This window comes from Congregibacter sp. (genome assembly GCF_045107095.1).
Lineage (GTDB): Bacteria > Pseudomonadota > Gammaproteobacteria > Pseudomonadales > Halieaceae > Congregibacter.
Map to the genome: position 1 here is coordinate 1 of NZ_JBGCFU010000026.1, position 57,352 is coordinate 57,352.

Here is a 57,352-nt window from a genome sequence, read left to right on the forward strand (position 1 = left end):
GCGATAGCCCTTAAGAAACTTGTCGTAGGAAATGTTGCCGGGAGCGATTTCCCGAAGATAGAAATTAATATCTTTGCTGGCTTGCTGACGGCCAATACCAAAGCAACGGGTTAGGTGCCCCGTCGTCAGACGGCCTTCCCACAAACTGATGATTTCGATGTAGCGGTATCTAAGGAGATGGTCCCAGCGATATGGCCACAGGTCCATTGGATGCTCCAGGCGCTGTAAGAAATGGTAATAGGGGCGCGCTTTGAAATTGCCTAGCTTTTACTGCTGTTGTATTGCTGTTGTACTGCTGTGGTACTTTAATCGAACTGCAGTATCGAGGTGATTCAAGGCGCAGAACTCGGCTCGCAGCGCAAGCTGTAGCCAGTGTAAAGAACCTGCGCCTTGAATGAGTGACCGCCGCCTAGCGCAGCGGTCGGAGCGACTTAGCTTTCGCCCATCTTCTTCATGGCGTCTTCAGCACCGGCTTCAGCGTCTTCCATCATGTCTTTAGCGCCGGCCTCTGCGTCATCCATCATGCCTTCGGCGGCATCGCTGGCGTCGTCCATCATATCGCCCGCTTTGTCGCTGGCAGCATCTGCCATATCGCCCATTTTTTCACCGGCGGCATCAGCCATTTCGCCGGCTGACTCCATAGCACCTTCTGCCGCATCGCCTACAGACTCCATGGCGTCGCTGGTCGCTTCAGCAGCGCTGTCGGCCATATCGCCAGCCTTGTCCATAGCACCTTCGGCCATTTCTGACGCTGACTCAGCCGCTTCTTCCGCGGTGCTCTTGGCCTTGTCCATATCTTCTTTACTGCAGCCGCCCAGCGTAAGGAGGAGGGCAGATGTGGCAACTACGCCAATAAGTGCTTTTGTTCGCATGACTATTCCTTTGTCTTGTGTCTGTATCGTGTATAAATCTATGTGTTTCTGAGTGAATCTACCCGGAGATTTGATTCGTTGTGTGCTGTCTGTGCTAATGATCCCATGCTCATAGATGGACCAGCCCGACAGCTTGCTACGCACTACCTCTACGCAAACCTGAAGTTAACGGCAAGAGCCCATAAGGTAAAGGGTTAATATCCCAGATTGTGAAGTGCGCAATACTCATAGTGGCCTCCTGTCGCGGCTGACTAAGGCTGCCAGAAAGTGATCTGAGGTCACATTCTCGCGTACAAAGGACTCACATTTTGATCGTCACATCTATGGGGCTATCGGTCGAGCGTAACCCAGGAAACCCTGTTTTTATCCCGGAGTAAGTTGTTATGCAAAATTTTGGAGCTTTTTCTCTTCGCGCGTTGTGCGTTTTGGTTCTCAGCGTTTCGTCCATGTTTGCGAAGGCTGAACTAAAAGTGGGCGATATGGCCCCAGACTTCACCCTCGAAGCCTCAGATGGCAAAACGTATCAGTTGGCTGATTTTCGCGGCAAGCAGGCAGTGGTTTTGGCATGGTTTCCTCGCGCATTTACCTCAGGCTGCACGGTGGAATGTAAGAGTCTGGCAGAGAACGGCGACAGCATCCGAAAGTTCGACGTAACTTACTTCATGGCGAGTACGGATCCGGTGGAGAAGAACGCTGAGTTCGCCGATGAAACCGAAGCAGACTTTCCGCTGTTAAGTGACCCTGATGGCGAGGTGGCCAAGGCCTATGAGGTTTTCACCAGGGGCTTCGCCCGTCGCTACACCTATTACATTGATGTTGATGGCGTGATTTCCCATATAGACACTGCGGTGAAGCCCAGCACTTCTGCGGAAGACATGATTGCCAACTTGGAGAAACTCGGGGTCTCCCAGCGAGAGTCCTGATCTCGTTCTGATTCATTCTTTGTTCACGGTATAAGCGCCTACAGGAGTAGACTACGCGCCCACCGAATGGCAGGGCGCTATGTGGTTCACTCGATCAACACTCAACAGGTTGTTTTTACTGGCACTGCCGATGGTGGTGTCGCAGGGTGCGCTCGCCCTAATGTCCTTCGCGGACCGTTTTTTTCTATCGCGAATTAGCCCCGTGCATGTAGCCGCCTCTCTCGGGGGTGGCGTATCTTTCTGGGTCTGTCTGTGTTTTTTTAACGGTATAGCCGCTTACGGCAACGCTATGGTTGCTCAGTATTTTGGCCGTCGAGACATGCGCAGCTGCCCCCGCGTTGTAACTCAGGGCATCATTCTTTGTGTACTAGCCATGCCCCTGCTGCTGCTGATGGCATGGCCGATGCTGTCGATGTTCGAGTGGATGGGCCACGCGCCCGAGCTCGTTGCGCTCGAAAAGCCGTATTTTCTGACCTTCATCATGGGTAGCTTTTTCTTTCTCATTAAGACCGTGTTGGCTTCCTATTTTTCTGGAGTAGCTCGACCTCGGGTGGTTATGATCGCGGATCTAATTGGCGTCTTTTTGAACATCCCGTTGAGCTATGTACTCATCTTTGGACGCTTTGGTCTTCCTGAGATGGGGATAATCGGTGCTGCCCTGGGGACCGTGATCGCGTGCATCCTTTCCATAGCGATTTATCTGTTGTTTTACTTCAATCCCATTCATGCGCGGCGCTTCCACATTCGGAAGTCGTTTATCTATTCGCCGGGAATTATGCGTCGCTATCTACGCCTTGGCTTACCCTCAGGGTTTGAGGTACTCATTGGTATGGGCACCTTCAACGTGTTTTTACTGTTGTTTCAGTCCTACGGAGTGGCCGAAGGGGCTGCTATGGCAATCGTGTTTAATTGGGACATGCTGTCGTTCGTGCCGCTCATGGGACTGAATATCGCGCTAATGAGCATGGTAGGCCGCACCGTTGGCGCTGGTGATATGTCAAAGACCAACGAGGTGATTGCCTCGGGGTTTGTGATCGCTGTGACCTACTCTGGCCTTATGGGGCTGATGTTCGTGATATGGCGAGAGCCCTTGCTAGAAATTTTTGCCACGCCCGGGCAAGACTTCTCGCCAATTCTGGCAGTGGGTGCTCCGATGATGATCGGTCTGGCGACCTACGCAGTGGCCGATGCTTTGATTCTGGTATGCAGCGGTGTCCTGCGCGGTGCGGGGGATACGCGCTGGCTGTTGATAGCCTCAGTGATCGTTCACGTACTCACGCTTATCGTGCAGGTATTTGTGATTGTTGTTTGGGAGCTCGGACCATTGGTGAGCTGGTGGGTTTTTGTAAGCATGCTGATTACCAATGCTCTGCTGTATCTCTGGCGTGTATTGGGCACTCGTTGGCGGAACCCGGAACGCCTTGCAAAGGTGATGGCTGAGTAGCTAGTCATTAATCTGCCGAAGCTACATCAGCACGAACTCTCTAAACGTTGGCTAGTCGTCTAAGAATGCCCAGGGTGTGTCTGGACTGCTCTCGACGTAAAAGCATATCGGCAATTTCCTGATCAATGCGTTCGGCAACGGTCGAACGCCATGCCCTTAGTTGCTTCACACTTGGCGCCCGTTTTGTCGGTGGCGGCAGGGTTAGAGGCTCACCAAAGCTAAGATAGCTTGCCTGAGGTCTCGGTAGAGGGGTTCCGAGAGCGCCGCGGAGCAAGGGCGGAATCGCATCGGGTCGCATGTTGTCCGACCAGAATCCGTATTGCTTTAAGAGCTTGACGACTTGCTCGCTATCAAGAAGATACTCGTAGAACTCATCAGGACCCACGAGGCCAAAGGGCACGATCGTATACCCGAACTCTGCGGCCAGACGAATAAAACCAAGGCGTTCTTTCCATTGCAGCTGGTAACGATCCCGGCTGGGTTTTACTGCCTCATGGGCGCCGCCGGGGAAAACCAGGATGTCCTGATCGTGGGCCATCAGAGCCCGGGCAACATCTGGGTGCCCCATGGTAGCGCCGCGGCGCAGCAGCGTCTTTGCAACGCCAGGTTGAGAGAAGAGAAACTTGTCTCCCATGGGGCGCAAAAACCGTCCGTATTCTTCCAGCAGCACAGGGAGAATGACGAAGCCATCCAGCCCAAAGAGTGCATGATTTCCAATAAACAGGCAGGGGCGGTCGGGCAGGCGATCGGTGTTGTGAAGCTCGGGGCGAAACCAAAACTTGGACAAACGGTAAATCAGTTTCTCTTCGAGACCCGAAGGAGGACTGGTCGCGAGGGCGCGATTGATATGCTCCCGTAAAGCTTCGGCCTCAGACAGCGGATTACTGTCGCGAGAAAGTGGCGTCTTAACAGCCATGAGAGAGTTCCTAAAACGATGAATGCGGCTATACGCGAGTTGGAGAAGCGGTGTAGAACTAAGAGCTATGCAGGCGCGACATTATATCGCGCATTAGGGCTATCTGTTTAGATTTCTAGAAACTGGCGATCGCGGGAACGCCTGCCAGCCAAGGGTGCGCCCAAACAATGAGCGCAACAACGCCCAGAGTGATCGCGACAGTAATTAGCTCTGATATCAAGCCCGGCGCCGTGGGTTTTTCCGGGGCGGGATCCCGGCGATTAATCAGCAGAATCTCCAGAACAGCCCAAAGTCCCATCCCTCCAAACAGCAGTAAAGAGCGAGAGTCACCGTTGAGCAGTAAATGCGCTACTGCCCAAACCAGCACGCCGCTTAACTGGGGGTGACGAACAACACGCTTGATTGCGGATGGTCGATTGGAAACTACAAACAAGTAAAGTGCCAGAACCACCAAGCCGGTAGCGGCTCCTCGAATACTAGAGGGTGTTGTGTACAGCCAGGTGCTCTCGCTACCTCGCCAGCCCAGAACGATCAGAACCATACCCGCGATAGTGAAAACGGTAATCAAAGACTTTACCCCGTTCTCACCCATACTTTCCCTGGCAGCGCTCACCTTGGTTGGTGCAAGGCTTAAAAAGAGATGAGTTCCGGTAAAAAGTAAAATACCTGCGACCAGTAAAACCATAGCGTTGATTTCCCGTTGGGCACCTAATACGGAATGCCGAGTCTATCAAGAACAGAGGGATAAATCGCACAGGCTTGGTCATCAGCTGTGGTCATCAAGAGCAGGAGACAGGTGACCCCTCGCATCCGGAGTGACTAATCAGAGATCAAAACGTTCTCTTAGGAAGCGGGCGATGCCATCTGCATCGTGATGTCCGATAACCGCAGTGGCGGCGGCCTTAATACTGTCTTTTGCGTTTTCCGGCGCGTAAGCCTCGTCTGCGGTTTCGAACATACTCAAATCGTTATCGCTGTCGCCAAAGCAAATGACGCGACTAAAGCCCAGCTCCTGTTTCAGGGACTCAACCGCGCCGCCTTTACTCCCCGAATGGTGATGAATATCGATCCAGTTGAGCCTGCGATCTTCAATGGCTATCCCCATGTAGGCGACTAGCTGTTCTTCGTCCTGAATCATCTCGGCGACCGCATTGATGGCCGTGTCGGGACCTATAGCGCTGATATTTGTGATGTCAGCATCGGCGGGTAACTCAGCTATCGGGCGCACGGGTAGATTCCGTTCCCGCTCAAAACTCTTGACCAGTTTGTACTCTGCTTTTTGTCTTAACGGAGGGTGGTAGGCCGCGTGCTTGTTACCGGGCTCGAGAGTGAAAAAGAACGGTGTTACGTCTCTCTCGGTGAAGGCATCCGCGACATGTCCGATTTCGTCCAGCGTTAAAACATGGCTTGTACTGTAGCTGCCAAGCTCGGGGTTCCAGATCATTACGCCATTCTTGTATATCTGTGGCAGCAAAAATCCGTGGTCGTCCAAGATATCTATGGCGCCGTGCAGGGCGCGCCCCGTAGCCACGGTATAAGCGATACCCCGAGCGGTGAGTCGTCGGAGGGTTTCCCGTGTATAGGCTGATATCTTCGACGACTTGTTGAGAAGGGTGCCGTCGAGGTCAAAAACGATTAGATCCATGGGTTGATTATAGCGGCATTCGTAGAGGATTAACCGTCAATGGGCATCCATTTTCGGCGAACTCTGCTATCTTTTGGGTTCTGGTACCAAAGCAGAATTCATGAGTAGACATCCCACCATCAAGCAGCTTCGCTATCTGTGCTCCGTTGTCGAGCACGGGCATTTTGGTCGCGCTGCCAAGGCCTGCCACGTGTCTCAATCCACGCTGAGCGCGGGAATTCTCGAACTCGAGGAGGTCCTGGGAGCGTCTCTATTGGAGCGCAACAACCGCAGTCTCGTGCTGACCGGTTTGGGTGAGGAGGTAGTTGAACGAGCCAGGGGCCTGCTGTTGGATGTTGAGGATCTCGTAGCGCTCTGTCAGGCGTCCGCGGAACCCCTGAGTGGACGTTTGCGCCTTGGAGTCATACCGACGATTGCTCCGTTTTTACTACCGGGTTTGCTGAAGGCTCTGCGCAGTGACTACCCGGAGTTCACACCTTTTATTCGCGAGGATTTGACCGAACCCCTTATCGAAGCGCTACACCGCGGTGAACTCGATTTACTCCTGCTCGCGCTGCCGGTGGCGGCGGAGGGCGTGGAAAGTATGCATCTGTTTGACGATCCGTTTTACCTTGCTTCTCCCCTGGATCATCCCTTGGCAGCTCAAAGCGATCTCGATACCGGCAGTCTCCAGGGACAGGAATTGTTGTTGCTCGAGGATGGCCACTGCCTGCGCGATCACGCCCTTGAGGCCTGCAAGCTGCGAGGTAGTGAATACAAGGTGCCGTATCAGGCGACGAGCCTTACTACGGTGGTGCAGATGGTTGCCAGTGGCATTGGAGTCACCTTGGTGCCGGGGATGGCGGTCACGGCTGGAGCGCTCGCGAGCCCTGATGTAATGATAACGCCCTTTGCCGACCCAGAGGTTAAGCGTGATATTGGATTGATGTGGCGGAAGAAAACGCCGCGACAAACGGAGTTTCGTTTACTGGGCAGCTACATCGTCGAACGGCTATCGCAGAAACCGGCTGGATAGTTAGCCGCGGAGTTCTTTTTGGAGCTCCTCTTAGCACTCGTTTTAGTGCTCGTTTTAGTACTCCTTTTAGAACTCTATCGATATAGAAAGACGTCTAGCATTGCAAATGCCTTCGCTGATCTTGGCTTCTGTCTAAACCTTGCGGTTAATCGTCGCTGTCCGTTCGAAGGGAGCTGCCACAGTGGCGACAGTAGCGAGCGTCTTCTTCATGTCCTGCCCGAGAGCACTGAGGGCAGTTGAGTGGGGTGCGGTCGCGCTGACGTTTTTCCAGAATGTTGGCAGTGAATATCCCGGTTGGCACCGCGATGATGGCATAACCTACCAGCATGGCCATGGACGATATAGCGCGTCCTGCAGGCGTGACCGGCACTACATCGCCGTAGCCAACGGTGGTTACGGTTACGATCGCCCAGTAAACACTCACGGGTATGTTTTCAAAGCCATTGTTTGGTCCTTCCAATACGTAAATCAGGCAGCCAAACACGACAATGATGGTCATCACGATGGAGAAAAATACAAAAATTTGTCGCCAGGAGCTGCGCATCACCCCCGCAATCTGGTTAGCCTCGTGGAGATAGCCCACCAAGCGAAGCACTCTGAATACGCGTAGCACTCTCAACAGCCGGATGATCAGCAAGGGCGCCGTCTGAGGCACCAGGATCGCCAGATAGCTCGGCAAAATCGCCAGGAAGTCGATGATTCCGTAGAAGCTGAACAGATAGGCTCGACGGTTTCGCGCAATCCAGATACGCACAAGGTACTCAATCGTGAAAAGGAGTGTAAAACCCCACTCAATCCGTTGGAGTAGTTCTCCGTGGTCTCGATGAACATCTGCCAGAGAATCAAGGATGATGACTCCCACGCTGATGAGAATGGCAAATATGAGTACGAGGTCGAACCACTTTCCCGACGGAGTGTCTGTGCCAAAAATTATCTTGTAGAGCCGCGCCTGAAGCGCAGTCTGTTCTCGTTGGCTCATGAGGATGTGTGCTGCCCCAGAAGTTCTTCAATCACCGGCTGGAGAATCCGCGTGATCATCGGCTGCGCTTCTACCGTCGGGTGGATGCCGTCGTCCTGCATCAGCGCTGGATCCGTTGCAATGCCTTCGAGGAGAAAAGGCCCCAGAGTTGAATCGGTGTTGCTCGCTGCGCGCTGAAAGCTTTCACGAAAGGAGCGGGTATAGCGCGGTCCATAATTCGGTGGTATCTCCATGGGCAGGAGAAGAACGTCAGCGCCGACTTGTGCAGCCAGTTCAGCCATCTCCGTGAGATTAGCCTCCAGTTTCTGGGTTGGGTATCCGCGTAAGCCATCGTTGCCTCCAAGCTCAATGACCACCAGATCAGGGCGGTGCTCTTCCAGCAGGTCAGGCAGGCGACGCAGGCCCCCCGCGGAGGTATCCCCACTGATACTGGCGTTAATCACTTGACTGTCATCCCATGTTTCCTTCAATTGTCGCTCCAGAAGGGCAGCCCATCCCTGTTCAAGGGACATGCCGTAGGCCGCGCTGATACTATCGCCTAATACCAGCACTCTCGGACTTCCGGGCTCCTCGACAGGCACGCTCGTCGAATCGCTCGCGTTAGCAGGCCAGCTTGCGGGTATCAGTGCCAATCCAAGCAGCAAGCCCACGCGTAAAGCGTGCAACATAGGAGCACAAATGATAACTGCAGAAAATCTTGGCAAGCGGGTACCCATGGCAGAGGGGGAGCTTGCGATACTGAAAGGGATTAACCTCGAAATCAAGTCGGGGGAGAGCGTAGCCATTATCGGCGCCTCGGGTTCCGGAAAATCGACACTACTCGGCTTGTTGGCTGGATTGGACACCGCGACCGATGGCCATGTGCGCATCGACGGCACGGACTTACAGGCGCTCAGTGAGGACGGCAGAGCGGCATTGCGTGGGCGCGATGTCGGCTTCGTATTTCAGTCGTTTCAGTTACTCCCTGCGTTGACGGCACTGGAAAACGTAATGCTTCCCCTGGAGTTAAAGGGAGATCGTAGTGCCAGCGAGCGCGCGGCAGAGTTTCTCGAGCGTGTCGGGCTTGCCGATCGACGGGATCACTACCCCAGACAACTGTCGGGAGGCGAGCAACAGCGCGTTGCCATCGCCAGGGCTTTTGCGGGATCCCCTAGAATTCTTTTCGCTGATGAACCGACCGGCAACCTTGATCGAGCCACGGGTGAGCGCATAACCGATCTATTGTTTGGGCTCAATAAGGAAGAGGGTACTACGCTGGTTCTGGTGACCCACGACTTGCAGCTGTCCAAGCGCTGTGCTCGCCAACTGCAAATGGACAGCGGTGAACTTCATGAAGTAGAGACCGCTTGATATGACGTTACTGCTTCGGATGCTTGTCCGCGATTGGCGCGGCGGCGAGTTAGGTGTTCTTTTAGGCGCGCTTGTGCTGGCCGTGACCATGATCTCGGGAATCAGTGGATTCGCGGCGGCCCTCAAATCGGCACTGCGCCAAGAGAGCCATAGCTTTCTTGCCGCCGATCTTGTGGTGCGCGACGCGCGGCCACTGCCTGCTGACTGGCTTGATGAGGCGTCGGCGCGGGGCATGGACTCAGCGCAAACGCTCAATTTTACTTCGATGCTCTACGGTGGCGATGACGGAATGGTCCTCGCGTCGGTCAAGGCTGTGAGCGAAGCCTACCCCTTGCGGGGCGCTTTGAGACTCAGCGACACACCCTATGGCGATTTACGAGAGCATCGCGGTGCACCGCCCCGAGGCTCGGTATGGATCGAACCGAGGCTTTTCGCGCTACTGGAGCTGAAAGTTGGCGACAGCGTGGGGATTGGTGAAGCCGAATTCATAGTGGCTGCCGCGATTCGCGGAGAGCCGGATCGGGCCGGCGGATTTTTGGGAGTCGGTCCCAGAGTGATGCTTAACAGCGCTGATATTCCGGCGACGCAAGTCGTTCAGCCCGGAAGTCGAGTGAGCTATCGCCACCTTTACGCCGGCGAGCCAGAGGCAGCGGAAGCCTTCGGGCTTTGGTTGGAAGAGGCAATCGAACCCGGACAAAGACTACAAAGCGTGGAAACCTCCCAGCCTGCGGTGGGTCGTGCCCTTGCTCGTGCAGAACGGTTTTTACTCCTGGCTGGCAGTCTTGCGGTTATCTTAGCCAGCGTGGCGGTGGGGCTTGCCGCGCGGCGTTACGCGGAGAGACATCAAAACTACGTGGCTCTGCTCAAAAGTTTGGGGGCAGACTCCACTCGGGTCAAACGTCTCTACGCAGCTACGCTCGCATTGAGTTGGTTGATTTCTTTACTCCTGGGATGGCTCCTTGCCTGGGTGCTTCAGGTCGCGGCTTTGCAGTCTTTCGCCGAGCAACTGACGGTGATGCCGTCACTTGTTCAGCCAAGACCGTATTTTATAGGCGCTGTTACGGCGCTGGTTTGCGTTGGCGTATTTGCCTGGCCTTCTCTGGGTAGACTCACGGATATCAGCCCTCTGCGTGTACTACGCAGCGATATGCCGCTACACGACACCCGCGAGCCGAGAGACTACGTGTTGGGCTTGCTTGCTGTGGTTTTGTTGATGTGGTGGTACAGCGCAGATCTGCAGCTGACGCTCATCGTGTTGAGTGGACTTGTAGCCGTGACTGTTGTGGGCGGACTGGTGGCTCTATCACTGCTTCGCGGGGGCCGAGCTCTGGGCATGCAGGCTGGCAGTGTTTGGCGTCTCGCGCTGGCGAGTTTGCAGCGTCACGGCCTGGGGAATGCGCTGCAGCTCGTAGTGTTTGCCGTGGCAATAATGTTGCTGCTTCTGTTGGGGCTTCTGCGAACCTCGTTATTGGAGGGATGGCAGCAGCAGTTACCCGCGGGCGCTCCCAATCACTTTTTGCTCAACCTGGCGCCCGATGAGCTAGGTTCCGTAAGTACTTTGCTTGACGATCGTCAGGTAGAGCGGGAGCGACTCTACCCAATGCTGCGTGGGCGATTGATGGGTGTCGCAGGTGAGGCTCTGCCCATAGAGCCCGAGGAAGAAGATGCTCCCTCCCAGCGCGAAGTAAATTTCACGTGGTCTGCTGAGCTCCCCGATGGCAATGAACTTGTTGAGGGTGACTGGTGGCAATCCGGAGAACTTGCGGCGGTGTCCGTTGAGGCGGAGTTTGCCCAGCGTTACGGAATGGCTTTAGGCGATCAGGTAGACATTCGTATCGGTGCTGCTGAATTTACGGTCACTGTAACCAGCCTGCGGTCCCTGGATTGGGAGTCCTTCAAGCCCAACTTTTTCATGGTGTTCCCGCCTGGTCTCCTCGAGAGTTACCCCGTGACGTATATGACGAGCTTTTACTTGCCGCCTGAACAAAAATCGCTGCTCAACGATCTGTTACGACAGCACCCTACGGCGACGGTGCTGGAGATCGATGCAATCATGGCCCAGCTAAGGAGCACCTTGGGGCAGGTATCTGCTGCGATTGAGCTGGTATTGGGTCTTGTTCTGTTGGCGGGGATTTTAGTACTCATTGCCGGCGTACAGGCCACCTCTGATTCTCGTTTACGGGAGAGCGCCTTGCTAAGAGCTCTCGGGGCAGGGCGCGCACATATTCTGGGTGGTGTTGCGATCGAGTTTCTAACCCTGGGTGTGATGTCAGGGTTGCTGGCTATCACCGCAGCGGAAGGAGCATTCTGGGCTTTACAACGATTTGTACTGGAACTGCCTTACACGCCAACGCCGGCTTTGTGGTTTCCAACGCTGGCAGGCGCTGCGGCATTGATCGGTGGACTGGGTTTGTGGAACTGCAGGCGTGTGGTGTCGGTGGCTCCTGCCGAGGTGCTGCGTGATGCCTGATGGTCGTCGTACCGCTGCGGAATCTATCTGGCGCTAGTTGTCTCGTCGACGTATCCCGTTTATGAAAGCGTTCACAGCGACATCGATCTGCCGCAACAGGTCGATGTGCTTGCTGTATAAGCCTGGAGTGTCCACGCGCAGGGTGGCCACACCGTGGATACCGGCCCAGGAAGCATTCGCAAGATAGATTACATCTTGCTCTTCAAACTCGCCGTTGTGCATTCCGTGCTGCAAGATCGACTGCACCAGAAGCAGCGTTTCTCTACTAACACCCCGTAATTCGGGGTAATCAGCGCTGGGCTGTACCAGCGGCCCAAACATCAACTTGAATATCTGCTCCTGTGTCTCAGCGAAATCGACATAAGCCCGTGCGACCAGCCTCAGTTGTTGTGAGGCGCTATCGCCCCCCGCATCGCGTGCGCTTCCCAGTAGATCGAGAAGCTCTCGATACCCTCGGGTAGCGATCGCGGCGAGCAAGGCTTCCTTACCGCTGAAATGTCGGTAGGGGGCTGTCTGAGAAACGCCAAGAGCACGTGCCACGGCCCGCAGACTGAGTTGCTCTGCGGGAGTGTGACGGAGCTGCTCGACGGCTTCTTCGAGTAACTCCGCACGCAGGTTTCCGTGGTGGTAGGCCCGTTGGCTGGCGGCTTGAGTCATAGGTGAGCGAAGCCGTTACTTACGGAAGAAGATCTGCAACCGCATCACGCTCTTCTGTGAGCTCCTGCTCTGTAGCCTGCATTCGCCCACGGCTGAAGTCATTTACCTCAAGGCCCTGCACGATGCTCCAATCACCGCCACTGCAGCGGCAAGGGAAGGAGTAGATCAGTCCTTCAGCGATGCCGTAGGAGCCATCGGAATAAACACCCATAGAAACCCAGTCTCCATCGGCGGTACCGAGTGCCCAGTCGCGCATGTGATCAATGGCGGCGTTAGCGGCGGACGCCGCAGAGGACGCGCCTCGCGCCTTAATGATGGCCGCACCACGTTGCTGTACGGTGGGAATGAAATCGTCCTCGTACCACTGTTGATCTACCGCATCTACCGCGACGCTGCCGTTGACTGTGGCGTGGTGGAGATCTGGGTATTGGGTGGCAGAGTGATTTCCCCACACAGTCATTGTGCTAACTGCTGTGACCGGGGCATCAAGCTTTTGCGCAATCTGGGTTTTTGCCCGGTTGTGATCCAGCCGCATCATGGCCGTGAAGTTACGTGGGTCAATGTCTGGAGCATTCCGCTGTGTGATAAGCGCATTAGTGTTGGCAGGGTTGCCCACAACCAGAACACGGATATCGCGGCTTGCATGATCGTTGATGGCCTTGCCCTGTACCGAGAAAATCGCGGCGTTGGCCTCTAATAAGTCCTTTCTCTCCATGCCAGGGCCGCGAGGGCGAGCACCTACGAGGAGAGCGTAATCAGCATCCTTGAAGCCCACATTGGGATCGTCGGTGCAGACAATGCCGGCCAGCAGTGGGAAGGCGCAATCGTCCAGCTCCATGCGAACACCCTCGAGGGCATCCATGGCCGGGGTGATATCCAAAAGGTGCAGAATGACGGGTTGATCGTCACCCAGCATAGCGCCAGACGCGATACGGAAAAGGAGTGCGTAGCCAATTTGGCCGGCTGCGCCGGTGACTGTGACGCGAACAGGTGCTTTCATAGGAAACCTCTGGTGTTGGAACTAGGGGAAAAATTACGCCGCGCATTGTCGGCATTACGCCCGAAAAAGACAAGTTGCTCTGATAAGCGGTGCTGGACCTCCCCAGCGCTGGACGAGTACCATGCGCGCGTGTTCCAAACAGGGTTTTCATCGCGATGAACCGCGACCCGCGACGCTCCAAAACCGAGTTCAATAAGCTGCATAAGCGCCTTCGACGTCAGGTCGGACAGGCGATTGTAGATTTCGACATGATTCGCGATGGCGAACGCATCATGGTGTGTTTGTCGGGCGGCAAAGACTCCTACGCAATGCTCGATATCTTGCAAAACCTTCAGCGAAGCGCGCCTGTGGATTTTGAGCTCATTGTCGTGCACATGGATCAGAAGCAGCCGGGGTATCCACCGGAGATACTTCCAGCGTATCTGGATAAGCAAAATATCGAGTACCACATCCTCGAAAAAGACACCTACAGCGTAGTGAAGTCCGTCATTCCTGAGGGCAAGACGACCTGTGGCCTGTGCTCTCGCCTAAGACGGGGGACCTTGTATGGCTTTGCTGAAGAAATTGGTGCGACCCGCATAGCGCTGGGACATCATCGAGACGATATTGTAGAGACCCTGTTCCTCAATATGTTTTTTGGTGGAAGCCTGAAAGCTATGCCTCCGAAGCTCCTGTCTGATGATGGCAAGAATGTGGTTATTCGGCCGATGGCCTACTGCAAAGAAGCTGATCTTGAGCGTTACGCTCAGGAAATGGCTTTCCCTATTATTCCCTGCAACCTGTGTGGATCGCAGGATAATTTGCAGCGTCAGGCCATTAAGAAAATGCTTGTCGATTGGGATCGCCAGTATCCGGGACGCACCGAGACGATTTTTAAGGCTATTAGCAACGTGTCTCCCTCGCAATTGGCAGATCGCGATTTGTTCGACTTCGCTAGTTTAAATGCGGCAGACCCGATCCAGTCTGAAGAGTTTGAGGCGGCGTTCTCGCGAATCAACGCGGTAAACCTTTAACGCATGAGCGCATCAATCCTGCTCGAAGCAGCCGACCTCGGGATTGAGCGAGGTGGTCGTCAGCTATTTTCGCGGTTTTCCTTTTCTCTTAGTGCGGGAGATATCGTGCATCTTCGGGGGGAAAACGGTGCGGGCAAAACGAGTTTGTTGCGCATGCTGGCGGGTTTGTCGCGCTACGGTTTTGATGGGCAGGTGCAACGGCATGCCGCTTGTTTATATCTCGGACATCAAAGCGCGGTGAAAGGGCTTCTCAGCCCACGGGAAAACCTTCACTGGCATCCATCGGGCGAGGCTTTTCCCGATGACGCAGCGATCGACGCGGCCCTCGCCGAGGTCGGTCTCTTTGGCTACGAAGATGTTCCCGCGGGACAACTGTCTGCCGGGCAACAACGTCGGGTAGATCTTGCGCGCTTGTATCTTAGTCAGCGGCCGTTGTGGTTGCTTGATGAACCATTCACGGCGATTGACACGAAGGGCGTGGAGCGTTTGCAGCAACGTTTTATCGCGCACGCGGAGCGCGGTGGTGCGGTATTACTGAGCTCACACCAGATGCTCGATGCGACGGTGAATGCTCGTGTACTGGAAATCGCTGCCGGGGCAGCCCAATGACGTCCGGAAACAATGCCGGAGTTTACACAGCATTGCTCCGGCGTCAGCTAACCCTCGCTTTACGGCGCCCCGTGCAGCTTCTCAATCCGGCGCTGTTTTTCGCTATTGTCGTTGTGTTGTTTCCTTTAGGCCTGGGCCCGTCTCCGGAAACGCTGTCGTTGTTTGCCGGAGGGATTCTCTGGATCGTGGCGCTTTTGGCTAACATGTTAGGCGCCGAGACGCTTTTTCAAAGTGATTACGACGATGGATCCCTCGATCAGCTATTAATTGCTGACCAAGCTCTCTACTTCCTGGTCATGCCTTATCTTTTAGTACATTGGATGATCAGCGGCTTGGTTCTTGCGCTGCTGTCGCCACTTTTTGCCCTCATGCTTGGTTTGCCCCCATCGGGCGTGCTTGTGCTGATGGCGTCGTTGGCACTGGGGTCCGGGGTTATGAGCGTTTTGGGCGCGATCGGAGCCGCACTTACGGTGGGTTTGCGCCGCGGGGGAATGTTGGTGGCTTTTCTGGTAACACCCTTTTACATGCCGGTTCTTATTTTCGGTGCAGGGGCGGTGCGAGCGGCGGTTGATGGGCTGGCCTATGGGCCTTATCTGGCGTTGTTGGGAGCGATGTTTTCTCTGGCGCTAGCTTTGGGGCCGGCAGCGGTTGCGGCAGCCCTAAGAATCTCAGCGGATGCCTGAGGCTGCGGCGGGTGTCCTGCTGTCCTTTCTGCTGCCATTAAGGCTCCGTTTACTTTGTTCCCACTGTTGGCCCCGAGTATAATTCGAGCATGTGGACGTTCTTTCATAAGTTGGGTTCTCCCCCTTGGCTTTACGGCATCGCCGGTAGCATTTTGCGCTGGCTTTTGCCGCTGGCGCTCGTCGCGCTTGGAATAGGGGTGGTGTGGGGACTGCTTTATACAGCCCCCGACTTTCGGCAGGGCAATAGCTACCGAATCATTTATATCCACGTGCCCGCCGCCGTGGTGGCCTTGGCTGGCTATTACGTCATGGCTATTGCTGGCGCCGTAAGTTTGGTTTGGAAGATGAAAATGGCGGACGTCGCCATGTTGGCGGCAGCTCCAGTAGGGGCGGCACTGACCTTTGTGGCTCTGGTGACCGGCTCTATATGGGGTAAGCCCACCTGGGGCACCTGGTGGGTGTGGGACGCAAGAATCACCTCAATGTTGATACTGTTGTTTCTATACCTGGGCGTCATGGCGCTCTACGAGGCCTACGACAACAAGGCCGCGGCGGCGAGAGCCTGTGCGATTCTGGCTCTGGTGGGCACGGTAAACATTCCCATCATCTACAAGTCTGTGGATTGGTGGTACAGCCTCCATCAACCCGCATCCATCAAATTTACCGGCGAGAGCACCATAGACCCCAGCATGCTCTACCCGTTACTGCTGTGTATCGTGTCGTTCTACCTGTTATTTACCTGCGCTTTGCTTGCCAATATGCGTGCGGAGATATTGCATCGAGAGCGTCGCACCGGCTGGGTACAGCGTTTGGTAGGAGAGGGCGGCTGACATGTACTTTGATAGCGTCAGTGCAGCCTTAGCAATGGACGGACATGGTCCCTATGTGTGGGCGGCCTATGGGTTAAGCCTGGCGGTGATTGCAATGCTTATCATGGCGCCCGTCCTTCGAAAACGACGCTTGCTACGAGAGTTGCGGGGCGAGTACCGCCGTCGGCAGCAGTCTGAGTCAGCCTCTAGCGTGGAGTTATCCTGAACTAATGCATCCAGTCCGCAAGCAACGCCTTTGGGTGGTTCTCAGTATTGTGCTGTTCTCTTCGGCGGCAATTGGGCTTGCTACCTACGCCCTGCGTGGAAACATAAACCTGTTTTATCCACCGGTTGAAGTCGCCGCAGGGAAGGCTCCTGTAGACACCCCCATCCGTGTGGGAGGGATGGTCGTCGATGGGAGCGTTCAGCGCTCCGATACGTCCCTGGAAATGCGTTTTTCAGTAACGGATTATCGAGCGACGGTTGAGGTGGTTTACGAGGGTATTCTTCCGGATCTCTTTGCTGAAGGAGAGGGTGTGGTGGCCTCTGGACGTCTCGGCGCGGACGGTGTCCTCCGCGCCGATGAAGTTCTGGCAAAGCATGACGAGAACTACATGCCCCCGGAAGTCGCCGAGGCGTTGAAGAACAGCGCCACCGCTGGAGTCAGTCAATGATTCCTGAGTTGGGTCACTTTGCTCTGGTCATCGCCCTCCTGATGTCCGTTGCTTTGACGATTGTTCCGTTGTGGGGGACATGGCGGGGTAACTACGCCGCCATGCGTTTGGCACCGACACTCGCGACTGCGGTAACGGTGTTTTGCCTGATTAGCTTCGTCTGTTTGGCTATCGCCTTTTTACAAGACGACTTCTCCGTGAAGGTCGTCGCGTCAAACAGCAATAGCCTGTTACCCCCTATTTATAAATTCTCCGCCGTATGGGGGAACCATGAAGGCTCCTTGCTCCTATGGGTGCTTATTTTGTCGTTCTGGCTTGCAGCGGTAGCTACCTTCAGCCGGGGCTTACCTACGGTGATGCTCGCTCGTGTTCTGTCGGTTATGGGCTTTATCGGCGTTGGTTTTACTTCTTTCTCGCTCTTCACATCGAATCCGTTTGAACGCCTGTTGCCAGGGGTTCCCGCCGATGGCAACGATCTCAACCCCTTGCTGCAGGATCCGGGGCTAATCATCCATCCCCCTCTGCTCTATATGGGATACGTGGGCTTCAGTGTCGCGTTTGCCTTCGCGGTGGCGGCCCTCATGGGAGGCCGTCTTGATGCCGCTTGGGCGCGGTGGTCGAGGCCGTGGACGAATGTCGCGTGGGCGTTTTTGAGCCTGGGAATTATGCTGGGCAGCTGGTGGGCCTACTACGAACTTGGTTGGGGCGGTTGGTGGTTTTGGGATCCGGTAGAGAATGCGTCGTTCATGCCGTGGCTAGCGGGCACCGCGCTTATTCATTCTCTTGCCGCGACAGAGAAGCGGGGCCTGTTTAAGAGTTGGACGGTGCTTCTGGCTATTTTTGCCTTTTCTCTGAGTCTCCTAGGGACGTTTTTAGTGCGCTCCGGTGTCCTTACCTCGGTACACGCGTTTGCAGCGGATCCCGAGCGTGGACTGTTTATTCTGGTCTTTCTCGCACTGGTCGTAGGCGGTTCTCTTACCCTTTATGCGGTGCGCGCGCCCTCGGTGAGGAGTCGCATCGGTTTTGGAACGGTTTCTCGAGAGTCACTGTTGCTTGTCAACAACGTTGTGTTTCTCGTGGCGACTCTGACAGTACTCTTTGGAACACTGTTTCCCTTGTTGATGGACGCTCTAGGGCAGGGCAAGTATTCCGTGGGTGCTCCCTACTTCAACGCTGTGTTTGTTCCCCTCATGGCCTGCCTGGTGCCGTTTATGGGTGTGGGGCCTATCTCCAAATGGCGTGATGACAGTGTCTATCGCTGGCGCAGCCGCATGCTTGTGCCCGCGGTTGTGGTTCTCGCCTGCGGTGTCAGTCTTCCTCTTTTGAGTGACCAGGGCTACAACCTTTGGGTCGCGTTGGCGGTCGTGCTGGCGGGATGGTTGCTTGCCGGGCTCGTTCAGGATTTTCGTGAACGCTCGCGCAACAGCTCCAGTGTGCTGCGAGCCCTGCGTCGCCAGTCCCCCAGTTACTGGGGCATGGTTATGGCTCATTGTGGCTTTGCGATGGCAATTATTGGTGTCATTGCGACATCTCAGTACAGCATCGAACGCGATCTACGTATGGCGCCGGGAGACTCAGAAACCCTTGCGGGTTATCGCTTCGAGTTTATAGAGACAGTGCGTCTGCGCGGCGCGAACTATCTAGCCGACGGCGCTCGCTTCGAGGTGTATCGAGATACCCAACAAGTCAGCACGATGCTTGCAGAAAAGCGTCGCTATCTGGCGTCAGGTTCGGTCATGACCGAAGCAGCTATCGATGGCGGTTTGTTTCGAGATCTTTATGTGGCCATGGGGGAGCCCGTGGGTGATGAAGGGGCCTGGGCAATACGCTTGCATTACAAACCTATGGTGCGATGGATGTGGTTGGGCGCGATATTTATGGGAGCGGGAGGCTTGCTCACCGTGACGGATCGCCGCTACCGCCGTCAGGTAACTCAGGGCAGCAGTGTGTCGGGGGCATCGAATGTCGTCCAGGCTTAAACTGTTTGTCCCTCTAGGTCTGTTTTTGCTTCTGGCCGTGCTGCTTTTTCGAGGCTTGTCTCTGGATCCTCAAGCCCTCCCTTCGGCACTCATTGATAAGCCTCTCCCAGCGTTTACGTTGCCTGCACTCAGTGATGAGCAACCTTTGACAGACGCTGATCTTGTGGGGGCGCCCTTGCTGCTCAACGTTTGGGCGACCTGGTGTATCTCTTGTCGCGTCGAGCATCCCTATCTCCAGCGCTTAGCTGATACGGGGGTGCTGATTTACGGGGTGAACTACAAGGACGATTCAACAGCGGCGCGGGGCTGGCTGGAACAGCTGGGTGATCCCTATCGTGACAGCATAGTGGATGCTCAAGGCACCCTGGGTCTTGATCTTGGAGTCTACGGTGCACCGGAGACCTACTTCGTCGACGCCAAAGGTGTGATTCGCTACCGCCACGTGGGTGTCATTGACGAGCGTGTGTGGACGGGGCGTTTAAAGGCTATTTATGACGCGCTGGCAACGCCAAGCGACTCCTGATGTTTAAAGAGGTTTTCCCCATGCGCTTTGGCATCGTCGCGTTACTGTTGAGTGCTCTGTGGTCAACACCGAGCCTTGCCGTCATAGAGACTTACGAGTTTTCGAGCCCGCAACTGGAAGAGCGCTACCGAGCCCTGAGCCAGGAGCTTCGGTGCCCCAAGTGCCAGAATCAGAATATCGCGGACTCCAACGCACCCATTTCCCAGGACCTTCGCGCCCTTGTTTATGCACAGTTAGAGGAAGGCGCAACTGACGAGGCTATTCTTGACGATATGGTGGCCCGCTACGGTGAGTTTGTCCGTTATCGGCCAGATACTCGCGGTGCGGCCATGTGGCTTTGGCTAGCCCCTGCGCTCATGCTTGCCGCGGGTGTTGTATTGCTTTTCTTGCTGCTGCGAAGGGGCCGGGGTGGTGCCAAGCCCAGTGAGGAGCCTCTCACGGAAGAAGAGCGTGAGCGGCTGGAGCAGATGATTAGCGGTAAGGGTAATACTCCATGACGGGGTTTCTTTTCGGGGCTACTGTACTGTGCCTCATTGCAGCGGGACTCCTATTGTTTCGTAAAAGCAGCGCACCTCGCGCCGCTGATGCCAGCGACCCCAACCTGGGTTGGTATGTACAGCGCGAAAGAGAGCTTGAGGGTGAAGATGCGCAGCTCCTCGATGATGCTCGCTTACGCCTTCTGGAAGACGCCGGGGCAGGAGACGTAGCGGCTGAGCTCAATGATTCTGGTGTCAGGCGACTGGGGTTTGTGCTGCTCGTTTCGGTGATGCTAGTTGCGGGGCTGATCTACCAGCAAACGGGTTCGATGGAAGACGTGCTGATCTACGAGGAGCTGAGTCAGCTCACGCCTGAGGATTCTGACGCTACGCGAGAAGCGCTTCTCTCTCGTATCGCACAGCGAAGCCGCGCCCGTGAAGATAACCTCCAATACCTGGGTCTCCTTGGGCAACTGTATATGGCCGGTGAAAACTTCCCGGCAGCCATGGAGAGTTTTGCTCTCCTCGCTGAGAAGGCTCCGGAGGACCCACAAGCGTTGGCCATGGCTGCGCAAGCACGTTTTCTGGCATCGGATAGGCAGTTAGATGAAGAAGCTCAGCTACTGGCGGAACGTGCGCTGGCTGTGGATCCGGGGCAGCGTACTGCCTTGGGCTTGCTGGGTATGGCCTCTTTTGAGGTGGGCGCTTTCGGTACCGCTGTAAATTACTGGAGCAGGCTTCAGGCACAGGAGGAGGCGGGCTCTCCGGGATATGAAATGCTTGCTCAGGCAATAGCGGTGGCTCAGGAGCGCGGTGGTCTCGCATCCTCGGTTGCGCCAACTGAGGAGCTGGTTCAGTCCACATCGGGTATTTCCGTTTCTCTGTCGCTTCCAGAGGGAGAAGCTTTGGATCCACAGACTAGTGTTTTCGTGTTCGCACGGCCCGCTGGCGCGGCAGGTGGTATGCCCATTGCGGTGCGCCGTTTGCAGGTAGCGCAGCTTCCCATCAGCTTTCGCTTGAGTGATGGCGATTCCATGGCGGGCCAATTGCTTAGTGAGGCCGGGGAGGTCGTCGTTTCAGCCCAGATCTCACTGAATGGGCAGCCCGGTGCAGCGAACGCTGCCTATACGGGAGCTGCGGAGCCAATCTCTGCAGGAGGCGACGATGCGGTTATTCAGATCGAATGGAAAGCCGCTGGTCAGGGTGATTGAGCCTATTGCTCATCGGGCATAGTGTTATTCCCGCAAAGCAGATACACTATATCTAGTGGTCAGAATGTGTACATAGTTGCAAGCGCGCACCCATAAAATATAATAAATACCCATATGAATCATGCATTTACGAAGGAAAGTTAAAGTTAGATGCGTCTAAAGTCTATTAAGCTGGCAGGCTTCAAGTCCTTCGTGGATCCCACTGCTGTGCACTTCCCAAGCAATATGAGCGCTGTCGTTGGGCCCAATGGCTGCGGAAAGTCCAACATTATTGATGCCGTTCGCTGGGTAATGGGCGAGAGCTCTGCGAAGAACCTTCGCGGAGAATCAATGGCCGACGTTATTTTTAACGGATCGGGCAACCGTCAGCCCGTGGGCCAGGCATCCATTGAGTTGGTATTCGACAACAGCGATGGCGGTGTTGGAGGTGAGTATGCAAGCTACGCCGAGATCGGTATTCGGCGTCAGGTAACTCGAGACGGGCAGTCCGAGTACTTTTTAAACGGCACCAAGTGCCGACGACGAGACATCACCGATATCTTTTTGGGCACCGGTCTTGGGCCGCGCAGTTACGCGATCATCGAGCAGGGCATGATTTCACGCCTGATTGAATCCAAGCCGGAAGAGCTACGGATTTTTATCGAAGAAGCAGCGGGTATATCCAAGTATAAAGAACGGCGCAGAGAAACTGAGTCGAGGATGCGTCGCACCCTCGAAAACCTCGAGCGTTTAACCGATCTGCGCGACGAGCTGGAGCGGCAACTACAACACCTCCAGCGGCAGTCACAGGCGGCAGAGAAGTACAAAAACCTGAAGGCTGAAGAGCGTGCTCTCAAGCAGCAGTTGATGGCGGCGCAGCTACGCGATCTTCAGGCACAGCACGCCGCGGCCGCGCACGAAGTTGGCGAGCACGAAGTGCGCCTGGAAGCGGTGTATGCGGACCAACAGCGCGTGGACACGGCTCTGGAACAGCATCGTCTCACCCACAGTGAACGCAACGACGCGTTGGTAGAGGTGCAGGGGCGTTTCTATGCCATTGGTGCCGAGGTAAGCCGCGTTGAACAGGAGATCCGTTACCAGGGCGAGAAAGCTGAACAGATTAACGACGACTTGCGGAGCACCGAGGTTGGGCTGCAGCAGGCAAAGGCGCATCTTGAAGAAGACGGCGACCGCCTGGCTGGCTGGGAAGAGGAGCTGGCGACTTTGGGGCCAGCTCTTGAGTCACAGCGCAGTACTGCTGCGAGCGCCAGTGCAGCGTTGGCGGATGCTGAAGCCAAGATGCAGTCCTGGCAGACGGATTGGGACGAGTTTAATCAAAAGGCCGCAGTTCCCCGGCAGCAGGCCGAGGTGCAGCAGTCGCGCATACAACACCTTGAGCACTCGTTGACACGTCTGCAGAAGCGCCTCGAGCAGCTGGATCAGGAGCGCGCGTCGCAGAACGACGGCGAAGCTGTCGAGATTCTGAATGGTCTGCACGGTGAGTTAGAGATTGCCAATCAGGTGACAGAGGAGCTCGCCGAAAAGCTCCAGGGCTTTGAGGGCGATGTTACGCAGCTGCGCAGCCAGCGCCGTGAACGGCAGGAAGAGCTCAACACGGTTAGATCCAGCTTGCAGATACAACGCGGCCGGGAAGCTTCGCTGGAGGCTCTTCAGCAGGCAGCTAAAGAGCGCGCGGAAGGGGGCAAAGTTGGTGATTGGCTTCGTCAAAGAGGTCTTAGTGATAACCCTCGTCTATTGGATGACCTGCACGTTGAGGAGCGGTGGCAGCACGCGGTAGAAGTGGTGCTGGGCAGCGCTTTACAAGGTGTGTGTGTTGACAGCGTCGATTCATTGGAAGGCGCACTGGGTGAATTGGCAAGCGGTGATCTGACCCTGTTCGAGGCATCTGCCAACACCGCTTACGCAGAGAACTCACTCGCAGCGAAACTTCGTGGCGAAAGTGGCGCGCGTGGGTTGCTGGCCGGCGTTCGCTGCGTCGAGACGAGCGCCGAAGCCTTGGCGAATCGTGCGTCCCTTGATCCTGGTGAGTCTCTTATCACTCCCGATGGGAGATGGTTCGGTCGTAACTGGATCCGCTCACTCAAAGGGGGCGAAAGTGAATCAGGTCTGATTGCCCGGCAGCAGGAACTGGAGGCGCTGAGTTCGGAAATTGAACAGCTTAGCGAAGCAGAGTTAGCGGCAAAGTCCGATCTTGCTAACAGTGAAGAGCGTCTGGCGACTGCGGAGCAGCAGCTCAAAGCCACACGCGCGGAGTCAGATAACGCGGCTCGAACACGATCGGATGTTTTGTCCCGGGTGCGCGCCGAGGAAGCCAAGCAGGAGCAGGTCCTTGCACGTCGAGAGCGTCTCGATCACGAGGTGACCGAACTGCGCGCTCAATTCGAACAGGAACAAAGTGCTATTGGCGAAGCACGCAACAAGCTTTCATCCGCTATCGAAACGATGGATGGGAATACGGCAGATCGAGAGGCCAGGCTGGCACTGCGCGATGGGTTGCGCAGTGCCCTGGATGCCGTTCGTAGCGAGGCGCACCAAAGTCGTGACGCATCTCATCAGGCCGCGCTCCGCCATCAATCATTGGTTACGCAGAGTGAGACGATTCGCAGCGCGCTGGTTCGTAGCAAAGAGCAGGTTGAGCGTCTCGGCGAGCGTCTTGAGACTTTGCGCGGCGCGCGCCTTGAAAACGACGAGCCCCTCGAAGGTTTGCGAGAAAACCTCGAAGAGCAGTTAGCACTCCGGCTTGAGTCCGAAACGCGACTGACGACTGCTCGTCAGGCTCTTGCAGATATAGAGCATACCTTGCGCGAGGCGGAGCAAGAGCGAATGCAGATCGAGCAACGTGCTGCGAGCCTGCGTGAGAAACTTGAGTCGCGGCGCTTTGCTGTTCAAGGTCTGGAGCATCAGCAAAACACGATGCAGGGTCAGCTCGAAGAATTGGGCGGCAATCTTGAGACCTTGCTTGCAGAACTACCCGACGAGGTAGATATGTCAGCATGGCAAGGCGAGTTGGAGCGCTACGCTAATCGTATTGCCAGATTGGGCCCTATCAACCTCGCCGCAGTCGATGAGTATCAGCAACAGTCCGAGCGGAAGCGTTACCTCGATGCGCAAAATGAAGACCTTGAGTCTGCCCTCGCAACCCTTGAGGCGGCGATTCGAAAAATCGACAAAGAAACCCGGAATCGATTCAAAGACACCTTTGATCAGGTAAACGCGGGCCTTCAGGAATTGTTCCCAAAAGTCTTTGGTGGCGGTGCAGCGAGTCTCGAGATGACAGGCGAGGATTTGCTGGATACCGGGGTATCTATTCTTGCGCAACCACCGGGAAAGAAGAACAGCACCATCCATCTCCTTTCAGGTGGAGAAAAAGCCCTCACCGCGATCGCGTTGGTATTTTCGATATTTCAGCTCAACCCCGCGCCATTTTGTATGTTGGACGAGGTCGATGCGCCATTGGATGATGCTAACGTGGGCCGTTACGCACGTATGGTCAAAGAAATGTCTGAAAAGGTGCAGTTCGTCTTTATTACTCACAACAAAATCACCATGGAAATGGCAGATCAGCTCATGGGTGTGACGATGCATGAGCCCGGTGTCTCGCGTTTGGTGACCGTTGATGTAGAAGAAGCCGCAGAGTTGGCGGCGAGCTAGAATTACGCGAGCGCCCTGGCGCGTTTGACTCATAGATGTTGGGGAGGAGTAAACAAGCCCGTGCCTGAAGTAACTTTGCGCGACGGAATGGTACTAGTCGGGAGTCTTTTGATTCTCGCGGTGATGATTGACGCTTGGCGAAGAATGCGCAGCCAGCAGCGGGAACGTGTGCGCATGAAGCTTGCGCCAGAGAGCGAAGGGTCTGAGCCCGCTGATGATCTTGCGGTGTTTCGTGAACTGCCTAATGGTGGCGCGAGAATCGTTAGCCGCGCAGATCTCCTTGGAAGCGACGGCCTGGGTCCATCCAGCGACAACCCTGCAGCCACGCCGTCACCTTCACTCACCCCATCACCATCACGTTCTTCTCCGGCTACATCCCAAGGCGCTGCGACGATAGAGAGTCCTGGCGACGCAGCTGAGGCGGATGCCGCGGCTAGTGAATCGCCTGCAGCGACGGCAGAAGCCAACGATAGTTTGTCGTCGTTGGCGGGAATGCGCGCAGACAACGGCGAGCCGAGTAATCTCGACTGGCTGAATGATATTCCTTCGGAAGATGAGCTTGATGCGCCAGTGGTTACGGATACCCCGTCGCCTGTGGAAACGGAAGTCATTATTCTTCACGTGATGTCCCGCGACAGCGAGGGCTTTTCCGGTAAGGATATTTTGGAGATTTTGCTGGCCTGCGACTTGCGCTTCGGCGATATGAACTTTTTTCACAGGCATGAGCAGCAGGCCGGTCGCGGGCCCATACAGTTCAGCGTGGCAAACATGCTGCAGCCAGGTGTTTTCGATATCGATAACATGGACGCAATGCTCACGCGTGGGCTGGTGTTTTTTATTACGCTGCCCGGTCCTGAGGATATGACGCAGGCCTTTGACTACATGCTCGAGACTGCTCGGGTGGTTGCACGAAACCTGGGTGGAGAGCTGTTGGATGAATCCCGAAGCGTACTCACAACCCAAGCCGTGGAGCATTCCCGGCAGCAGATTCGCGAGCTTGAACGCCGACTACTAGCCCAGCGAGGCTAGCGATCAGCATGGCCGAGGACGACATCAAAGACCGGGTCCAGAGCCTGCGTAAACAGCTTGAAGACTGGAATCACGAGTATTACGTGCTCGACGACCCCAGCGTTCCTGATCAGGATTACGACAAAGCACTTCGAGAGCTTCAGGAGCTTGAGGGTAAGTATCCTGAGTTAGAAGACTCTGCCTCTCCCACGCAAAGGGTCGGTGCAGCGCCCTTAAGCGAGTTCGAAAGCGTCGAGCATCCCATGCCCATGCTGTCTTTGGACAACGCCTTCAGTGACGACGAGCTCGGTGCTTTTCTCACTCGTGTGGTTGATCGATTGGATGTGGACTCAATTCCTGAGTTGGTGGCGGAGCCCAAACTCGACGGTATCGCGGTGAGCCTTATTTATCGTGAAGGCATTCTGGTTCGCGCGGCCACCCGAGGTGACGGCAGCTTTGGCGAGGACATTACACTTAATGTTCGCACCATCGGCTCGGTACCTCTGCGACTCCAGGGCGCGCAGTGGCCTCCAGAGGTGGAGATTCGGGGGGAGATATTTATGCCTCGAGCGGGGTTTGAGGCATTCAACGAGCAGGCCCGCCGTCTGGGGGAAAAGCCCTTCGTCAATCCTCGAAACGCCGCTGCGGGTTCTCTGCGGCAGCTCGATTCTCAGATAACGGCACGACGACCTCTCGAGTTTTGCGCCTACGCGTCGGGTCAGCACCCGGAAGAGGAGTGGCCTGGGTCTCACTGGGATGTTCTTCAGCTCTTTGCGAGTTGGGGAGTACCGATCAGTCGCTATGCTGAGCGCCTCGGGGGGCTCGCAGATTGCGTTGATTATTATCACCGCCTGGGTGAGCAGCGAGATGCCTTGAGCTTTGACATTGATGGGATCGTTTACAAAGTTAACGATTTTGCGGCCCAGAGGGAGCTTGGGTTTGTCGCGCGGGCACCCCGGTGGTCCATCGCCAGAAAGTTTCCTGCTCAGGAAGCGGTGACCAAGGTAACCGGTGTTGAGTTCCAGGTAGGTCGAACTGGGGCTATTACGCCTGTGGCACGCCTGGAGCCGGTGTTCGTGGGTGGGGTTACCGTCAGTAATGCCACACTCCACAACATGGATGAAATCGGGCGTTTAAACCTTCATCACGGTGACACGGTGGTGGTTCGCCGCGCGGGGGATGTAATCCCGCAGGTGGTTTCTGTGATTGCGGATCGACGCTTAAATGACGCCCCGTTGATACAAGCGCCGCCGGTGTGTCCTGTATGCTCTTCACCCGTAGAGCGGGTGGCCGGAGAAGCGACCCTTCGCTGTACGGGTGGGTTGGTTTGCGCGGCGCAGTTAAAAGCAGCGGTGCGGCATTTTGCCAGCCGTCGTGCCATGGATATTGACGGGCTCGGCGAGAAGATTGTTGAGCAATTTGTCGACCGCGGTCTGGTCCGAGACGTGGCAGATTTGTTTAAGCTCGATCAAGCCGCGCTAGTCTCTTTAGAGCGTATGGGAGAGAAGTCTGCGAGTAAATTGCTGGCCTCGATAGACGCCAGCCGACAAACGACTTTATCCCGATTCATTTTTGCCCTCGGAATTCGCGAAGTCGGGGAAGCAACGGCGCTGGCACTAGCTAATCACTTTGGCTCCCTGGAAGCGATCGGCGCTGCGAATCTTGAAGAGCTTCTAGAAGTATCCGATGTCGGCCCCGTGGTGGCGGAACACGTGCAGGCCTTTTTCAAAGCGAGTGCAAATCAAGAGGTTCTTGATGCGCTGTTAGCTGCGGGCGTCTCCTGGCCTAAAATCGTGGTAGCACAAAACACCTCGGGAGCACTCGACGGGCAAACATGGGTGGTTAGCGGAAAGCTCGAAAGTCAATCCAGAGACGAAGCAGAAGAAGCTCTACGCGCCTTGGGGGCGCGTACATCCAAATCCGTATCGGGGAAGACCAGCGTGCTCCTCGCAGGCCCCGGCGCCGGGAGTAAGTTGACTAAGGCTGAATCCTTGGGTGTTGAAGTCATCGACGAGCCTGAGTTTCTTAGGCGTGTGGAGGAGGCCAGTTCATGAAGCTGTCGCTCCTCAAAGCATCGACTCTCGATTCGATGCCGGGCGCCTTGCTGTCGTTTTCGTTGGTGCTCATGTTGCTGGGCGGCTGCGCTACGTCACCGCCGGCAGATGTGAACAACGTCTGCAATATCTTTGATGACAAGCGGGGCTGGTATGAGGATGCCAGAGATGCCGAAAAGGCCTGGAAGAGCTCAATTCCGGTGATGATGGCCATCGTCCATCAGGAATCTCGATTTGTCGCCAATGCAAAACCGCCACGGAAAAAGATTTTGGGCTTTATCCCCGGACCCCGGCCCTCAGATTCCTACGGTTATAGCCAGGCTCTGGAGTCGACCTGGGAAGGCTACCAGCGGTCGGCGGGTCGCTATGGCGCTGACAGAGATGATTTTGGAGACGCCATTGATTTTGTAGGCTGGTACAACCATCAATCGTATCGCCGAAACGGCATTCAAAAGAATGATGCCTATAGACTCTACCTGGCCTACCACGAAGGTCACGGAGGATATGAGAGAGCCACTTACCGTTCCAAGGACTGGTTGTTGGGTGTTGCCAGAAAAGTGTCGGACCGATCGGCCAGCTATGAGCGTCAGTTGGCAGGCTGCCGCGAGCGTCTCGAAAAGGGAAGGGGCTGGTTTGACTGGTTCTAAATATTACATTTCTGTGGCGAAAAGTCCGCCTACTGTCATCTTTGTGTCATACGAGGATTGCAAGATTCACCGCATCAACGGTCCTGCGGGAGAGTAGGAATGAGCGAGCGAACAGTTCTTGTGGTCGATGATGAGTTTGCTATTCGAGATATGTTACGAATGGCCCTCGAAATTGTCGATTACCGCTGTCTGGAGGCAGACAACATTCAGGATGCCCACGCTATCGTTGTCGATCAGCGGCCTGACATCGTGTTGTTGGACTGGATGCTTCCCGGTGGTAGCGGTATCGAGCTTCTGCGTCGTCTTAAGCGGGATGACACCACGCAAGAAATTCCCGTGATCATGCTGACAGCAAAGACGGCGGAGGACAATGTGATACAGGGTTTGGAGGTGGGCGCGGATGATTACATCACAAAGCCCTTTGCACCCCGAGAGCTTATTGCGCGCATAAAGGCTTTGCTGCGTCGCTCTGGCGTTGGTGAAAGCACGGACCGCATGCAGGTTTCGGAGCTAGTGCTCGATGGCAAGAGCCGTCGTGTTTATCTGGCGGATGAACCTTTGGATATGGGGCCAACAGAATTCAATCTTCTACAGTTTTTTATGTCCCACCCCGAGCGTGCGTACAGTCGCAACCAAATGCTCGATCAGGTGTGGGGGGCTAATGTGTATGTAGAAGAACGCACAGTCGATGTTCACATCCGGAGGCTGCGCAAGGCACTGCAAGTGGATGGCAAGGACTATAGCGGTTTGATCCAGACGGTCCGTGGTACCGGGTATCGCTTTTCATCTCGCGGAGTACCTGCCGGTTGAGTCTTGCTGGCAGCTGGCGTGCTGAACTTCGTAAGCTGCTGCTGGTACTGGTTGCCTCGGGGGTGCTCGGGTGGCTGACGGGCTATACGCTGGAAATGCTGTGCATCGGCCTTGCAATACTTTCGGGTATTTGGCTGTGGCAGCTCTGGCTTATGCGCCGTTGGCTGGAAAATCCTGATCAAGCGCCCCCTGAGAGCGCGGGTATCTGGGGGCTGGTTTACGACACAATCTACCGCTTACAGCGCGAGAATCGCGAAGCGCGGGGCCGGCTGCAGTCTACCGTCGACTATCTGAGAAGCTCCTTTGCTTCGATGCGCGACGGCGTTTTGATTCTCACCCAAAGTGGCGCCATAGAATGGTCTAACGACGCTGCCGAGGGGCTGTTGGGTTTGCAGTATCCTCGCGATCAGGGGCAGCCGGTTTTGAATCTGCTGCGTTGGCCCGCGTTTCACGACTATTTCCTCAAAGGTGAGTTTCAACAGCCTTTGCAGATACCGAGTTCGAGTAACAGCCGACAGATACTGCAGGTCGAGATCACTACTTTTGCGGGCGGAGACTTTTTGCTGTTTTTCCGCGACGTCACGAGGGTGGTACAGATGGAGCAGATGCGTCGCGACTTCGTGGGTAACGTATCTCATGAACTGAGAACGCCTCTGACGGTCTTCAAAGGTTATCTGGACACTTTGTCTGCGAGTGAATTGTTTGATGACGCTCGGTTCCAGAAGGCAGCGGGACAAATGGACATGCAGGTACAACGCATGGAGAACCTGCTCACGGATCTCTTATGGTTGAGCCGCATTGAGACCGTCAGCGAGGATCGCGAGACGGGTGAAGTGAACATGGTTGCTATGCTCGAGGAATTGCGTGAAGAGCTTCAGTCCAGCCATCCAGAGCGGCTGGTCGTCGTGGAAATTAAAACAACCGAGTTGGTTACGGGCAACTATCGCGAACTGCGAAGTGCTGTTTCGAATTTAGTGATCAATGCACTTAAGTACAGCGGTGACGACGATCCGGTACGAGTTAGCTGGGAACGGGAAGACGACGCCCTCGTTTTGAACGTGGTGGACTCCGGTGTGGGTATTGATGAACAGCATATTGCCCGGGTTACCGAGCGCTTCTACCGTGTGGATGAAAGTCGTAACGCGCGCACCGGCGGCACGGGTCTTGGCCTCGCCATCGTGAAGCACGTTGCAGCATCCCACCGCGCTGAGTTGAACATCGAGAGTGAACCCGGGCGCGGGAGTTGTTTCTCTTTACATTTTCCCTTGTGAAATCTCACGACTTTTTAACAACGCTGGTTCTGCTGCTGACTCTGTTGTTGTTTCCAGCGGTACATGCCGCGGAGCCGCTTACGGGGAAGTTGGTCAGCACAGGCTCCGACACCATGGGATCTCTGACTTCAATATGGGCTGAGCTTGTAACTGCGCAACATCCCAGGCTGTCAGTACAGGTTCGTGCAATCGGATCTGGTGCAGCGCCGACGGCTCTTGTCCAGGGGACAGCGGATATAGGGCCCATGAGCCGGCCTATGTCTCCCGAAGAGATCAATGCTTTTGCCCGTAAGTATGGTTACGAGCCTACCGCGGTGCCCGTCGCTCAGGATGCCCTCGCTGTTTTCGTGCATCGAGAGAACCCCTTGGACAGCATTACTACGACTCAGCTTGACGCAGTGTTTTCAGGTACCAGACGCTGCGGCTATGAAAAGCCGATTCGCGCCTGGGGCGATCTCGCGCTAAGCGCGCCCTGGAATCAGCGAGTGATCAGTGTCTATGGCCGAAGCGCTGCCTCAGGAACCTACAGTGTTTTTCGTAGCCAGGTGCTTTGTGCCGGTGACTTTGCTGTGTATCTCAATCGTCTGGTGGGTTCATCGGCTGTAGTAAGGGCTGTTGCAATGGACGACCACGGCATCGGCTACGCGAGCGCGGGTTACCTGAATGCAAGCGTAAAGAGGTTGCGCGTTATCCAAAGTGGAAGTGTGGACGAAGCAAAGCTGTCCAGACGCTTGTTTGTGTACATCAATCGCCCTCCTCATAAACCCGTCGACATACTGACCGCCGCTTTTTTGGAAGCCGTGTTTAGTAGCGAGGGACAGCGAGAAGTCGCACGTTTGGGCTATGAGGCTCTCGCAGCCAGTGAGCTCCAACGCCTGCGTTCAGAGTTGGGCTTAAGCGGTGGTTGATGCTCCGTCAAAAATAGCGACACGCCGCCGTGCGAGAGATCGCTTGGCGACTGTCGCTATCGGTGCCGCCGGCGGTACCGTAATCATCATGATTCTGCTGATACTGGCGTACTTACTTTACGTGGCATTGCCCCTGAGGAGTGTCGCAAAACTGGATGCGCCGTCCGCCATAAAGCTGCCCCTGGAAACGGAGGTTGTGGTGGCCGGGGGGCAGCTGCTTAAGCTGCCTGCGGGTATTGTCACTGCGGACGGCAGGCTGCGTAACACAGATCAACACACCGTTTACTTAAGTGGCCAAGATTTGTATGTGCTAACGCCCCCGGCGCTGGTTGCCGGGGAGGGTCAGGAGATAGTCGAACTACACTTGCGACTCAGGATCCCGGTAAGTGCTGTATCTCCACAAAGTCTTAGCATTGCTAGCGCCGGTACACGACTGTTATATGCCTACTTTGATACGGAAGACCGCCTCGTAGTGGGGGGCGTGAATACGCCCATTGAGGGCGAAGACGCGGTTCAGCGCTTTGCGCCCCTAGAGGGGTCGCTCGCCGACGGCGTAATCCGCGTGGATGCGGCGTCGGGAACAGTCGTTGTTGTGCAAGACCGCTCCTATCTGTGGTGGCAACCCAATCGAGATGGTGCGCAGGCGGTACCGGGTTCACTAGAAGGGCTCGATAGTGCAGCCAAGCGTGTCGCTTGGGGCCCAAACTACGAAACCCTCTTGATTGTTGACGAGCTGAATCAGCTTCATCGTTTTGATGTGGCTCGCTCGTCGTTGCCGCGTTTAGGGGAGCCGCAACCAACATCAATGACAGTGCGATGGCTAAAGAGTGAGTCTCGGCGTCGGGTAAGCTATTTAGTAGGCGAGGATGGAGAGCTCGCCGTTATGGTGCCAAGCAGCGGTGAAGAACTTCTTCGAAGAATCGTTCCCGAACTTGCGGGTCCCGGAGACTTTGGCATCGTCGCGGATGGCAGTGCAGTTTATCGCCTCACCGATGTCGATTTGATCAGCGTGGGCATTCGCAATCCCTTTCCTGAAACAGGGTGGAGGAGTCTTTGGTTGCCCCAGTGGTTTGGCGCCTACGATGCACCGGCGCATTTCTGGCACCCCGACGGCGCGGCCATTGGCGCTCTGTCCAAGTTAAGCCTGTCGCCGCTACTTTACGGAACGTTTAAAGCTGCGCTCTACGGAATGCTCCTGGCTGTACCTCTCGCCCTTGGAGCTGCGGTGTACACAGGGTATTTTCTGCCTCCGCGTATCCGAAATCGCATCAAGCCGAGTATTGAAATGCTCGAAGCGTTCCCGACGGTAGTGTTGGGCTTTGTTGCAGGCCTTTGGCTGGCCCCTCTGTTGCTGGATTATCTGCTGCCCATACTGTTACTCCCGGTGCTTTTGTTGGGGCTCCCCATCCTGTTGTCACTGATTCACCTACTGTTGCAGCTTCTTTCACCGAGGTTTCAGCGTCGCCCTCCGAGAATGGCGATTGTAGCCGTCGTGTATTTAGCTGCGGTTGTGCTGCTCGTCATGAACGCTTCTTACTTTGAGAGCTGGCTTTTTGAGGTCTCTTTGCGCGACTGGCTTTGGCGTGAGTGGGGAATAGCTTACGAGCAAAGAAACGCGTTGTTAGTTGGTATGGCGATGGGCGTTGCGATTACGCCAGTGATGTTTTCCATCGTCGAGGACTCAATTTTTGCGGTTCCTCGGAGTCTGTCCGACGGCAGTCTAGCCCTGGGCGCTACGCGCTGGCAGTCCCTTGCCAGGGTGGTTCTCCCCGCGGCGTCTCCGGCAATACTGTCGGCGCTCCTGATTGGTCTGGCGCGAGGTCTCGGGGAAACTATGATCGTGCTTCTTGCTACAGGGAATACGCCATTGATGGAGCCTGGAGCCTTTTCAGGCCTCCGTAGTTTAAGCGCAAGCATCGCTGTGGAGCTGCCAGAAGCGGGATCTGAGAGTGTGCAGTTCAGGCTGTTGTTTTTAGCGGCACTGGTGCTCTTTGGCCTAACATTTGTTTTGAACACCGTCGCCGAACTTTTCCGCCAGCGGTTGCGCTACGCCTATGCCAACCGCTAAGCCGCTGATGAATGTGTTGACACTCCAGGCTGGGGTTCGGCGAGCAGAGCCTATGGTTTGGCTTAGCGCTGGCGCAGTGGTGTTTGCGCTACTGGTATTGTTCGGCCTTTTGTCGCTGCTTGCGACCCGAGGTTTGACTCATTTTTGGCCACAACCGTTGATGCTTTTGCAAAGTGTCGACTCAGGTCCGCAGACGCAGTTGGGAGTTGTCCTTGATCAAGAGTCCGCGGGTTCTCACGGGCTAAATCGTATTTTGCTCCATCGTGGAGCTGAAGATTTTTTCGACTCTCCATTGGTTTGGATTGACGAGGCTGGACTCAGTGATCGAAGAGCCCCGGCGAATGCGCTGGCCATTGAGCGTGAAGGGCAGGGGCCTATTTTCGGCTTTGCGCTCAATGTACAGGGTTTAGATCAATCTCAGGCTCTTAGTGATCTGTCTCCAGATGCACAGGTCGCGATTATCGAGGGCGCTACAGAAAACCTTGCCGTATCGCAGCGAAGCAACAGCCTTTTGCAGGTTCGACTGGCGTCAGGTCTTATCGTGGAGATTCCTTTAAGCGCGATCAGGACGGCTTTTGCCCCCAACGCCATGAATCTACCGGAGAAAGTCACGCACTTTTTATCCGCTATTGGCAGATTTCTAAGTGAGTCCCCGCAGCGCAGTAACATCCAAGGGGGCGTATTCCCCGCGATATTGGGTACGGTTGTGCTGGTTATTTTGATGGCGCTTATTGTTTCGCCGCTGGGCGTTCTTGCGGCTATTTACCTTCAAGAGTATGCCCAGCGTGGCCCGTTGACGCGTTTGGTTCGTATTGCTGTTAACAACCTGGCTGGAGTTCCCTCTATCGTTTATGGGGTTTTCGGTTTGGGGTTCTTCGTATATGCCCTTGGTGGGTCGCTGGATTCGCTACTCTTTGAGGACAGGCTTCCCGCGCCTACGCTCGGTACGCCAGGTATGCTGTGGTCCGCGTTGACCATGGCTTTGTTGACCCTCCCGGTGGTGATTGTGTCAACAGAAGAGGGCCTGGCGCGCGTGCCTAGCAGCCTGCGAGAGGGAAGCCTCGCTTTGGGTGCCACGCGCGCAGAAACGCTATGGCACGTAGTCTTGCCAGCGGCGTCACCCGCGGTACTCACGGGCTTGATTCTGGCGGTGGCGAGGGCAACGGGCGAAGTTGCGCCGCTGTTATTGGTGGGCGTCGCGAAGTACGCGCCGGGGTTGCCAGTGAGCGGAGAGTTCCCTTATGTACATCTGGATCGACAGTTCATGCATTTGGGGTTTTCAGTGTACGACCTCGGATTTCAGAGTACACATATTGAAACCGTCGAGGGTCTGGTTTTTGCCACAGCCTTGTTATTGGTGATTATTGCTTTGCTTTTGAATATTGCTGCAGTTTTGTTACGTAGTCGTTTGCGCAACGCCTTTAAACCACAAGAAGCCGTTTAGATGAAAAACCACAGTATCGATGTGAAGGCTCTGAAGCGGGCACCGACTCCTTCCAGAGGTTCTGACGTCTGTCTGCAGGTAGAAGACCTGAGCCTGCACTACCAACGAAGTCAAAATGTGGCGCTGCACAATGTCAGCCTGGAGATCCCCAGGCAGCGGGTGACAGCGTTCATTGGCCCCTCAGGCTGCGGTAAATCGAGCCTCCTGCGGTGTTTTAATCGCATGAATGACTTGATTGAGGGAAGCATTATCAGCGGACATGTATGGCTTGATGGTGAAGATGTATACGCAAAAGGTGTCGACGTCGCGACCCTGCGCAGACGCGTTGGCATGGTCTTTCAATCTCCTAATCCTTTCCCAAAAAGCATCTACGAAAACGTCGCCTTTGGCCTGAGAATTCAAGGTCTCAACAAAAAGAGAGTCTTGGATGAGTTGATTGAAAAGGCTTTACGGTCTGCTGCATTGTGGGATGAAGTTAAGGATCGTTTGGACGCGAATGCTGTCGTACTATCTGGTGGTCAACAGCAGAGGCTGGTGATCGCCCGGGCGATTGCGGTGGAGCCTGAGGTGCTGTTGCTCGACGAGCCCGCATCAGCGCTCGATCCCATTTCGACCTTGCGTATCGAAGAGCTCATTTATGAGCTGAAGACCCGGTACACGATTGTGATTGTCACGCACAACATGCAGCAGGCGGCACGTGTTTCTGACATGACCGCTTTTATGAACCTGGGGCGATTGGTGGAGTTTGGAGAAACCGATACACTCTTCACTAATCCCCGCGAATCCCAAACAGAAGACTACATTACCGGGCGCTACGGTTAGCAGCGCTTGGTTAAGAGCTTGAGGAGCACAAGTGCAAGGCGATCAGCACAGGCAGCATATTTCCGGCCAATTCAATGCGGAGCTGGATGCCATGAAGAATCACCTGCTGGAAATGGGTGGCCTGGTAGAGCAGCAGCTGAGCCGTGCAATGGCTGCGCTTCTTGCCCGCGATAGCGGCCAAGCGGAGTTGGTTGTGCAGGCCGATCGGCAAATCAATGAAATGGAGCTACAGATTGACGAGGAGTGCTCGAGAATCCTGGCGCGGCGACAACCCGCTGCCAGTGATCTCCGTCTGGTGCTTGCGGTAGCCAAGTCCACGACTGATCTTGAGCGTATTGGTGATGAGGCCACGCGCATTGCCCGTCAGGCCACAAAGCTTTCAGAATTGCCTCCGTCCTCGGGTACCACACCGGAGTATCGGTTCATCAGCAACCATGTTGGCGCCATGCTTCGACAGGCTTTGGATAGCTTTGCCCGTCTTGATGTCACTAAGGCGATTGACGTAGTCCTTGATGAGGGGACTGTTGATGATCAGCGGGAGGCGACAATGCAGAGTCTGGTGAATCTGATGAAAGACGAGCCGCAAAGTATTGATGGCGTTGTTCACGAGATGTGGGCTCTTCGCGGGCTCGAGCGTGTAGGCGCCCACGCCACGAATATCGCGGAGCAGGTGATATATCTGGTGCTCGGTCGAGACGTCAGGCATATGAGGCCGGGAGAGCTGCAGGCTCTGCTTGAATCGAATGGAGCGAAGGATGGGGAGAGGTCATGAGTCGGCGTTTCTGGAACGACCTGACGGTTCAGCTGGAACCTTACACGCCCGGAGAGCAGCCGCAGTTTGATAACTTACTCAAGCTCAACACCAACGAGAGCCCCTATCCGCCGTCTGGGCGGGTGATGGAGGCCCTGAAAGACCTCAGCGGTGATGACTTGTTACGCTATCCGGATCCGGGTTCCGTTGCCTTGCGTGAGGCGGTAGCCGAGTTTCATGGCATTACCCCGGACTGCATATTTGCCGGCAACGGATCCGATGAAGTTTTATCCCATGTGTTTCAGGGACTCCTGAAGCAGCAGCGGGAGCTGCTATTCCCCGATATCAGTTACAGCTTTTATCCCGTGTGGTGCCAACTGCATTCAGTGCGGTACCGGCAGATACCCCTGCGCAGTGACTTCAGTATCGCGGCAGAAGACTACGATTCGGCAGCGGCAGCGGTTATCTTTCCTAATCCCAACGCGCCCACGGGACTGATTACGGAGTTGCCGGTGATCCGTGAGTTTTTGGAAGCGGCTCCCAATAGACTGGTGGTGGTGGACGAGGCCTACATAGACTTCGGTGGGGAGTCGGCAATTTCATTGTTGCCCGAATACGACAACCTGCTTGTCGTGCAGACCTTGTCAAAGTCCCGGGCCTTGGCCGGTCTGCGCATAGGCCTGGCGTTTGGTAACCCCGAGCTCATTGAGGGTCTGGAGCGAATCAAAGACAGCTTCAACTCCTATCCCATAGGTGTGGCTGCCCAGCGCGCCGCAACGGAGGCATACCTCGACCGTGAGTACTTTGAACGTTGCTGTGCTCGCGTTGTGGCGACAAGAGACGATTTATCCCGATCGTTGAAAACGATGGGGTTCGAAGTGCTTCCTTCTGCGGCGAACTTCCTCTTCGTTAAACACAAGACGGTAGCTGGCAAGGCGATTTTCGATGCGCTACGAGCGGAGGGGGTTATCGTTCGTCGATGGGACAAGCCGCGCATCGAAGATTATCTCAGGATTAGCGTAGGCACCGATGAGCAGTGTCAGAGGCTGAGGGAGATACTGCTCGGGGTATTGCAGAAGGCGCTTCAGTAAACGGGGCCCGGGTAGAAAGTCATATCCAGCCTGGACTAGCTGCGCAAAAAAAAACGTCTCAACAGCGCTCTAGAATCACGCTGCCGATGCTGTAGCCCGCGCCAAAGGAGCAAAGCACTCCGCGCTCACCGACCTCAAAATCACCATGGTGCTTGTGGAAAGCGATGACTGATCCCGCTGAACTTGTGTTTGCATACTCGTCGAGTATCACCGGTGCCTCTTCAGTGTTGGCATCTCGACCAAGCACGCGTTTTGCGATGAGTACGTTCATGTTCAAGTTAGCTTGATGCAGCCACAAGCGCTTCAGGTCTGCTGAGTCGATATTCAGGCTCGCCAACTGCTCATTAATCTGAGTCGCTACCGCGGGGCAAACTTCCTTGAAGACCTTGCGTCCTTCTTGAACGAAAAGCTTATCGGCTTTTCCTATGCCCTCGTCGTCGCCGCGGTTGAGAAAACCAAAGTTGTTGCGGATATTGTTGGAGAACATTGTCTGCAGCCGGCTATCCAGCACCTTGAAGTTATCGCCTGTGCTGCCGGGTTCGTCGCTGATAATCATCGCTGTGCAAACATCGCCAAAAATAAAGTGCGAGTCACGGTCTCTAAAATTTAGGTGCCCGGTGCAAATCTCTGGATTGACGACCAGCACGTGCCTGGCGCTACCGCTTCGTATGGCATCCCGAGCTTGTTGCAGTCCAAAGGTCGCTGAAGAGCAAGCCACGTTCATATCAAAAGCGTAGCCACCGCAGCCCAGGGCAGATTGAATCTCCACCGCCATGGCAGGGTAGGCCCGCTGCATATTAGATGCCGCACAAATCACTGCATCCAAATCAGACGCCTGCAGCCCGGCAGCTTCCAATGCCTGCTTTGATGCGGTGATTGCCATCTCGCACATTACGGAGGGCTCATCGTTGGCGCGATCTTTGATGTTGGGCGTCATGCGATGGGGATCGAGTATGCCGTCTTTGTTGATGACGTAACGGGACCGAATACCCGAGGCCTTCTCGATGAATTCAGCTGAAGAATGGGAGAGCGCAGGCATGTCGCCGGTGGCAATAGCCTCTGCATTCTCGGCGTTGTGAAGGTCGACAAACTGGTTGAAGCTCTCAACAAGCTCTTCGTTGCTGATGGAGTTTGGAGGCGTGTAGAGACCGGTGCCGGTCAGGTAGACCTCTTTTGAGTCTGTAGATACCGACATTTCGGGCATAGGAGCCTCTGCTTATTGAGTGAACATGTTTTGGATTCGGGTGTTGCGAAGCGACCAGGACGCACCTAGCAACAATCCGTAATTCTATCGTTTTAGAGCAGCTTAAGCACCCTGCGCGGGACTCTCAGTCCATCGCGCAGGGAGAGCTGAGCCGAGGTCGCGCTAGCTGCGGTCGTCGATACCTACGAAGTCACGCTGCGCGTGGCCTGTATAGAGCTGGCGAGGTCTACCGATGCGGTAACTGCCCGAGATCATTTCGTTCCAGTGCGCAATCCAGCCCACGGTTCTACCTACCGCAAAAATCACGGTGAACATGCTCGTTGGGATGCCGATGGCTTTAAGGATGATGCCGGAATAGAAGTCCACGTTGGGATAGAGCTTCTTCTCAATGAAGTACTCGTCTTCCAGGGCGATTTCTTCCAGACGCTTGGCAATGGCGAGAAGAGGGTCGTTCTCAATGCCCAGCTCTGCCAGTACTTCGTCGGCGGCTTGCTTCATAACCTTCGCCCGTGGATCGAAGTTCTTGTATACACGATGGCCAAAGCCCATGAGACGGAAGGGGTCTTCCTTGTCTTTGGCGCGAGCGACGTACTCATCAATACGTGAAACATCGCCGATTTCTTCCAGCATGTTCAGTACAGCTTCGTTCGCACCACCGTGAGACGGTCCCCACAGCGCTGCGATACCCGCCGCAATACAGGCAAAAGGGTTAGCTCCTGAAGAGCCCGCCAATCGAACCGTAGAGGTCGAAGCATTTTGCTCGTGGTCTGCGTGCAAAAGAAACACTCTATCCATTGCTTTCGCCAGCACGGGCGACACGTTGCTTGGGGCGCAGGGCGTGCCGAACATCATGTGTAGAAAGTTCTCTGCGTAGCCGAGATTATTATCCGGATACATGAAGGGCTGTCCGATGGAAAATTTGTAGCTCATTGCTGCCAGGGTGGGCATCTTCGCGATGAGTCTGAAGGCCGCTACCTGTCGGTGGTGCTCGTCCGAGATATCCAGGGAGTCATGGTAGAACGCAGATAGTGCGCCGACGACGCCGCACATGATGGCCATAGGGTGGGCATCGCGGCGGAAGCCGTTAAAAAACGTCCTGATCTGCTCATGAACCATGGTGTGGTTATGAACAGTGCTTACAAACTTTTCTTTCTGCTCGGTATTTGGGAGCTCGCCGTAGAGCAGCAGGTAGCAGGTTTCGAGATAATCTGACTCCGCTGCCAGCTGATCAATGGGGTAGCCGCGATGGAGGAGGATTCCCTTACCACCATCGATATAGGTTATTTCGGATTCACAGGCCGCGGTAGATACAAAGCCGGGATCATAGGTGAACATCCCTTTGCTCGTGAGGCCCCCAACGTCTACGACATCCGGTCCTATAGATCCTGAGTAAACAGGCAGATCTACGGAGCCCTCAATGCCATCGATGGTAAGGGTTGCTTTCTTTTGACTCATGGGAAAACCCGCGTGTTTTCAGTGGGCCGCCAACTATAGACAGTGGCAAACGTTTGTCAATTGACTGAGGACGTTCTTGCGCTATGTCTTGCCGAGTAACATCCGGTGCATTGATCGGAGTCAATTGTAATGGACTTGGTGAATCTCTATACTCGCGCCGTTTTCTAGGGTATCAGGGCTGAATGAGCACTCTTTCGGGCTCTGGTACGAAGCGAGTAGTCACATGGTCACGGCGCTTTCAGCGCGGCCGAGTGATACTTTAGGGCCATTCCAGAGTCAGGAGCTGTCCGTCTGTGAAAGACAATCGTCCGGTTAACCTCGATATCGGTACTATCCGACTTCCAATCACTGCTTACGCATCGATTTTGCACCGGGTTTCCGGCGTCATTATGGTCGTGGCATCTTTTCTTCTCCTTTGGGCGCTTGATCTCAGCCTTTCCGGGCCCGAGGGCTTTGCGGGTTTGGGTGAGCTATTTGGGAGCCCATTGGTGAAGTTCGTGCTCTGGGGCATTGCTACGGCTTTGCTTTACCACAGCTTTGCGGGCGTCAAACACCTGATTATGGATTTCGGCATCGGAGAGACCATGGATGGCGGTGTCCTGGGCGCTCGTTTGGTGTTTGTGTGTACCGCCGTTAGCGCGGTTTTGGTAGGGGTAGCATTATGGTAACTGCGGTCACGAGTCTTTCACGATCAGGTTTGTCCGATTGGTTGGTGCAGCGCGTAACAGCCGTTATCCTTCTCGCGTTTTTCGTGTTCGTAGGCTTCAAGCTGGCTGCGGGCGTGTCCTACGTAGAGTGGACCGCGTTGTTCGCTCAGACGTGGATGAAGATTTTCACCATGCTGGCGATTCTGTCGTTAGCGGCACATGCCTGGATCGGGATGTGGGGTGTGTTCACGGATTACCTCACAGAGCGTCTGATGGGGTCCCGGGGCAACGTGCTAAGAATTGGCCTTCAGCTTCTTACATCGCTGTCGCTGGTCATTTTTGTGATTTGGGGCATCCAGATAGTCTGGGCCTGAGTTTGGTTAAGATTCCTGTAACAGGAGCATAAGTACGAATGCGCACAATTTCTTTTGATGGTGTGATTGTCGGTGGCGGCGGTGCGGGTATGCGCGCTGCGCTGCAACTCGCCCAGTCTGGCTATAAGACGGCGGTAATCAGCAAGGTCTTTCCTACACGTTCGCACACAGTGTCTGCCCAGGGCGGCATCACTTGCGCGATCGCCAGCTCGGATCCGCAGGATGATTGGCGTTGGCACATGTATGACACGGTGAAGGGCTCCGATTACATCGGTGACCAGGACGCCATTGAATACATGACATCAGTGGGCCCCGAAGCCATCTACGAGCTTGAGCACATGGGCTTGCCGTTCTCTCGAACCGAGGACGGGCGCATTTACCAGCGACCTTTTGGCGGGCAGTCAAAAGATTTTGGTAAAGGCGGCCAGGCTGCACGAACCTGCGCGGCGGCTGATCGTACGGGCCACGCGCTGCTGCACACGCTTTATCAGAACAACGTGAAGAACAAGACAGTGTTCTTTAATGAGTGGTTTGCAACCGACCTGGTGAAAAACCAGGACGGAGTGGTCGTCGGCGTTATCGCTATCTGTATTGAGACCGGTGAAGTCGTATATGTGAAGTCCAAAGCCACGGTATTCGCCACGGGTGGAGCAGGGCGTATTTATGCCTCCACCACTAATGCCCACATCAACACCGGCGATGGTATCGGCATGGCCTTGCGAGCGGGTTTCCCCATGCAGGACATGGAGATGTGGCAGTTCCACCCCACAGGAATCTATGGTGCGGGCACGCTGGTCACCGAGGGTTGTCGTGGAGAAGGCGGCTACCTCGTCAATAAAGACGGCGAGCGTTTCATGGAGCGCTACGCGCCGAACGCTAAAGATCTGGCCGGACGCGATGTTGTTGCCCGTTCGATGGTTCTTGAGATTCTCGAAGGTCGCGGCTGTGGGCCCGACGCGGATCACGTGTTCCTCAAGCTCGATCATCTTGGCGAAGAAGTTCTGGAGAGTCGCTTGCCCGGTATTCTCGAGCTGTCGCGAACGTTTGCCCATGCAGATCCAGTAAAAGAACCTATTCCCGTGGTGCCGACCTGCCATTACATGATGGGTGGAATCCCCACCAACGTGAACGGTCAGGCGCTGACCATTGACGCGCAGGGTCAGGATCACGTGATTCCCGGGCTTTACGCCTGTGGTGAGGCTGCCTGCGTATCTGTCCACGGTGCCAACCGTCTCGGCGGAAACTCGCTTCTTGATCTGGTGGTCTTTGGTCGGGCAGCCGGCCTGTTTATCGAAGAGTCTCTGCGCTCTGGTATCGAAGCTCGTGACGCATTGCCCACAGATATTGAAGAAGCGAACCAGCGTTTGACCAAGCTCGATGAAGCTCCCGTTGGAGAGAGCGTGGCTGGTCTGCGTAAAGAGCTTCAGGGTGTCATGCAGAATCACTTCGGTGTATTCCGTAAGGGCGACTTTATGCGCGACGGCATTAAGCTCCTTGAAGAGCTGCGCCCGAGAATTGAAAGCGTCGGTGTTGCCGATAAAACTCAGGCGTTCAATACCGCGCGTATCGAAGCCCTTGAGCTGCAGAACCTCTTTGAAGTGGCGGAGGCTACGGCCGTACCCGCTGAAGCTCGTACTGAAAGTCGCGGAGCTCATGCCCGTGATGACTATCAGGAACGTGATGATGAGAACTGGTTGTGCCACTCCTTGTACTTCCCCAAGGACAAGAGTGTTGGCAAGCGTGATGTGAACTTCGCGCCCAAGATTATGGACGTGATGGAGCCGATGGCTCGCAGTTATTGATCCCCTAGGGGAACGAACGAAACGGAGTTTTTTGCATGTTGCAGGTCAGTGTATATCGCTACAACCCGGAGCAGGACGCTGAGCCGTCCATGCAGACTTTTGAAGTCGATACCGGCGGCAAAGATGTAATGGTTCTTGATGTGCTTGAAGATATTAAAGCGCAGCAAGACACCTCTGTAACCTACCGGCGTTCTTGCCGGGAGGGTGTCTGCGGGTCCGACGGCCTGAACATGAACGGTAAGAACGGACTGGCATGTATTACGCCATTGTCCGAAACCGTGAAGAACAACAAGCTTGTGATAAGGCCTTTGCCCGGGCTACCGGTTATTCGCGATCTGGTTGTGGATATGAGCATGTTCTACACCCAGTACGAAAAAGTGCAGCCTTACTTGCAGAACGATACCCCTGCGCCAGCCATCGAGAGGCTTCAGTCGCCCGAAGACCGCGCCAAGCTCGACGGATTGTACGAGTGCATTCTTTGCGCCTGCTGTTCTACAAGCTGCCCCTCTTTCTGGTGGAACCCCGACCGCTTCATCGGCCCAGCGGGCTTGTTGCAGTCCTATCGATTCCTCGCTGACAGCCGCGATACCGCGACTGAAGAGCGTCTTTCAAAGCTCGACGACCCCTTCAGTGTTTTCCGGTGCCACGGTATTCAGAACTGCGTAAATGTGTGCCCCAAGGGCCTTAACCCCACACGCGCTATCGGCCATATTCGCAGTATGTTGCTTAAACAAGCTGCCTAGGCTCCCTGCGGTGGATTTTTAGCGAAAAGTCCACCCATTTCTCGGCTTTACACCTTCTAGACCTCTCGCTTTGCTGGCATAATTGCGCCACCGCGCTGTCCGGACACGGAGAGCGCCCGCGGGGCCGGGGGGACCGTGGAAACAATATGCCCCGGCACGCACGGTCGTAGTCCTAACTTCTGTGCGTTGATCTTCTGGGGGGAAGAATGCAAGAAAACTCTATGGAGTTGTTTCGCCGCAGCTCGCACATCGCGGGTGGCAACGCCACCTACGTCGAAGACCTCTATGAAAGCTATCTCATTGATCCCAATGCCGTGCCTGAGCAGTGGCGGGATTACTTTGATCGGCTGCCACGGGTCGAGACCAAAACTTCCCTGATTGACGATGTGCCGCATAGCGCGGTACGAGAGCGTTTTGCTCGCATCAGCAAAATGCGAGTACGCACAGAAGCGACCGTTGCCCACGACAGCCAGGCGACTAAACACGAGCGCAAGCAGGTCAAGGTGTTGGCGCTGATTTCTGCCTATCGCCAAAGGGGGCATCAGAAAGCCCAGCTTGACCCCTTGGGGCTGGCAGTGCGCGAGCACATTCCTGATCTGGAGCTCAACTTCCACGAGCTTTCCGTTGCTGACCTGGATACAAGCTTTCAGGTAGGTACGCTGAAGATGGGCGGCGCGGGATCCACGCTCAAAGACATCATTGAAGCTCTGGAGCGCACCTACTGCCACACCGTTGGTGCTGAGTTCATGCACATTGTGGATACGGAGCAGCGGCAGTGGATTATGTCGCGCATGGAGTCCGTGCGATCTGCTCCTGATTTTGGGCCAGATGTGCAGCGACAGATTCTCCGTCGATTGATTAAAGCCGATGGTTTGGAAAAATCTTTGGGTTCCAAATTTCCGGGCACAAAACGCTTTGGTCTCGAGGGTGGTGAGAGTCTTATTCCCATGCTCGCGGAGATGATGCAGCGCATTGGTGGGTACGGCGCCAAAGAAATCGTTATTGGTATGGCCCACCGTGGTCGCCTGAATGTACTTGTAAATATTCTCGGTAAGAATCCATCCGAGTTGTTTGCGGAATTCGAAGGTCGCGCAACCTACGAGAGTTCCGGTGACGTGAAGTACCACCAGGGGTTTTCATCGAACATGATGACCTCCGGAGGCGAGGTTCACTTGGCTCTGGCGTTCAACCCGTCGCACCTTGAGATTGTATCGCCGGTGGTTGAGGGCTCGGTCAGAGCGCGTCAGGATCGCCGTGATGATCCTGTGGGTCAAACCGTGTGGCCTATCGTTCTCCACGGTGACGCAGCCTTTGCTGGTCAGGGCGTAGTCATGGAGACGTTTCAAATGTCTCAGACTCGTGCCTACAAGACCGGTGGCACGGTGCATATTGTTCTAAATAATCAGGTGGGCTTCACTACCAGTCTGCGTGAGGACTCCCGATCCACTGAGTACTGCACCGACGTAGCCAAGATGGTTCAGGCGCCAATTTTTCACGTCAACGCCGACGATCCTGAAGCCGTGCTTTTTGTCACTCAGATGGCTATTGATTATCGCAACGAGTTCAAACGAGACGTGGTTGTTGATCTCGTTTGTTACCGCCGCCGGGGCCACAACGAAGCGGACGAGCCAGCGGTAACGCAACCGCAAATGTATGAGGCAATTCGCAAGCATCCCACGACGCGGGATATTTACGCTCGACGCCTGATAGAGGCCGGAGTGCTTACCGAGGCTGAAGATCAGGCGTTAGTCGATGGCTATCGGAGTTCCCTGGACAGGAATGAGCCCTTGGTGTCCAGCCTGGTGCATGAGCCCAACAGCGAGCTGTTTGTTGATTGGACTCCATACCTGGGTCACGAGTGGACCCTACACTGTGACACCGGGATGGATTTGCACCATCTGCAAACACTGGCGCAGCACACTAATCAGTCGCCTGATGGTTTTCCTCTGCAGCGTCAGGTCGCGAAGATCCTGGAAGATCGTCGCAAGATGGCTGCCGGTGCATTGCCACTTAACTGGGGCTTTGCAGAAACGCTGGCCTATGCGTCTTTGCTCGAAGCGGGATATCCGGTTCGGCTAACAGGTCAGGACGTAGGTCGCGGTACTTTCTCTCACCGTCACGCCGTACTCCATAACCAACGCGATGATGCGAACTACGTTCCCCTGCAGCATGTTAGTGAAGATCAGGCTGATTTTGTTATTCACGATTCGCTCCTTTCTGAGGAGGCCGTTTTAGCCTTTGAATACGGCTACGCGACAACGGCTCCTACAGGAATGGTTATCTGGGAAGCGCAGTTCGGTGACTTCGCGAATGGTGCTCAGGTGGTTATCGATCAGTTCATCACCAGCGGTGAGCATAAGTGGAGTCGGCTCTGTGGACTGACCATGCTCCTGCCCCACGGTTACGAGGGGCAGGGCCCAGAACACAGTTCTGCACGTCTCGAACGCTTCATGCAGCTTTGTGCAGAGCACAATATTCAGGTTTGCGTGCCGACCACGCCGTCACAGGTGTACCACATGCTGCGTCGCCAGGGCATCCGTCCACTGCGAAAGCCCTTGGTTGTCATGTCGCCGAAGAGCCTCCTGCGCCATAAAGAGGCAACATCCACTTTGGAGGATCTGGCGAACGGTCGCTTCTACAATGTGCTCGATGAAACTGATGACCTCGATAAGTCAGCAGTAGAGCGAGTCGTTGTGTGCTCAGGCAAGGTGTTTTACGACCTGCGTGCGGCACGCAGGGAGCGTGGCATAGATAACATTGCGCTCATTCGCCTCGAGCAGTTATACCCATTCCCCGAAGCGGAAATGCTGAAGGTCCTCAGCGGGTACCCCAATTTACGTGATGCTCTGTGGTGTCAGGAAGAGCCTATGAATCAGGGCGCCTGGTACTCCAGTCAGCATCATTTGCGTCGCGTATTCGCGTCGCTTAACGGCAATATCTATCTTGGTTACGCTGGACGCGAAGCGTCGGCGGCACCTGCCGCGGGCTATATGGCCCTTCACCTTGAGCAGCAGGAGGCCTTTATTAATCAGGCACTGACGCTCGAAAGCGATAACGGCTAACAGCTTCTCTACAAGGAAAACTCATGGCTATCCAAATTAAAGCTCCCGCATTCCCTGAATCCGTCGCAGACGGTGAGGTCGCTGCCTGGCACAAGGAAGAGGGCGACTCGGTTCAGCGAGACGAACTCATTGTCGAGATTGAGACCGACAAGGTTGTGATGGAGGTGGTTGCTCCTGCTGATGGAGTGATTCAGAAAATTCACGCGGCTGTTGGCGAGACGATCGAAAGTGAAGCCCTGCTGGCGGATCTGGAAGAGGGTGCAGTGGCGGCCTCTCCCGCCGCCGACAGTGCTCCAGAGACTGCGTCAGCCGATGCAGCGCCTGCTGCAACCGACAGTAGCTCTGAAATGGGCCCGGCTGCCCGGCAGATGGTAGAAGAGCACAAGCTCGATCCATCGCTGATTACCGGTACGGGGAAAGGCGGCCGTATCACTAAAGAAGACGTTACGGCCTACATCAAGGACAAGCCTGCGGCTGCACCCGTTGCTGCCAGTAGTGCCGCTGTCGCTGATGTGCCTAGTGGCCCATCGAGTGAGCGCGTCGAGAAGCGTGTGCCTATGACTCGCATGCGTGCGCGTATTGCGGAGCGACTTTTAGAGGCGACGACTTCTACTGCGATGCTAACTACCTTTAACGAAGTCAACATGGCTCCGGTAATGGCGCTTCGTAAGAAGTATAAAGATCAGTTTGAAAAGACCCACAACGGCACGCGTCTTGGCTTTATGGGCTTTTTTGTGAAGGCGGCCTGTGAGGCCTTAAAACGTTACCCCGCAGTCAACGCATCTATAGACGGCAACGACGTGGTGTATCACGGTTATCAGGATATCGGCGTTGCAGTATCTACCGATGGTGGTCTCGTGGTGCCTGTGCTCCGTGATGCGGACTTTATGAGTCTTGCAGATGTCGAGGCGGCGATTGTCGACTTGGGTACTCGTGCCAAGGCAAACAAACTGACCATAGATGATATGACGGGCGGTACGTTTACCGTGACCAATGGGGGAGTATTTGGTTCCTTGCTAAGTACACCCATACTCAATCCGCCTCAAACAGGCATCCTGGGAATGCACAAAATTCAGGAGCGCCCCATGGTCGTTGACGGCGAAGTTGTCGTGCTGCCAATGATGTACCTGGCGTTGTCTTATGATCATCGGTTAATCGACGGCAAGACTGCCGTGCAGTATCTCGTTGCGGTGAAAGATCTCATCGAAGATCCTGCGCGAATTTTGCTGCAACTCTGATTACCCGACGACACCCTTATTCAGCCAGACGGAGATTTCACGATGGCAGAAAGTTTTGATGTAGTAGTTATTGGTTCGGGGCCTGCCGGTTACGTGGCGGCGATTCGAGCTGCGCAGTTAGGTTTAAGCACCGCAGTCGTAGAAGAGTGGACCGACGAGAACGGCGCTGCGACCCTCGGTGGAACATGCCTGAATGTGGGTTGTATCCCTTCAAAGGCCCTTCTTGATTCAAGTCAGAAGTTCCATGATGCGAAGGACACGTTTTCGGTACACGGTATTGGTGTAGAAAACCCGAGTATTGATGTTCCGGCAATGCTGGGCAGAAAAGATAAGATCGTTAAGCAGTTAACCAGTGGTGTCACTGGGTTGTTTAAACACAATGGCGTGTCTGTGATTCAAGGACGCGGCAAAGTTCTGGCGGGCGCAAACGTTGAAGTCACCGCCGCTGATGGTACGGTCTCCACGGTTGAAGCTGGCAATGTGATCATTGCCGCCGGTTCTGAGCCGGTGAAAATTCCGCCCGCACCAGTAGACGACGAGTTTATCGTTGACTCCACCGGCGCGTTGGAATTTACCGAAGTGCCCGGTCGCTTGGGTGTTATTGGCGCTGGGGTTATTGGTCTTGAGCTGGGAAGTGTTTGGAGCCGTCTCGGTTCCGAAGTCATTCTTCTGGAAGCTTTAGACGAATTTCTCGCCATGATGGATAGCCAGATTGCCAAAGAAGCAGCCAAGATCTTCAAGAAGCAGTCTCTGGATATTCGTCTGAGCAGCCGCGTTACCGATGCTACGGTTAAAGACGGCAAAGTGCACGTTCGCTACGATTCCCCTGAGGGAGAACACACAGAAATCTTTGACAAGTTGATTGTGTCCGTGGGGCGTCGACCTAGAACCGTTGATTTGCTGGCAGACGACTCTGGCGTGACCATGGACGAGCGAGGCTTCATCTTCGTCAATGACCAGTGCGCTACCGAGGCACCTAATGTATTTGCGGTAGGTGACGTCGTTCGCGGTCCTATGCTTGCGCACAAAGGCTCTGAAGAAGGCGTGATGGTCGCTGAGCGGATCGCTGGCAAGCCTGCGCAGGTTAACTACGACTGCATTCCGTCGATCATCTACACACACCCAGAGATCGCTGCGGTAGGCCGGACAGAGCAAGAGCTGAAATCAGACGGCGTACCCTACAAAGCGGGAACTTTTCCCTTTGCAGCGTCGGGAAGGGCGCTGGCTGCCAATGATTCAGAGGGCTTGGTGAAAATCATCTCGCATGCCGAGACAGACCGGATTCTGGGTTGCCACATTGTGGGCCCCTCGGCCGCAGACCTTGCCCAGCAAGTGTTGATCGCAATGGAATTTGGTTCGAGCACGGAGGATCTGGCACTGATGGTGTTTGGTCATCCGACTTTATCTGAGGCAGTTCACGAGGCGGCGTTAGCCGTCGATGGGCACGCGATTCACGTAGCGAACCGTAAACGCCGCTAAGAATTTGGCGCCCCGACCTGTGTCGGGGCGTCAGTAAAATCGCTCTGGACAAGGGGTCCGGTGCGCAATCGTTTCCTTGAACACTAACGGGACTTCACATGAATCTTCATGAATACCAAGGTAAGCGGCTCTTCGCCGAATATGGCTTGCCGGTTTCCACGGGTCACGCAGTTGACTCTCCTCAGGCCGCAGTTGAAGCGGCAGATCTTATTGGCGGCGACATGTGGGTCGTTAAGGCTCAGGTTCATGCTGGTGGCCGAGGTAAGGCGGGGGGCGTAAAGCTCGTCAAAACTAAGGACGAGATCGCGGAATTCACCAGCCACTGGTTGGGCAAAAACCTGGTCACTTATCAAACGGATGCCAATGGTCAGCCCGTATCGAAGATTCTTGTTGAGTCTTGTACGGATATCGCCGACGAGCTGTATCTGGGTGCGGTAGTCGATCGTTCTTCACGGCGTATCGTGTTTATGGCTTCCACTGAGGGCGGCGTAGAAATTGAGAAAGTGGCTGAAGAGACGCCAGAGAAGATACTCCGCGCGGTAATCGATCCATTGACCGGTGCTCAGCCTTATCAGGGTCGCGAGCTGGCTTTCAATCTCGGCCTGAAGGGTGAGCAGATTAAGCAGTTTGTAAAAATCTTTCTGGGCCTTGCGAAGATGTTTCAAGAGAAGGATCTCGCCCTTATTGAGATTAATCCGCTGGTAATCACTACAGAGGGCAATCTGCATTGCCTGGACGCCAAGATTGGTGTCGATGGCAACGCACTCTACCGTCAGGGTGACCTTCGCGAAATGCATGATCCGTCACAGGAAGACGAGCGAGAGTCCCATGCAGCACAGTGGGAGCTTAACTACGTTGCTCTGGACGGCAACATTGGCTGCATGGTCAATGGAGCGGGTCTTGCGATGGGCACCATGGACATTGTTAAGTTGCACGGCGGCGATCCGGCCAACTTCCTGGACGTTGGGGGCGGCGCTACGAAAGAGCGAGTGTCTGAGGCGTTCAAGATCATCCTCTCAGATGACAAAGTGAAAGCCGTTCTGATCAACATCTTTGGCGGCATCGTTCGCTGCGACCTCATCGCTGAGGGCGTTATCGGCGCAGTCGAAGAGATCGGAGTAGAAGTTCCCGTGGTTGTTCGTCTCGAGGGGAACAACGCTGAGCTGGGACGTAAGGTCTTGGCAGACAGTGGTTTAAATATTATTGCGGCGACCAGTCTGACGGACGCGGCACAGCAGGCAGTTAAAGCAGCAGGAGGCAATTCCTAATGAGTATCCTGATTAATAAGGACACCAAGGTAATCTGCCAGGGCTTTACTGGCTCGCAGGGTACTTTTCACTCAGAGCAAGCGATTGAGTACGGCACGAAGATGGTCGGCGGTGTTACGCCGGGCAAGGGCGGCCAAGAGCACTTGGGTCTTCCCGTGTTTAACACCGTTGCCGAAGCCGTTGAGGCGACTGGCGCAGAAGCGTCGGTAATCTACGTACCTGCACCATTTTGTAAGGATTCCATTCTTGAAGCAGCCAATGGCGGTATCAAGCTGGTGGTATGTATCACGGAAGGGATTCCTACTCTGGATATGCTCGAAGCGAAGGTCAAGTGCGATGAGCTGGGTGTGCGGCTCGTAGGGCCAAACTGTCCGGGCGTTATCACGCCCGGCGAATGTAAAATCGGCATCATGCCCGGGCACATCCACCTACCGGGCAAAGTCGGTATCGTATCCCGTTCAGGCACACTCACTTACGAGGCGGTAAAACAGACCTCCGATGCTGGCTTTGGTCAGTCAACCTGTGTGGGAATTGGTGGCGACCCCATTCCTGGTTCTAACTTCATTGATATCCTCGCAATGTTTGAGGCAGATCCTGCAACCGAGGCGATCGTAATGATCGGTGAGATTGGCGGAACAGCGGAAGAAGAGGCTGCGGCCTACATCAAAGCGAACGTATCTAAGCCTGTTGTGTCTTATATTGCAGGCGTTACCGCGCCTAAGGGTAAGCGTATGGGGCACGCCGGGGCGATTATCTCCGGTGGTAAAGGCACCGCTGATGAGAAGTTTGCAGCTCTGGAAGATGCCGGGGTGAAAACCGTGCGCTCTCTTGCCGACATTGGTTCAGGACTCGCTGAAATCACCGGTTGGTAATGCTGTAACCGGCACGCTAAGAACCCGCTGTTATCGGCGGGTTTTTTTATGCCTGCCGGATAGCTTGAGGCTTGAATTTAGCGCTTTGGCCCCCATATCACTGCCCATACCTACGTCACCCTAAGTATTCAGAGGACACCATGACTGCAGATATGAATAAAGAAACCCTGGGGTTCCAGACAGAAGCTCGTCAGCTGCTACAGCTAATGATTCACTCTCTGTACTCGAACAAAGAGATATTTCTTCGGGAGCTCATCTCCAACGCCTCGGACGCTGTGGACAAGCTTCGATTTGCCGCGTTATCTGACGATGCGCTACTGGAAGGCGACGGTGAATACGCGGTACGAGTGGACGTCGATGCAGACGCGGGCACTGTAACTATTAGCGATAACGGTATCGGCATGAGCCGCGACGAAGTTATCGACAACCTCGGGACCATAGCGAAATCCGGCACCGCCGCTTTTCTCGAGCAGTTGTCTGGAGACCAGCAGAAGGATTCTCAGTTAATCGGCCAGTTTGGCGTTGGATTTTACTCGTCTTTTATCGTTGCTGACCGCGTTGCTGTGCATACTCGTAAAGCCGGTGTTCCTGCCAGTGAAGGTGTGCTGTGGGAGTCTCAAGGCGAAGCAGAGTTCACCATTGAGGCACAAGATAAGGCTGAGCGCGGAACAAGCATCACCCTGTTCTTGCGCGAAGACAGCAAAGATTTTGCAGATGATTGGCGCGTTCGCAGCGTAATCAAAAAGTACTCAGACCACATCTCGGTGCCGGTCTTGATGAAAGAGACACCGCCACCCGCTGCAGAGAGCGCAGAAGAAGATAACGCGGAGCCAGTAGAGCCAGAGTACAAGTCGGTCAATGAAGCCACGGCACTTTGGACGCGAAGCCGCAGTGAAGTTACGGACGAGGAGTACGGGGAGTTCTACAAACACGTTTCTCACGATTTTGAAGATCCTTTGAGTTGGAGCCACAACCGGGTCGAGGGAAAGCTGGAGTACACGAGTCTGCTATACATTCCAGCCCGTGCGCCTTTTGATATGTGGAATCGTGATGCCAATCTTGGAGTTAAGCTCTACGTACAGCGCACTTTCATCATGGATGATGCCGAGCAATTTTTGCCCATGTATCTGCGCTTCGTAAAAGGCGTGCTCGATTCCAACGATCTCTCTCTGAACGTGTCTCGCGAGATTCTCCAGCAAGACAAGACGGTTGATGCCTTGCGTAGCGCGCTGAGTAAGCGTGTGCTGGACATGCTGTCCAAGATGGCCAAGAACGATGCAGAGAAGTACGCGACTTTTTGGAAGGAATTTGGACAGGTACTGAAAGAAGGCCCTGCAGAAGATATGGGCAATAAGGACAAGATTGCCGAGCTGCTGCGTTTTAGTAGTACACACACCGATGATGAAGCGCAGGATCAGTCTCTCAAAGACTACGTTGAGCGTATGCAGGACGGCCAGGACAAGATCTTTTATGTGGTCGCCGAGAACTTCAATACCGCAAAGCGCAGCCCTCAGCTTGAGGTATTTCGAAAGCGCGGCATTGAGGTCCTGCTGCTCTCAGATCGTGTCGATGACTGGCTCATGAATCATCTTCAGGAGTTTGACGGCAAACAGCTGCAAGACGTGGCTCGTGGTCGCCTTGACCTCGAGGACGAGAATGAAGAAGAGAAAAAGGCCAGGGAAGAAGCGGAGAAAGACAGCGAAGGCTTGGTCGAGCGTTTGAAAACGGTTATTGCGGACGACGTTGAAGAGGTTCGCGTAACCACACGTCTCACCAACTCACCGGCCTGTTTGGTGGTGGGTGAGCAGGACATGGGCGCACAGATGCGACGCATTATGGAGGCAGCGGGGCAAGCTGTTCCCGAATCAAAGCCTATCCTTGAGATCAATCCAACGCATCCGCTTATCAATCGACTGGATGCGGAAACCGATGAAGATCGCTTTGCAGATTTGGCCAAGATTATCTTTGATCAGGCTAACCTTGCGGAGGGTGGTCAGCTGGGTGATCCCGCAGCTTATGTCGAGCGTTTGAACAACCTGCTTCTGCAGTTGAGCAACGGGTAAGCTGCGCATTGCCGGTTGCCCTGCATGTTGTGGGGCAATTGGCGTTATAGTCTAACTATGGGCTTTCGCAAAACAACCGTCGTTCTCATCGCTCTCTGTGGGTTCAGCACTCAGCTGCTATCCGCCGATAACTCACCGCTCACGGACTACTTTGTGGGTCTGAGTAATTATCCTCATCTTGAAGAAATAGATGCCCTGTCGGGGGAGAGCGTCCGGGACTATCTCGTACCCTTAGGCGCGATCGAGAAGATACGGGGTGTCTGGTCGCCGAGGCGAAGTGAGCGCGTCACCGGGGAGCGAACTAGCTATACCTGGCGTGTGCAAGACGGTTATACCTCCGCAGAAATGGTGCAAGAGCTGGATGGGCGTGTGGCGAGCCAAGAGGGCGTGACCCAATCTTTCAGCTGCGAGGCTCGCGCTTGCGGTAGCAGCGTGCAATGGGCTAACAGAATCTTTCAGCAACGCCTGCTCTACGGGACGGAAGTCTCACAGCGCTATCGCGTTTACACCCTGGAACAGGGCGGGCACAGCTATCGACTGTTAGTCTATGGTTCTGCACGCAGTAGCGATCGGCAGTATCTGCACCTAGAGTCGATAAAGCTGTCTCCCTAATCTATTGAAGTAGGCATCTGCCGCGCATGTTCTAGGGTAGCTGTAAAAGTGATAGAAACTCGTCCCGGGTTTTTTGATCCTCCCGAAAGCTTCCTAGCATTGCTGAGGTTTTCATCTGGGAGTTTTGCTTTTCGACACCGCGCATCATCATGCACATATGCTGTGCTTCCACGATGACACCTACGCCCTCTGCGTCAGTGACATCCAGAATAGTTTCCGCAATCTGTGACGTCAGTGATTCCTGAATTTGGAGACGTCGCGCGTACATGTCTACAAGGCGGGCTATCTTGGAAAGGCCAATGACTTTGCCTGTGGGTATATACGCCACATGGCACTTTCCGATAAATGGCAGCATGTGGTGCTCGCACATGGAATACATCTCTATATTCTGAACGACGACCATTTCGTTGCTGTCGGAGGGGAACAGCGCGTCATTTACAACGTCTTTAACGTTTTGATGATAGCCTCTGGTCAAAAATTCAAAAGCTTTCGCGGCGCGCTTAGGTGTGTCTTTTAGACCCGGACGATCCAGGTCCTCACCGATGCCTGCGATAATGCCCGCCCAATGGGATTCCATGTCTTGAGTTACTCAGATTTGAAGGAGAATAAAGATGGTAGCAACCTCCTCAGGGCGCAGCAACGAGACGTTTCTTAGCGACTATGCTCTGAGCGAGCAGGTGCCGGCAACGCTGGGTGATGCTCTTGATCAAACGTATTCAGCTTTGCAAAAAGCCGAGGTATTTTTTGGTCACGGTAGCGACAGCGCCTGGGACGAAGCCGTGTTCTTACTGCTTAGCGCGGTGGGGCAGCCTTTGGACTCTGGCGATGAAGTACTCGCTTTATCAGTAGCGGGCGATAGCTGGGAAAAGGTCCTTGGTTGGTTGCATGCGCGGATCATCCTGCGTCGTCCGCTACCCTATTTGACGGGCCAGGCCTGGTTTGCCGGCATGGAGTTTAAGTGCGACGAGCGCGCCTTGGTTCCCCGGTCACCGATCGCGGAAGTTATCCGCAATGGATACGCCCCCTGGTGGACAGGCGACGGACCGAAATCCTTGCTTGATTTGTGCTGCGGAGGAGGTTGTATCGGTATCGCTGCGGCCGCCTATCAGGAAGATCTGCAAGTTGTGATTGCAGACATTGATACCGACGCCCTGTCCTTGGCGAGAGAGAATATTGGGATCCACGAACTCACTGGGCGAGTCACTGCCGTGCAGTCAGATCTAATGGATGAGCTTGCTGGGCAGCGCTTCGATATTATTTTGACTAATCCGCCCTATGTGGACGCGGCGGATCTCGCGTCAATGCCGGCGGAATTCCAGGCGGAACCTCCTCAAGGCCTTGGATCTGGCGAAGACGGCCTCGATATGGCCCGAAGGATCCTTCGGGAAGCTGGCGAGCATCTGACAAAGCGAGGACTGCTGTTTCTCGAAGTAGGGAACTCCTGGGAGGCCCTTGATGCGGAGCTCTCCGGACTGTCCTTAACGTGGATCGAGTTTAGTGAAGGTGGCCATGGAGTGCTTTTAGTTCGAGCAGAGGAGCTACCAGAGATTGTTCAAGCTCTGGCCAGATAGAGCTTAGTCCAGTACACATATGTGTAGCCCTTGCGCTCTGCAGAGCGCCAAACAACGCGTATAATCGCGGTTTTGCAAAATCCTCGGAAGTATTATGGCAGGCAACACCTTCGGCACGCTGTTTACCGTGACGACCTTTGGCGAGAGCCATGGCCCCGCTCTGGGCGCGATCGTAGACGGTTGTCCGCCGGGGCTTCCCCTTGATAGTGCTGATATGCAGCCGGATCTGGATCGACGTAAACCCGGCACTTCTCGCTTTACCACACAGCGACGAGAGTCCGATGAAGTGCGCATTTTGTCGGGTGTTTTTGAGGGCGTCACCACGGGAACACCTATTGGGCTATTAATCGAGAATCAGGATCAGCGCAGTCGCGATTACGCAGACATTGCGGATCGTATCCGTCCCGCCCACGCCGACTACAGCTACATGCACAAGTTTGGTTTTCGGGACTATCGCGGAGGCGGTCGCTCTTCAGCCCGCGAGACAGCGATGCGGGTGGCCGCTGGTGCAATCGCCAAGAAGTTTCTCGCAGGGCAGGGCATTCGTATTCGCGGATACCTTCAGCAGCTCGGACCGATAGCGGCAGAAGTGCTTGATTGGAGCGTGGTCGAAACAAATCCATTCTTTTGTCCTGACCCCGCCAAGATTCCTGAAATGGAAACCTATATGGCTGCACTGAATAAGAGCGGCGACTCAATCGGCGCTCGAATCAACGTAGTTGCGGAAGGCGTGCCCCCGGGACTGGGAGAGCCCATCTTTGATCGCCTGGATGCGGACATAGCGTCAGCAATGATGAGTATCAATGCGGTAAAAGCCGTGGAGATTGGCGCGGGTTTTGACAGTGTCGAGCATCGCGGCAGCGAGCATCGCGACCTAATGACCCCCGAGGGTTTTCTCAGCAATAATGCGGGTGGCGTTCTTGGCGGCATTAGTAGTGGTCAAGACATCACCGTGAGCATGGCTCTAAAGCCGACCTCGAGCATTCGACAGCCCGGCGCGAGCATTAATCATGCAGGAGAGCCCATCGAGGTGGTGACTACCGGGCGCCATGATCCATGTGTTGGTATTCGCGCGACACCTATCGCTGAAGCGATGTTGGCACTGGTTCTCATGGACCACTTTTTGCGTAACCGGGCGCAAAACGGCGATGTAGAATCGCCTACGCCTGTACTGCCTGCAGAGGTTACA

The 57,352-nt window shown here is 55.1% G+C and carries 51 protein-coding genes and 1 pseudogene (1 of these 52 cut by a window edge); 40 read left to right on the forward strand and 12 right to left on the reverse strand.

Going from position 1 to position 57,352, the window contains the following annotated elements:
• Both AB8B76_RS05055 and AB8B76_RS05060 read right to left on the reverse strand, forming a co-directional pair.
• A pseudogene (locus AB8B76_RS05055) lies at positions 1–207 on the reverse strand (hypothetical protein); the annotation flags it as partial.
• Positions 208–431: 224 nt separating this feature from the next.
• Positions 432–872, reverse strand: coding sequence for a hypothetical protein (locus AB8B76_RS05060; RefSeq protein ID WP_405270886.1), 441 nt, complete (start codon positions 870–872; stop codon positions 432–434).
• 383 nt (positions 873–1,255) lie between these two features.
• Here AB8B76_RS05060 and AB8B76_RS05065 point away from each other — a divergent pair, with 383 nt between their 5' ends.
• Both AB8B76_RS05065 and AB8B76_RS05070 read left to right on the forward strand, forming a co-directional pair.
• Positions 1,256–1,795, forward strand: coding sequence for a peroxiredoxin (locus tag AB8B76_RS05065; protein ID WP_405270888.1), 540 nt, complete (start codon positions 1,256–1,258; stop codon positions 1,793–1,795).
• 79 nt (positions 1,796–1,874) lie between these two features.
• Positions 1,875–3,239 carry an MATE family efflux transporter gene (locus AB8B76_RS05070; protein ID WP_405270890.1) on the forward strand — a complete coding sequence of 455 codons (1,365 nt, stop codon included), beginning with the start codon at positions 1,875–1,877 and terminating at the stop codon, positions 3,237–3,239.
• 40 nt (positions 3,240–3,279) lie between these two features.
• Here AB8B76_RS05070 and AB8B76_RS05075 read toward each other — a convergent pair whose 3' ends face one another.
• The 3 genes from AB8B76_RS05075 to AB8B76_RS05085 all read right to left on the reverse strand — a co-directional run bounded on the left by AB8B76_RS05075 (position 3,280) and on the right by AB8B76_RS05085 (position 5,800).
• A complete protein-coding gene (locus tag AB8B76_RS05075) occupies positions 3,280–4,155 on the reverse strand; it encodes a lysophospholipid acyltransferase family protein (protein ID WP_405270892.1) in 876 nt (291 codons plus the stop codon).
• Between the two features lie 115 nt (positions 4,156–4,270).
• On the reverse strand, positions 4,271–4,840 hold the full coding sequence (locus AB8B76_RS05080; RefSeq protein ID WP_405270894.1) for an NnrU family protein: 570 nt from the start codon (positions 4,838–4,840) through the stop codon (positions 4,271–4,273).
• Between the two features lie 138 nt (positions 4,841–4,978).
• Positions 4,979–5,800 carry a Cof-type HAD-IIB family hydrolase gene (locus AB8B76_RS05085; RefSeq protein WP_405270896.1) on the reverse strand — a complete coding sequence of 274 codons (822 nt, stop codon included), beginning with the start codon at positions 5,798–5,800 and terminating at the stop codon, positions 4,979–4,981.
• Between the two features lie 100 nt (positions 5,801–5,900).
• Between AB8B76_RS05085 and AB8B76_RS05090 the strand changes: the two genes are divergently transcribed.
• Complete coding sequence (locus tag AB8B76_RS05090) at positions 5,901–6,815, forward strand: hydrogen peroxide-inducible genes activator (protein ID WP_405270897.1); 915 nt, start codon at positions 5,901–5,903, stop codon at positions 6,813–6,815.
• Positions 6,816–6,960: 145 nt separating this feature from the next.
• Here the strand turns inward: AB8B76_RS05090 and AB8B76_RS05095 are convergent, their stop codons facing one another.
• Both AB8B76_RS05095 and AB8B76_RS05100 read right to left on the reverse strand, forming a co-directional pair.
• On the reverse strand, positions 6,961–7,794 hold the full coding sequence (locus tag AB8B76_RS05095) for an ion transporter (RefSeq protein ID WP_405270899.1): 834 nt from the start codon (positions 7,792–7,794) through the stop codon (positions 6,961–6,963).
• Positions 7,791–8,462, reverse strand: a complete 672-nt coding sequence (locus AB8B76_RS05100) for an arylesterase (protein ID WP_405270901.1) — start codon at positions 8,460–8,462, stop codon at positions 7,791–7,793. Before AB8B76_RS05100 ends, AB8B76_RS05095 begins: the two co-directional genes overlap by 4 nt.
• On the opposite strand from AB8B76_RS05100, the gene AB8B76_RS05105 reads away from it, so the two are divergent.
• Together AB8B76_RS05105 and AB8B76_RS05110 are read left to right on the forward strand one after the other, a co-directional pair.
• Entirely contained in the window at positions 8,461–9,144 is a 684-nt protein-coding gene (locus tag AB8B76_RS05105) for an ABC transporter ATP-binding protein (RefSeq protein WP_405270986.1), read from the forward strand. The genes AB8B76_RS05100 and AB8B76_RS05105 overlap by 2 nt on opposite strands.
• Before the next feature lies 1 nt (position 9,145).
• Positions 9,146–11,614, forward strand: coding sequence for an ABC transporter permease (locus AB8B76_RS05110; RefSeq protein WP_405270903.1), 2,469 nt, complete (start codon positions 9,146–9,148; stop codon positions 11,612–11,614).
• Positions 11,615–11,647: 33 nt separating this feature from the next.
• Here the strand turns inward: AB8B76_RS05110 and AB8B76_RS05115 are convergent, their stop codons facing one another.
• Together AB8B76_RS05115 and AB8B76_RS05120 are read right to left on the reverse strand one after the other, a co-directional pair.
• Positions 11,648–12,271 (reverse strand): TetR/AcrR family transcriptional regulator, encoded by a 624-nt coding sequence (locus tag AB8B76_RS05115; RefSeq protein ID WP_405270905.1) that lies wholly within the window; start codon positions 12,269–12,271, stop codon positions 11,648–11,650.
• 19 nt (positions 12,272–12,290) lie between these two features.
• The gene (locus tag AB8B76_RS05120) at positions 12,291–13,271 is read right to left on the reverse strand and encodes a malate dehydrogenase (protein ID WP_405270907.1); all 981 of its coding nucleotides are present in this window, start codon (positions 13,269–13,271) and stop codon (positions 12,291–12,293) included.
• Positions 13,272–13,426: 155 nt separating this feature from the next.
• Between AB8B76_RS05120 and ttcA the strand changes: the two genes are divergently transcribed.
• The 22 genes from ttcA to hisC all read left to right on the forward strand — a co-directional run bounded on the left by ttcA (position 13,427) and on the right by hisC (position 37,773).
• The gene (gene ttcA, locus AB8B76_RS05125) at positions 13,427–14,284 is read left to right on the forward strand and encodes a tRNA 2-thiocytidine(32) synthetase TtcA (RefSeq protein ID WP_405270909.1); all 858 of its coding nucleotides are present in this window, start codon (positions 13,427–13,429) and stop codon (positions 14,282–14,284) included.
• A 3-nt stretch (positions 14,285–14,287) separates the two neighbouring features.
• Entirely contained in the window at positions 14,288–14,893 is a 606-nt protein-coding gene (ccmA, locus tag AB8B76_RS05130) for a cytochrome c biogenesis heme-transporting ATPase CcmA (protein WP_405270911.1), read from the forward strand.
• Positions 14,890–15,576, forward strand: coding sequence for a heme exporter protein CcmB (gene ccmB, locus AB8B76_RS05135; protein WP_405270913.1), 687 nt, complete (start codon positions 14,890–14,892; stop codon positions 15,574–15,576). The genes ccmA and ccmB overlap by 4 nt, the downstream gene beginning before the upstream one ends.
• A gap of 89 nt (positions 15,577–15,665) precedes the next feature.
• Positions 15,666–16,406, forward strand: coding sequence for a heme ABC transporter permease (locus AB8B76_RS05140; RefSeq protein WP_405270915.1), 741 nt, complete (start codon positions 15,666–15,668; stop codon positions 16,404–16,406).
• 1 nt (position 16,407) lies between these two features.
• Positions 16,408–16,611 (forward strand): heme exporter protein CcmD, encoded by a 204-nt coding sequence (ccmD, locus tag AB8B76_RS05145; RefSeq protein ID WP_405270917.1) that lies wholly within the window; start codon positions 16,408–16,410, stop codon positions 16,609–16,611.
• A 4-nt stretch (positions 16,612–16,615) separates the two neighbouring features.
• Positions 16,616–17,059 (forward strand): cytochrome c maturation protein CcmE, encoded by a 444-nt coding sequence (gene ccmE, locus AB8B76_RS05150; RefSeq protein WP_405270919.1) that lies wholly within the window; start codon positions 16,616–16,618, stop codon positions 17,057–17,059.
• Complete coding sequence (locus tag AB8B76_RS05155) at positions 17,056–19,038, forward strand: heme lyase CcmF/NrfE family subunit (RefSeq protein ID WP_405270921.1); 1,983 nt, start codon at positions 17,056–17,058, stop codon at positions 19,036–19,038. Before ccmE ends, AB8B76_RS05155 begins: the two co-directional genes overlap by 4 nt.
• Positions 19,022–19,561 carry a DsbE family thiol:disulfide interchange protein gene (locus AB8B76_RS05160; RefSeq protein ID WP_405270923.1) on the forward strand — a complete coding sequence of 180 codons (540 nt, stop codon included), beginning with the start codon at positions 19,022–19,024 and terminating at the stop codon, positions 19,559–19,561. The genes AB8B76_RS05155 and AB8B76_RS05160 overlap by 17 nt, the downstream gene beginning before the upstream one ends.
• Positions 19,561–20,058 carry a cytochrome c-type biogenesis protein CcmH gene (locus AB8B76_RS05165; RefSeq protein ID WP_405270925.1) on the forward strand — a complete coding sequence of 166 codons (498 nt, stop codon included), beginning with the start codon at positions 19,561–19,563 and terminating at the stop codon, positions 20,056–20,058. Before AB8B76_RS05160 ends, AB8B76_RS05165 begins: the two co-directional genes overlap by 1 nt.
• Positions 20,055–21,248, forward strand: a complete 1,194-nt coding sequence (locus tag AB8B76_RS05170; RefSeq protein WP_405270927.1) for a tetratricopeptide repeat protein — start codon at positions 20,055–20,057, stop codon at positions 21,246–21,248. The genes AB8B76_RS05165 and AB8B76_RS05170 overlap by 4 nt, the downstream gene beginning before the upstream one ends.
• 150 nt (positions 21,249–21,398) lie before the next feature.
• Positions 21,399–24,899: a chromosome segregation protein SMC gene (smc, locus tag AB8B76_RS05175; protein WP_405270929.1), complete on the forward strand. Its 3,501-nt coding sequence runs from the start codon at positions 21,399–21,401 to the stop codon at positions 24,897–24,899.
• Positions 24,900–24,959: 60 nt separating this feature from the next.
• Positions 24,960–25,928, forward strand: coding sequence for a cell division protein ZipA (gene zipA / locus AB8B76_RS05180; RefSeq protein ID WP_405270930.1), 969 nt, complete (start codon positions 24,960–24,962; stop codon positions 25,926–25,928).
• An 8-nt stretch (positions 25,929–25,936) separates the two neighbouring features.
• Positions 25,937–27,961 (forward strand): NAD-dependent DNA ligase LigA, encoded by a 2,025-nt coding sequence (ligA, locus tag AB8B76_RS05185; protein ID WP_405270932.1) that lies wholly within the window; start codon positions 25,937–25,939, stop codon positions 27,959–27,961.
• Entirely contained in the window at positions 27,958–28,608 is a 651-nt protein-coding gene (locus tag AB8B76_RS05190) for a transglycosylase SLT domain-containing protein (protein WP_405270933.1), read from the forward strand. The genes ligA and AB8B76_RS05190 overlap by 4 nt, the downstream gene beginning before the upstream one ends.
• Positions 28,609–28,707: 99 nt before the next feature.
• Entirely contained in the window at positions 28,708–29,418 is a 711-nt protein-coding gene (gene phoB / locus AB8B76_RS05195; protein WP_405270935.1) for a phosphate regulon transcriptional regulator PhoB, read from the forward strand.
• On the forward strand, positions 29,415–30,689 hold the full coding sequence (phoR, locus tag AB8B76_RS05200) for a phosphate regulon sensor histidine kinase PhoR (RefSeq protein WP_405270937.1): 1,275 nt from the start codon (positions 29,415–29,417) through the stop codon (positions 30,687–30,689). Before phoB ends, phoR begins: the two co-directional genes overlap by 4 nt.
• The gene (locus tag AB8B76_RS05205) at positions 30,686–31,597 is read left to right on the forward strand and encodes a phosphate ABC transporter substrate-binding protein (protein ID WP_405270939.1); all 912 of its coding nucleotides are present in this window, start codon (positions 30,686–30,688) and stop codon (positions 31,595–31,597) included. Before phoR ends, AB8B76_RS05205 begins: the two co-directional genes overlap by 4 nt.
• Before the next feature lie 43 nt (positions 31,598–31,640).
• Positions 31,641–33,665, forward strand: a complete 2,025-nt coding sequence (locus AB8B76_RS05210; RefSeq protein WP_405270940.1) for an ABC transporter permease subunit — start codon at positions 31,641–31,643, stop codon at positions 33,663–33,665.
• Positions 33,666–33,717: 52 nt separating this feature from the next.
• The gene (gene pstA / locus AB8B76_RS05215; RefSeq protein WP_405270942.1) at positions 33,718–35,109 is read left to right on the forward strand and encodes a phosphate ABC transporter permease PstA; all 1,392 of its coding nucleotides are present in this window, start codon (positions 33,718–33,720) and stop codon (positions 35,107–35,109) included.
• Positions 35,110–35,931, forward strand: a complete 822-nt coding sequence (gene pstB / locus AB8B76_RS05220) for a phosphate ABC transporter ATP-binding protein PstB (RefSeq protein WP_405270944.1) — start codon at positions 35,110–35,112, stop codon at positions 35,929–35,931.
• A gap of 31 nt (positions 35,932–35,962) precedes the next feature.
• Positions 35,963–36,703 carry a phosphate signaling complex protein PhoU gene (gene phoU, locus AB8B76_RS05225; protein ID WP_405270946.1) on the forward strand — a complete coding sequence of 247 codons (741 nt, stop codon included), beginning with the start codon at positions 35,963–35,965 and terminating at the stop codon, positions 36,701–36,703.
• Complete coding sequence (gene hisC / locus AB8B76_RS05230) at positions 36,700–37,773, forward strand: histidinol-phosphate transaminase (RefSeq protein ID WP_405270947.1); 1,074 nt, start codon at positions 36,700–36,702, stop codon at positions 37,771–37,773. The genes phoU and hisC overlap by 4 nt, the downstream gene beginning before the upstream one ends.
• Before the next feature lie 58 nt (positions 37,774–37,831).
• Here hisC and AB8B76_RS05235 read toward each other — a convergent pair whose 3' ends face one another.
• A complete protein-coding gene (locus AB8B76_RS05235; protein ID WP_405270949.1) occupies positions 37,832–38,977 on the reverse strand; it encodes a beta-ketoacyl-ACP synthase III in 1,146 nt (381 codons plus the stop codon).
• Between the two features lie 162 nt (positions 38,978–39,139).
• Complete coding sequence (gene gltA, locus AB8B76_RS05240; RefSeq protein ID WP_405270951.1) at positions 39,140–40,432, reverse strand: citrate synthase; 1,293 nt, start codon at positions 40,430–40,432, stop codon at positions 39,140–39,142.
• Positions 40,433–40,725: 293 nt separating this feature from the next.
• Here gltA and sdhC point away from each other — a divergent pair, with 293 nt between their 5' ends.
• From sdhC to AB8B76_RS05295, 11 genes are all read left to right on the forward strand, one after another.
• Positions 40,726–41,100, forward strand: a complete 375-nt coding sequence (gene sdhC, locus AB8B76_RS05245; RefSeq protein ID WP_405270952.1) for a succinate dehydrogenase, cytochrome b556 subunit — start codon at positions 40,726–40,728, stop codon at positions 41,098–41,100.
• Positions 41,094–41,453 (forward strand): succinate dehydrogenase, hydrophobic membrane anchor protein, encoded by a 360-nt coding sequence (gene sdhD / locus AB8B76_RS05250; protein ID WP_405270954.1) that lies wholly within the window; start codon positions 41,094–41,096, stop codon positions 41,451–41,453. Before sdhC ends, sdhD begins: the two co-directional genes overlap by 7 nt.
• Positions 41,454–41,491: 38 nt before the next feature.
• Entirely contained in the window at positions 41,492–43,255 is a 1,764-nt protein-coding gene (gene sdhA / locus AB8B76_RS05255; protein WP_405270956.1) for a succinate dehydrogenase flavoprotein subunit, read from the forward strand.
• Positions 43,256–43,290: 35 nt separating this feature from the next.
• Entirely contained in the window at positions 43,291–43,998 is a 708-nt protein-coding gene (locus AB8B76_RS05260) for a succinate dehydrogenase iron-sulfur subunit (RefSeq protein WP_405270957.1), read from the forward strand.
• A gap of 206 nt (positions 43,999–44,204) precedes the next feature.
• Positions 44,205–47,060, forward strand: coding sequence for a 2-oxoglutarate dehydrogenase E1 component (locus AB8B76_RS05265; RefSeq protein ID WP_405270958.1), 2,856 nt, complete (start codon positions 44,205–44,207; stop codon positions 47,058–47,060).
• Between the two features lie 23 nt (positions 47,061–47,083).
• The gene (gene odhB / locus AB8B76_RS05270) at positions 47,084–48,298 is read left to right on the forward strand and encodes a 2-oxoglutarate dehydrogenase complex dihydrolipoyllysine-residue succinyltransferase (protein ID WP_405270960.1); all 1,215 of its coding nucleotides are present in this window, start codon (positions 47,084–47,086) and stop codon (positions 48,296–48,298) included.
• Between the two features lie 42 nt (positions 48,299–48,340).
• Complete coding sequence (gene lpdA, locus AB8B76_RS05275) at positions 48,341–49,777, forward strand: dihydrolipoyl dehydrogenase (RefSeq protein WP_405270962.1); 1,437 nt, start codon at positions 48,341–48,343, stop codon at positions 49,775–49,777.
• 98 nt (positions 49,778–49,875) lie between these two features.
• Positions 49,876–51,045: an ADP-forming succinate--CoA ligase subunit beta gene (sucC, locus tag AB8B76_RS05280; RefSeq protein ID WP_405270964.1), complete on the forward strand. Its 1,170-nt coding sequence runs from the start codon at positions 49,876–49,878 to the stop codon at positions 51,043–51,045.
• A complete protein-coding gene (gene sucD / locus AB8B76_RS05285; protein WP_405270966.1) occupies positions 51,045–51,917 on the forward strand; it encodes a succinate--CoA ligase subunit alpha in 873 nt (290 codons plus the stop codon). Before sucC ends, sucD begins: the two co-directional genes overlap by 1 nt.
• Before the next feature lie 140 nt (positions 51,918–52,057).
• Complete coding sequence (gene htpG, locus AB8B76_RS05290; protein WP_405270967.1) at positions 52,058–53,980, forward strand: molecular chaperone HtpG; 1,923 nt, start codon at positions 52,058–52,060, stop codon at positions 53,978–53,980.
• A gap of 57 nt (positions 53,981–54,037) precedes the next feature.
• The gene (locus AB8B76_RS05295; protein WP_405270968.1) at positions 54,038–54,592 is read left to right on the forward strand and encodes a DUF4892 domain-containing protein; all 555 of its coding nucleotides are present in this window, start codon (positions 54,038–54,040) and stop codon (positions 54,590–54,592) included.
• A gap of 31 nt (positions 54,593–54,623) precedes the next feature.
• On the opposite strand, the gene folE is transcribed toward AB8B76_RS05295, so the two are convergent.
• Positions 54,624–55,169, reverse strand: coding sequence for a GTP cyclohydrolase I FolE (gene folE / locus AB8B76_RS05300; protein ID WP_405270969.1), 546 nt, complete (start codon positions 55,167–55,169; stop codon positions 54,624–54,626).
• Positions 55,170–55,203: 34 nt separating this feature from the next.
• Here folE and prmB point away from each other — a divergent pair, with 34 nt between their 5' ends.
• Together prmB and aroC are read left to right on the forward strand one after the other, a co-directional pair.
• Positions 55,204–56,163 carry a 50S ribosomal protein L3 N(5)-glutamine methyltransferase gene (prmB, locus tag AB8B76_RS05305; RefSeq protein WP_405270970.1) on the forward strand — a complete coding sequence of 320 codons (960 nt, stop codon included), beginning with the start codon at positions 55,204–55,206 and terminating at the stop codon, positions 56,161–56,163.
• Between the two features lie 94 nt (positions 56,164–56,257).
• Positions 56,258–57,352 carry the 5' portion of a chorismate synthase gene (gene aroC / locus AB8B76_RS05310; protein ID WP_405270971.1) on the forward strand. It continues 12 nt past the right edge of the window, so the window shows 1,095 of its 1,107 coding nt (coding positions 1–1,095); its start codon is at positions 56,258–56,260; its stop codon lies off the right edge, out of view.

What these genes read in the sequence shown, in the direction of transcription:
- AB8B76_RS05060 (WP_405270886.1), bottom strand. Translation starts at nt 872, where the DNA reads ATGCGAACAAAAGCACTTATTGGCGTAGTTGCCACATCTGCCCTCCTC.
- AB8B76_RS05065 (WP_405270888.1), top strand. Translation starts at nt 1,256, where the DNA reads ATGCAAAATTTTGGAGCTTTTTCTCTTCGCGCGTTGTGCGTTTTGGTT.
- AB8B76_RS05070 (WP_405270890.1), top strand. Translation starts at nt 1,875, where the DNA reads ATGTGGTTCACTCGATCAACACTCAACAGGTTGTTTTTACTGGCACTG.
- AB8B76_RS05075 (WP_405270892.1), bottom strand. Translation starts at nt 4,155, where the DNA reads ATGGCTGTTAAGACGCCACTTTCTCGCGACAGTAATCCGCTGTCTGAG.
- AB8B76_RS05080 (WP_405270894.1), bottom strand. Translation starts at nt 4,840, where the DNA reads ATGGTTTTACTGGTCGCAGGTATTTTACTTTTTACCGGAACTCATCTC.
- AB8B76_RS05085 (WP_405270896.1), bottom strand. Translation starts at nt 5,800, where the DNA reads ATGGATCTAATCGTTTTTGACCTCGACGGCACCCTTCTCAACAAGTCG.
- AB8B76_RS05090 (WP_405270897.1), top strand. Translation starts at nt 5,901, where the DNA reads ATGAGTAGACATCCCACCATCAAGCAGCTTCGCTATCTGTGCTCCGTT.
- AB8B76_RS05095 (WP_405270899.1), bottom strand. Translation starts at nt 7,794, where the DNA reads ATGAGCCAACGAGAACAGACTGCGCTTCAGGCGCGGCTCTACAAGATA.
- AB8B76_RS05100 (WP_405270901.1), bottom strand. Translation starts at nt 8,462, where the DNA reads ATGTTGCACGCTTTACGCGTGGGCTTGCTGCTTGGATTGGCACTGATA.
- AB8B76_RS05110 (WP_405270903.1), top strand. Translation starts at nt 9,146, where the DNA reads ATGACGTTACTGCTTCGGATGCTTGTCCGCGATTGGCGCGGCGGCGAG.
- AB8B76_RS05115 (WP_405270905.1), bottom strand. Translation starts at nt 12,271, where the DNA reads ATGACTCAAGCCGCCAGCCAACGGGCCTACCACCACGGAAACCTGCGT.
- AB8B76_RS05120 (WP_405270907.1), bottom strand. Translation starts at nt 13,271, where the DNA reads ATGAAAGCACCTGTTCGCGTCACAGTCACCGGCGCAGCCGGCCAAATT.
- ttcA (WP_405270909.1), top strand. Translation starts at nt 13,427, where the DNA reads ATGAACCGCGACCCGCGACGCTCCAAAACCGAGTTCAATAAGCTGCAT.
- ccmA (WP_405270911.1), top strand. Translation starts at nt 14,288, where the DNA reads ATGAGCGCATCAATCCTGCTCGAAGCAGCCGACCTCGGGATTGAGCGA.
- ccmB (WP_405270913.1), top strand. Translation starts at nt 14,890, where the DNA reads ATGACGTCCGGAAACAATGCCGGAGTTTACACAGCATTGCTCCGGCGT.
- AB8B76_RS05140 (WP_405270915.1), top strand. Translation starts at nt 15,666, where the DNA reads ATGTGGACGTTCTTTCATAAGTTGGGTTCTCCCCCTTGGCTTTACGGC.
- ccmD (WP_405270917.1), top strand. Translation starts at nt 16,408, where the DNA reads ATGTACTTTGATAGCGTCAGTGCAGCCTTAGCAATGGACGGACATGGT.
- ccmE (WP_405270919.1), top strand. Translation starts at nt 16,616, where the DNA reads ATGCATCCAGTCCGCAAGCAACGCCTTTGGGTGGTTCTCAGTATTGTG.
- AB8B76_RS05155 (WP_405270921.1), top strand. Translation starts at nt 17,056, where the DNA reads ATGATTCCTGAGTTGGGTCACTTTGCTCTGGTCATCGCCCTCCTGATG.
- AB8B76_RS05160 (WP_405270923.1), top strand. Translation starts at nt 19,022, where the DNA reads ATGTCGTCCAGGCTTAAACTGTTTGTCCCTCTAGGTCTGTTTTTGCTT.
- AB8B76_RS05165 (WP_405270925.1), top strand. Translation starts at nt 19,561, where the DNA reads ATGTTTAAAGAGGTTTTCCCCATGCGCTTTGGCATCGTCGCGTTACTG.
- AB8B76_RS05170 (WP_405270927.1), top strand. Translation starts at nt 20,055, where the DNA reads ATGACGGGGTTTCTTTTCGGGGCTACTGTACTGTGCCTCATTGCAGCG.
- smc (WP_405270929.1), top strand. Translation starts at nt 21,399, where the DNA reads ATGCGTCTAAAGTCTATTAAGCTGGCAGGCTTCAAGTCCTTCGTGGAT.
- ligA (WP_405270932.1), top strand. Translation starts at nt 25,937, where the DNA reads ATGGCCGAGGACGACATCAAAGACCGGGTCCAGAGCCTGCGTAAACAG.
- AB8B76_RS05190 (WP_405270933.1), top strand. Translation starts at nt 27,958, where the DNA reads ATGAAGCTGTCGCTCCTCAAAGCATCGACTCTCGATTCGATGCCGGGC.
- phoB (WP_405270935.1), top strand. Translation starts at nt 28,708, where the DNA reads ATGAGCGAGCGAACAGTTCTTGTGGTCGATGATGAGTTTGCTATTCGA.
- pstA (WP_405270942.1), top strand. Translation starts at nt 33,718, where the DNA reads ATGGTTTGGCTTAGCGCTGGCGCAGTGGTGTTTGCGCTACTGGTATTG.
- pstB (WP_405270944.1), top strand. Translation starts at nt 35,110, where the DNA reads ATGAAAAACCACAGTATCGATGTGAAGGCTCTGAAGCGGGCACCGACT.
- hisC (WP_405270947.1), top strand. Translation starts at nt 36,700, where the DNA reads ATGAGTCGGCGTTTCTGGAACGACCTGACGGTTCAGCTGGAACCTTAC.
- AB8B76_RS05235 (WP_405270949.1), bottom strand. Translation starts at nt 38,977, where the DNA reads ATGCCCGAAATGTCGGTATCTACAGACTCAAAAGAGGTCTACCTGACC.
- gltA (WP_405270951.1), bottom strand. Translation starts at nt 40,432, where the DNA reads ATGAGTCAAAAGAAAGCAACCCTTACCATCGATGGCATTGAGGGCTCC.
- sdhD (WP_405270954.1), top strand. Translation starts at nt 41,094, where the DNA reads ATGGTAACTGCGGTCACGAGTCTTTCACGATCAGGTTTGTCCGATTGG.
- sdhA (WP_405270956.1), top strand. Translation starts at nt 41,492, where the DNA reads ATGCGCACAATTTCTTTTGATGGTGTGATTGTCGGTGGCGGCGGTGCG.
- AB8B76_RS05260 (WP_405270957.1), top strand. Translation starts at nt 43,291, where the DNA reads ATGTTGCAGGTCAGTGTATATCGCTACAACCCGGAGCAGGACGCTGAG.
- AB8B76_RS05265 (WP_405270958.1), top strand. Translation starts at nt 44,205, where the DNA reads ATGCAAGAAAACTCTATGGAGTTGTTTCGCCGCAGCTCGCACATCGCG.
- odhB (WP_405270960.1), top strand. Translation starts at nt 47,084, where the DNA reads ATGGCTATCCAAATTAAAGCTCCCGCATTCCCTGAATCCGTCGCAGAC.
- lpdA (WP_405270962.1), top strand. Translation starts at nt 48,341, where the DNA reads ATGGCAGAAAGTTTTGATGTAGTAGTTATTGGTTCGGGGCCTGCCGGT.
- sucC (WP_405270964.1), top strand. Translation starts at nt 49,876, where the DNA reads ATGAATCTTCATGAATACCAAGGTAAGCGGCTCTTCGCCGAATATGGC.
- sucD (WP_405270966.1), top strand. Translation starts at nt 51,045, where the DNA reads ATGAGTATCCTGATTAATAAGGACACCAAGGTAATCTGCCAGGGCTTT.
- htpG (WP_405270967.1), top strand. Translation starts at nt 52,058, where the DNA reads ATGACTGCAGATATGAATAAAGAAACCCTGGGGTTCCAGACAGAAGCT.
- AB8B76_RS05295 (WP_405270968.1), top strand. Translation starts at nt 54,038, where the DNA reads ATGGGCTTTCGCAAAACAACCGTCGTTCTCATCGCTCTCTGTGGGTTC.
- folE (WP_405270969.1), bottom strand. Translation starts at nt 55,169, where the DNA reads ATGGAATCCCATTGGGCGGGCATTATCGCAGGCATCGGTGAGGACCTG.
- prmB (WP_405270970.1), top strand. Translation starts at nt 55,204, where the DNA reads ATGGTAGCAACCTCCTCAGGGCGCAGCAACGAGACGTTTCTTAGCGAC.